The sequence below is a fragment of the Clostridium sp. AM27-31LB genome, from assembly GCF_003480745.1.
Classification (GTDB): domain Bacteria; phylum Bacillota; class Clostridia; order Lachnospirales; family Lachnospiraceae; genus Butyribacter; species Butyribacter intestini.
In genome coordinates this window covers 1-57,671 of sequence record NZ_QUJS01000006.1, presented here as the reverse complement: position 1 = coordinate 57,671, position 57,671 = coordinate 1, and the positions used below count along the sequence as shown (strand labels likewise).

Annotated in this window: 60 protein-coding genes and 2 pseudogenes (1 of these 62 running past the window's edge); 11 read left to right on the top strand and 51 right to left on the bottom strand. The window is 38.5% G+C overall.

The features are described from left to right. The 3 genes from DW721_RS09995 to bioB all read left to right on the top strand — a co-directional run. Positions 1-88 carry the 3' portion of an N-acetyltransferase gene (locus DW721_RS09995; RefSeq protein WP_118745656.1) on the top strand. It extends 338 nt beyond the left edge of the window, so only the last 88 of its 426 coding nucleotides appear in the window; the start codon falls outside the window, past its left edge; the stop codon is at positions 86-88. Between the two features lie 95 nt (positions 89-183). Then, on the top strand, positions 184-1,539 hold the full coding sequence (locus DW721_RS09990; protein ID WP_243020467.1) for an MATE family efflux transporter: 1,356 nt from the start codon (positions 184-186) through the stop codon (positions 1,537-1,539). A gap of 372 nt (positions 1,540-1,911) precedes the next feature. After that, positions 1,912-2,886, top strand: coding sequence for a biotin synthase BioB (bioB, locus tag DW721_RS09985; protein WP_055942714.1), 975 nt, complete (start codon positions 1,912-1,914; stop codon positions 2,884-2,886). 57 nt (positions 2,887-2,943) lie between these two features. On the opposite strand, the gene DW721_RS09980 is transcribed toward bioB, so the two are convergent. Both DW721_RS09980 and DW721_RS09975 read right to left on the bottom strand, forming a co-directional pair. Further along, complete coding sequence (locus DW721_RS09980) at positions 2,944-3,933, bottom strand: guanosine polyphosphate pyrophosphohydrolase (protein WP_118745655.1); 990 nt, start codon at positions 3,931-3,933, stop codon at positions 2,944-2,946. Between the two features lie 34 nt (positions 3,934-3,967). Further along, complete coding sequence (locus DW721_RS09975; protein WP_118745654.1) at positions 3,968-5,134, bottom strand: cyclopropane-fatty-acyl-phospholipid synthase family protein; 1,167 nt, start codon at positions 5,132-5,134, stop codon at positions 3,968-3,970. 354 nt (positions 5,135-5,488) lie between these two features. Between DW721_RS09975 and DW721_RS09970 the strand changes: the two genes are divergently transcribed. Further along, the gene (locus tag DW721_RS09970; protein WP_118745653.1) at positions 5,489-6,313 is read left to right on the top strand and encodes a DUF4866 domain-containing protein; all 825 of its coding nucleotides are present in this window, start codon (positions 5,489-5,491) and stop codon (positions 6,311-6,313) included. On the opposite strand, the gene DW721_RS09965 is transcribed toward DW721_RS09970, so the two are convergent. The 4 genes from DW721_RS09965 to DW721_RS09950 form a co-directional block, all read right to left on the bottom strand. Continuing rightward, on the bottom strand, positions 6,281-7,609 hold the full coding sequence (locus DW721_RS09965) for a threonine/serine exporter family protein (protein WP_118745652.1): 1,329 nt from the start codon (positions 7,607-7,609) through the stop codon (positions 6,281-6,283). The genes DW721_RS09970 and DW721_RS09965 overlap by 33 nt on opposite strands. 220 nt (positions 7,610-7,829) lie before the next feature. Then, the gene (locus DW721_RS09960; protein WP_118498680.1) at positions 7,830-8,666 is read right to left on the bottom strand and encodes an NYN domain-containing protein; all 837 of its coding nucleotides are present in this window, start codon (positions 8,664-8,666) and stop codon (positions 7,830-7,832) included. A 191-nt stretch (positions 8,667-8,857) separates the two neighbouring features. Then, positions 8,858-9,439 (bottom strand): xanthine phosphoribosyltransferase, encoded by a 582-nt coding sequence (locus DW721_RS09955; RefSeq protein WP_022014773.1) that lies wholly within the window; start codon positions 9,437-9,439, stop codon positions 8,858-8,860. Positions 9,440-9,499: 60 nt separating this feature from the next. Next, positions 9,500-10,861, bottom strand: a complete 1,362-nt coding sequence (locus DW721_RS09950) for a L,D-transpeptidase family protein (RefSeq protein WP_118745651.1) — start codon at positions 10,859-10,861, stop codon at positions 9,500-9,502. Between the two features lie 275 nt (positions 10,862-11,136). On the opposite strand from DW721_RS09950, the gene DW721_RS09945 reads away from it, so the two are divergent. Further along, the gene (locus DW721_RS09945; RefSeq protein WP_055942733.1) at positions 11,137-12,486 is read left to right on the top strand and encodes an MATE family efflux transporter; all 1,350 of its coding nucleotides are present in this window, start codon (positions 11,137-11,139) and stop codon (positions 12,484-12,486) included. A 137-nt stretch (positions 12,487-12,623) separates the two neighbouring features. Here DW721_RS09945 and DW721_RS09940 read toward each other — a convergent pair whose 3' ends face one another. The 11 genes from DW721_RS09940 to DW721_RS16400 form a co-directional block, all read right to left on the bottom strand. Beyond that, the gene (locus tag DW721_RS09940; RefSeq protein WP_055942736.1) at positions 12,624-13,973 is read right to left on the bottom strand and encodes a putative ABC transporter permease; all 1,350 of its coding nucleotides are present in this window, start codon (positions 13,971-13,973) and stop codon (positions 12,624-12,626) included. A 114-nt stretch (positions 13,974-14,087) separates the two neighbouring features. Next, positions 14,088-14,963, bottom strand: a complete 876-nt coding sequence (locus tag DW721_RS09935; protein ID WP_118745650.1) for a TPM domain-containing protein — start codon at positions 14,961-14,963, stop codon at positions 14,088-14,090. Between the two features lie 9 nt (positions 14,964-14,972). Continuing rightward, positions 14,973-16,043, bottom strand: coding sequence for a hypothetical protein (locus DW721_RS09930; RefSeq protein WP_118745649.1), 1,071 nt, complete (start codon positions 16,041-16,043; stop codon positions 14,973-14,975). A 246-nt stretch (positions 16,044-16,289) separates the two neighbouring features. Then, positions 16,290-17,651, bottom strand: coding sequence for an SPFH domain-containing protein (locus DW721_RS09925; protein ID WP_118745648.1), 1,362 nt, complete (start codon positions 17,649-17,651; stop codon positions 16,290-16,292). Between the two features lie 195 nt (positions 17,652-17,846). Beyond that, on the bottom strand, positions 17,847-19,649 hold the full coding sequence (locus DW721_RS09920) for a diguanylate cyclase (protein ID WP_118745647.1): 1,803 nt from the start codon (positions 19,647-19,649) through the stop codon (positions 17,847-17,849). 382 nt (positions 19,650-20,031) lie between these two features. Then, entirely contained in the window at positions 20,032-21,105 is a 1,074-nt protein-coding gene (locus tag DW721_RS09915; RefSeq protein WP_118745646.1) for an FUSC family protein, read from the bottom strand. Positions 21,106-21,176: 71 nt separating this feature from the next. After that, entirely contained in the window at positions 21,177-21,605 is a 429-nt protein-coding gene (locus DW721_RS09910) for a MarR family transcriptional regulator (RefSeq protein ID WP_118745645.1), read from the bottom strand. A gap of 65 nt (positions 21,606-21,670) precedes the next feature. Beyond that, positions 21,671-21,898, bottom strand: a complete 228-nt coding sequence (locus DW721_RS09905) for a GNAT family N-acetyltransferase (protein WP_118745644.1) — start codon at positions 21,896-21,898, stop codon at positions 21,671-21,673. A gap of 204 nt (positions 21,899-22,102) precedes the next feature. Continuing rightward, positions 22,103-22,303, bottom strand: a complete 201-nt coding sequence (locus tag DW721_RS09900) for a hypothetical protein (RefSeq protein WP_118745643.1) — start codon at positions 22,301-22,303, stop codon at positions 22,103-22,105. Continuing rightward, positions 22,300-23,133: an alpha/beta hydrolase gene (locus tag DW721_RS09895; RefSeq protein ID WP_118745642.1), complete on the bottom strand. Its 834-nt coding sequence runs from the start codon at positions 23,131-23,133 to the stop codon at positions 22,300-22,302. Before DW721_RS09895 ends, DW721_RS09900 begins: the two co-directional genes overlap by 4 nt. Continuing rightward, entirely contained in the window at positions 23,114-23,746 is a 633-nt protein-coding gene (locus DW721_RS16400; protein WP_243035991.1) for a TetR/AcrR family transcriptional regulator, read from the bottom strand. Before DW721_RS16400 ends, DW721_RS09895 begins: the two co-directional genes overlap by 20 nt. A gap of 237 nt (positions 23,747-23,983) precedes the next feature. Between DW721_RS16400 and DW721_RS09885 the strand changes: the two genes are divergently transcribed. Together DW721_RS09885 and bilS are read left to right on the top strand one after the other, a co-directional pair. Then, positions 23,984-24,310, top strand: a complete 327-nt coding sequence (locus tag DW721_RS09885; protein ID WP_243035990.1) for a TetR/AcrR family transcriptional regulator — start codon at positions 23,984-23,986, stop codon at positions 24,308-24,310. A gap of 60 nt (positions 24,311-24,370) precedes the next feature. Continuing rightward, positions 24,371-24,883: a flavodoxin family protein BilS gene (bilS, locus tag DW721_RS09880; RefSeq protein WP_118498700.1), complete on the top strand. Its 513-nt coding sequence runs from the start codon at positions 24,371-24,373 to the stop codon at positions 24,881-24,883. A 51-nt stretch (positions 24,884-24,934) separates the two neighbouring features. On the opposite strand, the gene DW721_RS09875 is transcribed toward bilS, so the two are convergent. From DW721_RS09875 to DW721_RS09850, 6 genes are all read right to left on the bottom strand, one after another. Next, a complete protein-coding gene (locus DW721_RS09875) occupies positions 24,935-26,626 on the bottom strand; it encodes an EAL domain-containing protein (RefSeq protein WP_118745641.1) in 1,692 nt (563 codons plus the stop codon). Positions 26,627-26,672: 46 nt separating this feature from the next. Further along, positions 26,673-28,391, bottom strand: a complete 1,719-nt coding sequence (locus DW721_RS09870) for a methyl-accepting chemotaxis protein (protein WP_118745640.1) — start codon at positions 28,389-28,391, stop codon at positions 26,673-26,675. Positions 28,392-28,499: 108 nt separating this feature from the next. Next, complete coding sequence (locus DW721_RS09865) at positions 28,500-28,784, bottom strand: hypothetical protein (protein ID WP_022013560.1); 285 nt, start codon at positions 28,782-28,784, stop codon at positions 28,500-28,502. 513 nt (positions 28,785-29,297) lie between these two features. Next, positions 29,298-29,633 carry a nucleoside triphosphate pyrophosphohydrolase family protein gene (locus tag DW721_RS09860; RefSeq protein ID WP_118745639.1) on the bottom strand — a complete coding sequence of 112 codons (336 nt, stop codon included), beginning with the start codon at positions 29,631-29,633 and terminating at the stop codon, positions 29,298-29,300. A gap of 179 nt (positions 29,634-29,812) precedes the next feature. After that, on the bottom strand, positions 29,813-30,148 hold the full coding sequence (locus DW721_RS16690; RefSeq protein ID WP_347560375.1) for a hypothetical protein: 336 nt from the start codon (positions 30,146-30,148) through the stop codon (positions 29,813-29,815). A gap of 12 nt (positions 30,149-30,160) precedes the next feature. Then, positions 30,161-30,418, bottom strand: a complete 258-nt coding sequence (locus tag DW721_RS09850; protein WP_243035989.1) for a DUF6462 family protein — start codon at positions 30,416-30,418, stop codon at positions 30,161-30,163. 94 nt (positions 30,419-30,512) lie between these two features. On the opposite strand from DW721_RS09850, the gene DW721_RS09845 reads away from it, so the two are divergent. Beyond that, on the top strand, positions 30,513-30,671 hold the full coding sequence (locus tag DW721_RS09845; RefSeq protein ID WP_243035988.1) for a hypothetical protein: 159 nt from the start codon (positions 30,513-30,515) through the stop codon (positions 30,669-30,671). Between the two features lie 362 nt (positions 30,672-31,033). Here the strand turns inward: DW721_RS09845 and DW721_RS09840 are convergent, their stop codons facing one another. Further along, a complete protein-coding gene (locus DW721_RS09840; RefSeq protein ID WP_347560374.1) occupies positions 31,034-31,786 on the bottom strand; it encodes a DNA polymerase IV in 753 nt (250 codons plus the stop codon). A gap of 2 nt (positions 31,787-31,788) precedes the next feature. Between DW721_RS09840 and DW721_RS09835 the strand changes: the two genes are divergently transcribed. Both DW721_RS09835 and DW721_RS09830 read left to right on the top strand, forming a co-directional pair. Continuing rightward, on the top strand, positions 31,789-32,475 hold the full coding sequence (locus DW721_RS09835; protein ID WP_243035987.1) for a S24 family peptidase: 687 nt from the start codon (positions 31,789-31,791) through the stop codon (positions 32,473-32,475). 83 nt (positions 32,476-32,558) lie between these two features. Next, positions 32,559-32,756, top strand: a complete 198-nt coding sequence (locus tag DW721_RS09830; protein WP_118745637.1) for a helix-turn-helix domain-containing protein — start codon at positions 32,559-32,561, stop codon at positions 32,754-32,756. Positions 32,757-32,855: 99 nt separating this feature from the next. On the opposite strand, the gene ftsH is transcribed toward DW721_RS09830, so the two are convergent. The 3 genes and pseudogenes from ftsH to DW721_RS09815 all read right to left on the bottom strand — a co-directional run. Continuing rightward, positions 32,856-34,670 (bottom strand): ATP-dependent zinc metalloprotease FtsH, encoded by a 1,815-nt coding sequence (ftsH, locus tag DW721_RS09825; RefSeq protein ID WP_118745636.1) that lies wholly within the window; start codon positions 34,668-34,670, stop codon positions 32,856-32,858. A gap of 50 nt (positions 34,671-34,720) precedes the next feature. Then, the gene (gene bsh / locus DW721_RS09820) at positions 34,721-35,710 is read right to left on the bottom strand and encodes a choloylglycine hydrolase (RefSeq protein WP_055302184.1); all 990 of its coding nucleotides are present in this window, start codon (positions 35,708-35,710) and stop codon (positions 34,721-34,723) included. Between the two features lie 21 nt (positions 35,711-35,731). After that, positions 35,732-35,914: pseudogene (locus tag DW721_RS09815) on the bottom strand (hypothetical protein); the annotation flags it as partial. 160 nt (positions 35,915-36,074) lie between these two features. Between DW721_RS09815 and DW721_RS09810 the strand changes: the two are divergent. Continuing rightward, a complete protein-coding gene (locus DW721_RS09810) occupies positions 36,075-36,413 on the top strand; it encodes a hypothetical protein (RefSeq protein WP_118745635.1) in 339 nt (112 codons plus the stop codon). Positions 36,414-36,619: 206 nt separating this feature from the next. Here the strand turns inward: DW721_RS09810 and DW721_RS09805 are convergent, their stop codons facing one another. The 24 genes and pseudogenes from DW721_RS09805 to DW721_RS09675 form a co-directional block, all read right to left on the bottom strand. Next, positions 36,620-37,192 carry a CDP-alcohol phosphatidyltransferase family protein gene (locus DW721_RS09805; RefSeq protein ID WP_118745634.1) on the bottom strand — a complete coding sequence of 191 codons (573 nt, stop codon included), beginning with the start codon at positions 37,190-37,192 and terminating at the stop codon, positions 36,620-36,622. Next, complete coding sequence (locus DW721_RS09800; protein ID WP_006858452.1) at positions 37,182-38,246, bottom strand: FUSC family protein; 1,065 nt, start codon at positions 38,244-38,246, stop codon at positions 37,182-37,184. The genes DW721_RS09805 and DW721_RS09800 overlap by 11 nt, the downstream gene beginning before the upstream one ends. A 31-nt stretch (positions 38,247-38,277) precedes the next feature. Continuing rightward, complete coding sequence (locus tag DW721_RS09795; protein WP_005608371.1) at positions 38,278-39,321, bottom strand: HAMP domain-containing sensor histidine kinase; 1,044 nt, start codon at positions 39,319-39,321, stop codon at positions 38,278-38,280. After that, positions 39,321-39,992, bottom strand: coding sequence for a response regulator transcription factor (locus DW721_RS09790; RefSeq protein ID WP_003698938.1), 672 nt, complete (start codon positions 39,990-39,992; stop codon positions 39,321-39,323). Before DW721_RS09790 ends, DW721_RS09795 begins: the two co-directional genes overlap by 1 nt. Positions 39,993-40,010: 18 nt before the next feature. Continuing rightward, positions 40,011-41,444, bottom strand: coding sequence for a phospholipase D family protein (locus tag DW721_RS09785; RefSeq protein ID WP_118745633.1), 1,434 nt, complete (start codon positions 41,442-41,444; stop codon positions 40,011-40,013). Between the two features lie 197 nt (positions 41,445-41,641). Next, entirely contained in the window at positions 41,642-43,201 is a 1,560-nt protein-coding gene (gene cls, locus DW721_RS09780; protein ID WP_118745632.1) for a cardiolipin synthase, read from the bottom strand. Positions 43,202-43,297: 96 nt separating this feature from the next. Continuing rightward, positions 43,298-43,486, bottom strand: coding sequence for a hypothetical protein (locus DW721_RS16100; RefSeq protein WP_243035986.1), 189 nt, complete (start codon positions 43,484-43,486; stop codon positions 43,298-43,300). A 30-nt stretch (positions 43,487-43,516) separates the two neighbouring features. Next, positions 43,517-43,813, bottom strand: a complete 297-nt coding sequence (locus tag DW721_RS16395) for a hypothetical protein (RefSeq protein ID WP_243035985.1) — start codon at positions 43,811-43,813, stop codon at positions 43,517-43,519. 44 nt (positions 43,814-43,857) lie between these two features. After that, the gene (locus DW721_RS09770) at positions 43,858-44,112 is read right to left on the bottom strand and encodes a PIN domain-containing protein (RefSeq protein WP_118745631.1); all 255 of its coding nucleotides are present in this window, start codon (positions 44,110-44,112) and stop codon (positions 43,858-43,860) included. Beyond that, on the bottom strand, positions 44,102-44,230 hold the full coding sequence (locus tag DW721_RS16620; RefSeq protein ID WP_279221171.1) for a hypothetical protein: 129 nt from the start codon (positions 44,228-44,230) through the stop codon (positions 44,102-44,104). The genes DW721_RS09770 and DW721_RS16620 overlap by 11 nt, the downstream gene beginning before the upstream one ends. Positions 44,231-44,379: 149 nt before the next feature. Beyond that, positions 44,380-44,646 carry a CopG family antitoxin gene (locus DW721_RS09760; protein ID WP_118745630.1) on the bottom strand — a complete coding sequence of 89 codons (267 nt, stop codon included), beginning with the start codon at positions 44,644-44,646 and terminating at the stop codon, positions 44,380-44,382. An 83-nt stretch (positions 44,647-44,729) separates the two neighbouring features. Beyond that, positions 44,730-45,260: an HNH endonuclease gene (locus DW721_RS09755; protein WP_207665621.1), complete on the bottom strand. Its 531-nt coding sequence runs from the start codon at positions 45,258-45,260 to the stop codon at positions 44,730-44,732. Between the two features lie 63 nt (positions 45,261-45,323). Next, positions 45,324-45,578, bottom strand: a complete 255-nt coding sequence (locus DW721_RS09750; protein WP_118745629.1) for a hypothetical protein — start codon at positions 45,576-45,578, stop codon at positions 45,324-45,326. Positions 45,579-45,583: 5 nt separating this feature from the next. Beyond that, positions 45,584-45,763 carry a LexA repressor gene (locus DW721_RS09745; protein WP_243035984.1) on the bottom strand — a complete coding sequence of 60 codons (180 nt, stop codon included), beginning with the start codon at positions 45,761-45,763 and terminating at the stop codon, positions 45,584-45,586. Between the two features lie 105 nt (positions 45,764-45,868). Next, positions 45,869-46,786: a DNA polymerase IV gene (locus tag DW721_RS09740; protein ID WP_347560373.1), complete on the bottom strand. Its 918-nt coding sequence runs from the start codon at positions 46,784-46,786 to the stop codon at positions 45,869-45,871. 486 nt (positions 46,787-47,272) lie between these two features. After that, on the bottom strand, positions 47,273-48,649 hold the full coding sequence (locus tag DW721_RS09730) for a HAMP domain-containing sensor histidine kinase (RefSeq protein ID WP_118745628.1): 1,377 nt from the start codon (positions 48,647-48,649) through the stop codon (positions 47,273-47,275). Then, positions 48,637-49,299 carry a response regulator transcription factor gene (locus DW721_RS09725; RefSeq protein ID WP_118745627.1) on the bottom strand — a complete coding sequence of 221 codons (663 nt, stop codon included), beginning with the start codon at positions 49,297-49,299 and terminating at the stop codon, positions 48,637-48,639. Before DW721_RS09725 ends, DW721_RS09730 begins: the two co-directional genes overlap by 13 nt. 14 nt (positions 49,300-49,313) lie before the next feature. Next, positions 49,314-50,054: a lantibiotic immunity ABC transporter MutG family permease subunit gene (locus tag DW721_RS09720; protein WP_118745626.1), complete on the bottom strand. Its 741-nt coding sequence runs from the start codon at positions 50,052-50,054 to the stop codon at positions 49,314-49,316. A 1-nt stretch (position 50,055) separates the two neighbouring features. Then, positions 50,056-50,787: a lantibiotic immunity ABC transporter MutE/EpiE family permease subunit gene (locus DW721_RS09715; protein WP_004853398.1), complete on the bottom strand. Its 732-nt coding sequence runs from the start codon at positions 50,785-50,787 to the stop codon at positions 50,056-50,058. Next, positions 50,780-51,493, bottom strand: a complete 714-nt coding sequence (locus DW721_RS09710) for a lantibiotic protection ABC transporter ATP-binding protein (protein WP_118745727.1) — start codon at positions 51,491-51,493, stop codon at positions 50,780-50,782. The genes DW721_RS09715 and DW721_RS09710 overlap by 8 nt, the downstream gene beginning before the upstream one ends. A gap of 104 nt (positions 51,494-51,597) precedes the next feature. Then, on the bottom strand, positions 51,598-52,104 hold the full coding sequence (locus DW721_RS16390) for a macro domain-containing protein (RefSeq protein ID WP_243035983.1): 507 nt from the start codon (positions 52,102-52,104) through the stop codon (positions 51,598-51,600). 3 nt (positions 52,105-52,107) lie between these two features. Next, on the bottom strand, positions 52,108-52,326 hold the full coding sequence (locus tag DW721_RS09695) for an aspartate dehydrogenase (protein WP_118745625.1): 219 nt from the start codon (positions 52,324-52,326) through the stop codon (positions 52,108-52,110). After that, positions 52,313-52,501, bottom strand: a pseudogene (locus DW721_RS09690) (DUF188 domain-containing protein); the annotation flags it as partial. The pseudogene DW721_RS09690 and the gene DW721_RS09695, both read right to left, overlap by 14 nt. 763 nt (positions 52,502-53,264) lie before the next feature. Further along, positions 53,265-57,602, bottom strand: a complete 4,338-nt coding sequence (locus DW721_RS09675; protein ID WP_118745624.1) for a M64 family metallopeptidase — start codon at positions 57,600-57,602, stop codon at positions 53,265-53,267. Between the last annotated feature and the right edge of the window lie 69 nt (positions 57,603-57,671).

Genomic DNA, 57,671 nt, shown 5'->3' with positions numbered 1-57,671 from the left:
TCAAAGAGAGGATTTTAAAATCCGGTGTAGCGGCATTGATGATGCAACCGGTGAAAAAGATTATTTAATGACATGGCAGCAAAAATAACTCTTTAGCCGTTGATACACTGATAAATTAGAACTTTAATGTTTCTAAATTACTGAGTAAATTTAGTGCATTTGCACGGAAATGAGGTTTTTATTATGACAAAAGATATGACAGAAGGAAATATATGGAAACATCTTTTCAGCTTTGCGATACCGCTGCTTCTTGGAAACCTTTTCCAGCAGACTTACAATATGATTGATACCGCTATCGTTGGGCAGTATCTCGGCGAGGAAAAACTCGCGAGTGTCGGTGCTTCATCGAGTGTGCAGTTTCTTGTGCTCGGTTTTTGCATGGGAATATGCTGCGGTTTTGCTATTCCCGTCTCACAGCACTTCGGAGCTAAAAACACACTGAAAATGAAAGAAGCCATCTTCCATGCAGGTTTTCTCTCAATACTTTTTGCCGCTGTTATAACAACAGCCTGTGCCATTCTCTGCCCAAACATATTACATATACTCTCAACTCCTGAAAATATTTTTGATGACGCATATTCATACCTTTTTATTATATTTTTAGGAATACCTTTTACAATTTTATACAACTTTTTGTCAGGACTGCTTAGAGCCGTCGGTGACAGCAAGACACCGTTTTTGTTTCTCGTCTTTTCAAGTATTTTAAATATAATACTCGACCTGACATTTATTATTGTTTTCAAACTCGGTGTATCGGGTGCAGCACTCGCAACCATTATGTCACAGGGTGTCAGCGGACTTTTATGTCTGATATATATAATTAAAAAATTTCCTATATTATGTATCTCAAAAGAGCACTGCCGTATAAAATCCGATATGACAAAACAGATGATAGCCATGGGTGTTCCAATGGGACTTCAATACTCTATCACCGCCATAGGAAGTATGGTAATGCAGTCTGCAAACAACGGACTTGGAAGCACCTACATCTCAGGTTTCACGGCAGGTATGCGTATCAAGCAGTTCCTTATGTGTCCTTTCGATGCCATTGCCACTGCCGCATCAACTTTTTGCAGCCAGAACTTCGGTGCCGGCAATCTGAAACGAATTAAGGAGGGACTTAAAAAAGGTGTAACGATAGGTGTCAGCTACGGACTTATATCCGGACTTATACTTATCTTCTTTGGAAGAACTTTATCACTTTTATTTATAAAAGCAAGTGCCTCCGCTGTGCTCGATGCATCAGGCAAATATCTTGCCTGTCTCGGGTATTTCTTCTGGGCACTCGGAATACTCAATGTATGCCGAATGAGTGTGCAGGGGCTTGGTTACGCAGGACGCGCCGTATTTTCCGGTGCAGTTGAAATGATAGCAAGAATATTTGTAAGTGTATTACTTGTCCCTGTTTTTAAGTTTAATGCAATATGTTTTGCCGACCAGACAGCATGGATATGCGCCTGTCTTTATATCGTACCTACCTGTCTCCTATGCCTTAAGAAGATAGAAAGAAACTTAAATAAACAAAACACTCCATACTAAGTCCTGGTAACAGTTCAGCCCTTCATTTATTACATTCGTCAACCTTTTACTTCAAAAGGTTGACATTTCTTTTTTATCCATATATAATAACAACCGGATACCACTCCTCGTACTCCTTTTCGAGTAGTATCCTATTTGTTGCCGTTCGTACTATATATACGGACAGTGACTCCTAACCCACAAATGAGCAAACTCTCTACAGTTTGCTCTACTTTATACACAATAATCAATATCTGCTGTCTGTTTCTGAGCATAAATGGATAGCTTTTATAAAAGACTGATATTCTTTTACAGATAATCTATATCTTTTAAAAACAAAATATAGATTGTCACCATCACTATACAAATGACTGCTCGGAAAAGAGGATAAACATGGACTTAAAAAAACTTGCTGATGACATTATAAACGGAAAAAGACTTAAAAGAGAGGATGACCTTTCCTTTTTTATCAACTGTGACCTTGATGCTCTTTTAGAGGGTGCTGACAAGATTCGAGAATATTTCTGCGGAGATAAAGTTGACCTTTGCACGATCATCAACGGACGAAGCGGCAGATGCGGTGAGGATTGCAAATATTGTGCTCAGTCCGCTCACAATCACACAAACTGTGAAGTATATGATTTTCTTCCTAAAGAAAAAATTCTTGCTGAAGCACTCGCAAATGAAAAAGAGGGTGTCGACCGTTTTGCAATAGTTACTGCCGGAAGAAGTCTTTCAGGTGAAGATTTTGAAAAGGCAATAGATGCCTATGAAACAATGCACAGAGAATGTAAACTTGACCTGTGTGCCTCTCTTGGCTTTCTCACCAAAGAACAATTTCACCGTCTGCATGAGGCAGGTGTTACAAGCTACCATGACAATATAGAAACTTCAAGAAGAAATTTTCCTAATATATGCACAACGCATACATACGATGAAAAAATCGCAACCATCAAGATGGCTCAGGAAGAGGGCTTCTGTGTCTGTTCCGGCGGTATAATCGGAATGGGTGAGACATGGGAGGACAGACTCGACATGGCAGTTTCACTTGCTGAACTCGGTATTATGTCAATTCCTATCAATACACTTATGCCAATCCCCGGAACTCCTCTTGAAAACCTCAAACAGCTCTCCGAGGAAGATATTTTAAGAACCATCGCATTCTTCAGATATATAAATCCTGAAGCAAATGTCCGTCTCGCCGCCGGCCGTGCCCTTGTAACAAATGACGGTGAAGCCGCATTTTCAGGCGGTGCAAGTGCAACCATAACAGGAAATATGCTCACAACATCAGGTTCTACGATCGAGAGTGATAAGAAACTTCTCCGTGGACTTGGCAGAGATGTTACACCGGAATATTTAAAATAACATATTTTCTAAGAACGAGTAGGATGGGATTGACAAATCCCATCCTACTCGTTTTACTCACTCTCTTATATCATTCTGAAACCTCGACAAATGCTCATACGGAAGAATCTGTCGTCCACGGTAAAGTCCACAGCCGTCATTGATAAGACTGTTGTTTACCGCCGAAAACATATTTACATCAAGTTCTGAGAGTTCAAGTTTCTGAAGTTTCATGCCACGCTCGTATGCCTCATCAAAACAGATGCACTCACCCTCTGGTATCATGTCTCTTCTCGCTCTGTCATGCTCCTGCTTTTTCTCATAACCAAGGTGATTTGCAGGACCTATCTCCGCATTGTCGTCCATAGTCTTTGTCCTAAGCTGAACTTCCATAAAACATCTTGCGATATTGTCATAAAATGTTATGTGAAGTGACTGATACTCACTACTCTCACCATTTGATATATAATCCCTGTAGTAAGGGCGGACCTCATCATCAAGAAGTTCTGACGAACTCTCCGATACACCTCTTGCAGGCTCGGCAGAAAAACCTTTTTCCTCCAAAAATCCGAGAAGTTCATTTGCTATCTCATAAAGAAGCTTTATCTCCTGCTCATCCCTGTCCTGCCCCTCTTTCAGATGACACTTCGGCAATGAAATAACTATCCTGTATGCTATTATATCCCTAAAACAGCTAAGTTTATTTTTTAAATCCGAAACAGGCGGAAACTTTTTATTTTCCATATAATAATCATAAATATACTCAACGATATACCCGTTAAATTTCTCCTCGGCACGAATAAGTGACTTGATACGACCTTTAAATGTAAATGCAAGATACGGGTATTTCTTTGCCATATACATATAAAAATCCCTTATCTTTTGTGACTGTGCCGTCAAAAATTCATTGTGTTCAAGAAGCTCTAAAATCTGTATGAGAAAATTGCAATGCATCATATCCACTTCATTTCGGCTCTTCTTTGCCTCTTTTCTCAAATCTTCAATATATTTCTGTATTATCCTGAAAACCGTATCTCCTGAATACAGATAATCGTTTAGTGTAATCATTTTCTCCTGCTTTCCGCCCGTAATTAAAAGTATATCAATACCATCTTGTCATTGGCAATTCATTATTTACATCATTCGTAAATACTATCTGATGCAAGTCTATTATACCATTCATAAAGGTGGCAGCACAAGCACAAAGATACAGTTCCCACATTCTTGCAAATTTCTCATCAAACATTTCTACTACTTCCGCTCTGTGCTGCTGGAAATTTTCATTCCAGCAAAGAAGTGTTTTATTGTAGTGTCGCCTGAGGCTTTCTACATCCACCGTATAGAATCTAAGTTCTCCTGCAATCTGCATTATCTCTCTGAGACTTGGTATAACCCCGCCTGGGAATATATATTTCTTGACCCACGCATCACCGGGATATTCTTTCAATGCACTTATAAAGTGAAGCACAAACACTCCGCCCTGCTTTAAGACACTCTTGACGCATTGCATAAATTCCTCATAATTTCCCCTGCCTACATGCTCTATCATGCCGACACTCACAACTCTGTCAAACTCCATATGCTGTTTCGGCAGATCCCTGTAATCAAGAAGTTTTACTTCAAGCCTGTCCGAAAGATTTTCCTCTTTGATACGCTGTTCAAATTTTGCTTTCTGCTCCTTGCTCAATGTAATCCCGACACCTTTTATATTGTATTTCTTTGCAGCTTCGATAAGCAGAAATCCCCAGCCGCAGCCAATATCACACAATGTCATGCCATCAGAGAGATTAAGTTTTTCCAATATACGGTCAACTTTGTTGCACTGAGCCTGATACAATGTGTCATTCTCATTCTTAAAATATCCACATGAATAGCTCATCGTCTCATCAAGCCACATATTATAAAAATCATTACCTATATCATAATGTGATGAAACTTCTTTTTTCTGATTTGCCTTTGATTTTGATGTAAATATAATGTTTTTAAGTTTTTTCGTATCTGTCGAAAATTTACCCATCTGTCCTAAAAACATATTGAGAGCCGTATATAAATCGCCTTCTATCTCAATATCGCCATTCATGTATGCCTCTCCTAATGTAATAGATGTGCTGATGAGCATATCCATCATTTTCGGTATTTTATTTATCTTTACGGTAAACGCAGGCTCCCCGTCTCCTATCAGATGCTCTCCGTCCTCTAAAATAATCCTGAAAGGGTTTTCATCAAACTTCTCCATAAATTTAATAAATTCATTTTCTACAAGCTTCATAATATCCTCCATTCCACAGATACTTTTCGTATGCTGTTGATTACTTCAAAAAAATATTAGCACCATGAAATTATAGTTTCAAGACTTTTTACTCATATACGATATACATATTCGTTATATAATATATACTTTTTACATATATCCTATACTCAACTATACTAAATATAAGATATGTTTTATTATGTACTCTCAAAATCTTCTGAACAAAGAATTTTAAATATACAATAGCATTTTTGCAATGAGTACACGGTGTTGTACAACGAGAAGATAGAAACAGTATATCGGCAATCCAGCCGAAATGATTCGTTTTGAGAAGATACCGAGAGTACTTTTATTAAAAAGGAGGTTCTTACTATGTCAGAAAATATAAACAAAATTAAAAGAATACCAAAAGAAGAAGCCGTTGAACAGATTTTTGAAAAGATATTATCTTCACCTGTTGCCTGTGAAAAACTAAGTGATACATTTTATGACCATATATCTATGGACAATCTCACGATTGATGAAAACTCAAAGCGTTTTGCAGATATACTTTTTTCCTCATATAAAACTGGTGACATAAGCGGTCTTTTGCTTGAATTATGCCAGAGAAGTATGCTCGACCTGCTCCGTGAGTCATATCTTATTCCAAAGAGATTTCATGGAAAAGCCGGAAAAAATCCGTCACTGCTCACTGATACCTGTGGCAATCTTTTAGATAACAACAAATCGGCTGTTTCACACCATGATTATGCCAAATTTCAGGAAATACTTAACCAACACACACTTGCACCACGTTCAAAACTTTTTCTTGCAGACGGTTATGATATTGAACGCTCTTATACAGATGATTTAGAAATTGAAGAAAAACTTGCCAACGGACGACGCGGCATCCTTATACTATACGCACTTCCCGATACTGCGGCATTAGGTCTTAAAGAAGCTGAGGCCTATGCAATCATATGGGACAGCTTTCAAAAAATCCAACAATGTGCTCCAACTGCAATGGTTTATTACGGACAGGAAACCGGTCTTAAAAATGAGCAAAAATATGATGAACTGGGTGTCTTACTCCCAATTCATCAATTTAAAAACCATATGCTCCATCACTTAGAATGTATTGACGGCATCGTCCTTTCCTGCCGTGAAAATATGTTTAAAAATTCATCAGGTACAATACCTGAAAGTTTTATCAGTTAATATTCTTGCAAATATAAGTCCGAGCGGCAATGCGAGTATTATAAGCATTGCTGCCGCAAACCATGATGCAGATGTTACAAGCGACATTATACCCAGATTATAAACGGCACGGTACAGATAAAGTCCCGGTACCATTATAACTATTGATGGTACAGTCAGTGATATTCTCGGATATCCAACTCTATTTTTTAAAGCAGATGCCAAAATTCCGGCACAAAATGCTCCTATAAATGCGGCGGCGGCCGGAGGCATACCTGCCATATCTACAAGTTCAAGGCGAAGTGTATTGGAAACTGCTCCAATAACTGCCGCTGATGCAGCAAGTACAATAGGACTGTTAAACATTATTGAAAATCCAAAAACTCCGCAAAAACTCATTAGTAATCGCAATAATATATGTAGTCCGACAGAGATTTTAATAACCGGAAAATCAACAGGCTTTAGATTAAGTGCAAGTGCCATTATCCATGCTGTTATCGTGGCAACTACAATTATGACAAGTGCATATACCAGTCTCTCTATGCCTGACCTCATGTCAAGCTTTGCAAGATCTATGCCACTTGTTATAAACGGAAATCCCGGAATTATAAAAAGCATTGAACATATATATCCCGCCTGATGCTGAAGCGATACATTAAAAATCTGTTCTGCTGCCCTTAGAAGCCCTGTATATACAAGACAGGCCCCCGCCACCGATGAAACAATGCACAGAAACAAAGTAAAATGGTGTTTTGCAAGTTTGCACCTGATAAAGTTACCAACACCTGCCCCTACAAATGCAAGAAACATTTCAACTATACCGCCACCAAGCAGAAATGTAAATGCACTGCACGCAAGTGCCGCAGCAAATCCAAGTGCTATAGGCGAATAAAGTCCATGAAGCTGCTCTATCTCATCAAGATGTGCATGAAGTTCTTCACCGGACATATCAGTCCCGTTTCTCTCAAAATCACTGATAAAATGTTCCAGTCTGTTAAGCTTTGAAGTATTTACTCCCGTATTGGTAAGACATAACGACTGTGAAAAACAGTCTTTGCCATCAAAACAAGTGTAGTCTATAGACATAAGTCCAATGTTCACAGTGCAGGTCACTCCAAGATGCTTAGCTATCGTATTCATAGAACTTCTGACACGCCACGCACCTGTTCCGCATGAAAGCAACATAAGTCCTGTTCTACCTATTATCGATGCCTTTTCAGTAAGACTTGCCTCTACAATAGGCATCTTCTCCTCACTACCTGCATAATCATGCCAATAAATCTCCATGTGGTTTGATGGAATAAAATTATCTGACATAAAATCACTTCCTTAATCTTATTGTTACTCTATCAAACTGTTCTCTCAAAAAAAGCATTTTACCACTATATATTTTTAGTTTCAAGTCTTTTTCACTCATATACAATATGCATATTCGTTATATAATTTATACTTTTAACATATAAATGCTTTATTGTTTTCAAAATTTATATGAAATAATCATAGAAGTTTTAATGTTTTATAATGAAGTTTTGTATTTTTAATGTTTATCCGCAAGACTTATATACATAACTTTATGCACACCATCAGGTGCATTTTCGGATTCTACCTTAAATCCACCGATTTTTTTCATCATCTGCGTCATGTTGCTGCATTTATAATTTCTCGTATCAAATCCTGAAAATCTCTTTTTCAGGACATTGCCAAGCGTCGCAAGGTTTACTCTCTCGCTGTCAAGTGACTCGATATACAAAGCTATGTATGAAGAAATCTCAGGAAGTCCGGGAATACTTATCTCAACTTCCTCAATTTCTTCATCCTCGTCATCGTCAAGAATCTCATCCTCGTAAAATCCTCTTTCTGTCTCTTCCTTATCAGGCTTTTTTTGACCTGAATTTATCGAAGTATCCGCATCCATTTCATCAGATTTTACATTGTCTTCCTCCGTCTGATAGATAAGATTTAATATCTTAAATTCATCGCAGGCTTTAGCGAGAGCTTCCTTGGTCTTAGACTCGCCCATTCCAATAACTACCTTTCCGGACTCTTTAAGCCTGTAAACAAGTTTTGTAAAATCACTGTCACTTGATGCAATACAAAATACATCTATCCCCTCTGAGTGAAGAAGATCCATGGCATCTATCGTAAGTGCCTGGTCTGCTATACTTTTTCCGCTCGCATACGAAATCTGTAATACCGGCATAATACCCTGTCTTGGCATGACCGGATACCATTTTTTAGTGTTTGGAGAATTTACCGAACCATACAGACGAAATACTTTTATATTTCCATACTGTAATGCCTCCTGCTTGATACTCTCGGCATATTTGGCCGATATATTGTCTCCATCAATCAATACTGCAACCTGTTTTTCCATTATTCCTCAATCCCCTTTTCAATTCTTCATATGGACAAATTGTTTTATATTCTCCCATTATTGCCAATTTTATATTTATATCAATCAAAAATGTTAATCTAAAATTTTATCAGGTATTTTCTCCGTTCTTTTCAGATGCCGCCTATTACTTTAGCCTTATTTTCAATTTTCGGTCGATATTACGCTGTTTCTTACTGCTCACGAAATACCACCGAACCATCTGATGCATCCATGCTCTCGACAATGGCAAGTGATTCAAGCTGAAAACCGAGATTTCTGATAATCTTTCCGCCCTGCTGGAAACCTTTTTCGATAGCAATACCTATTCCTTCAACCGTTCCGCCTGCCTGCGATACTATCGATATAAGCCCCTGTAATGCACAGCCGTTTGCAAGGAAATCATCTATTATAAGTATATGATCCTCAGGATTTAAAAACTTCTTAGAAACAAGTACCTGGTTTTTACATTTATGTGTAAATGACTCTACCTCGGCATTGTAAACTTCACCGTCAATATTTACACTCTTTGACTTTTTCGCAAAAACAACCGGCACATCAAAGCACTCCGCTACTATACAGGCAATTCCTATACCTGATGCCTCAACAGTAAGTATCTTATTGATAGGCTTATCGGCAAAACGCTTTTTAAATTCCTCACCCATCTGTCGGAAAAGTTTCACATCCATCTGATGATTTAAGAAACTGTCAACCTTTAAAATATTTCCTTTCTTTACAACGCCTTCTTTTACTATTTTTTCCTCAAGAAAATTCATAATCTTTAATTCCTTTCTGTCGTATAGTCTTTTTATTTCTGAACTGTTACATAAAAAATCTTACGAAATCGCTCCACCTGAGACAACATCACTCTTTTTATTGATATAAACAGTATATTTTGCTGTATTTCCTGCCTTGTCACTGACTGCATACACAGCCTTATATCTTCCGGCAGTTTCCGTCTCACTTAAACTTATCTTAACATCAGACACCTTAAGTTTTGTATAATTATCGCTGACCTTTTTAATAATGGCACGACAATAATTTTGATTTACTACTGTATCTGCTGAAGCCTCATATTCCGCATTGTTCTTTATTCCGCTGATGACCGGTGCTTTGTTGTCTATATAAACTTTAACAGATTTCTTTGCCTCATAACTTTCTCTCTGTGCAATATATGTAAGTTTATATGTATTCTTCTTAAGCTTCTGATATTTAACCCTGATATATTTTGCCGCAAGTTTCCTGCCTGACTGTCTAATCGTAGCATTTTTAACGGCAAATCCCTTTGTCATCTTACTCTTTGATGTAACATAAAGAGTCTTTGTATCTGTAATCTTTGGTGTACTTCTTTCTGCTGTTACTTTTATATTTACAGTTTTTCTTGCAGTCTTTTTTGCTTCATCTGTAAATGTATATGTTACCTTATATGTTCCTGGTCTTTTAGTATCAACCCTGCCTACTTTTTCACCGGCATATGACACTGAAACTTTTAATTTTGATGAAGCTGTACTGCCTGATGTAGTAACTACTTTGACTCCGCTTTTTGCCTTATAAGCTGAACCAAATTTTACTGTCTTACTTGATGCACCCTTGATAGACGGCTTTTTGCTGTTCCATGGATTTCCTTTGCTCCATACATCAGACGGATCCCAGTTTGTATGCCCGCTTATCTTAAGAGCCTTTGGCTTGCCAAGCGGTCCGGGATTTGAAGAATTATAAATGATAACCTTACTGCCTGAAGGTACATTGTCATAAATCCACTTTGCATCTGCAACCATAAGTCTTACACAACCATGAGATGCCGTCGTACCGAGTTTATTATACTCTTTTGCCGACATAGATGACGGATCACCGTTTCTGTAATACCATACTGAATGGAACAATATACCGCCATGTATCCTGCTGCAATACTGACCATAGCTTGGTCCCATAAGCGTGTGCCATCTCATTTTTTCTCCAAGTGGAAATGTTCCTATAGGCGTTGCAGAACCTGTCGAACATATCATTGCTTTAACCGGCTTAAGTTTACCAGAAGACTTTTTCTCATATATTGTCACACAGTTCATACTTTTATTGATCTTGACAACATATTTTTTTGAAGCCGCTTCCGCATTAACATTTTCTGAAAAGGAAACTCCTAAATTAAGAGCTAAAATACACGCAAGTAAAAAACTAATCACTCTCTTTTGTTTCTTCATTAATCAATCCTCATTTCTTTCATAAATTATTCTTATCAAAAGCGGATAATTACAATCCGCCGGATATTTACAATCCACTCTGCCACTTACTAATAACACTATTGTGTTTTAAATGCTTATTCATTATATCAAAATAATTATACAGTTACCACTTAAATTTATATTTTTTTTATCATACTCAAAAATTCTACTTCCATTTTCGGATAAACCGTGCTAGAATGTTAAATCGCAGCCAAAAACAATAAAATAATAAATGTGTGCAGAAACGAGGTAAAATGAGTAAATTAAAATTTGGTGGGTCTAAGGACCTTACGACCGGAAACCCAATGAAACTTATACTTAATTTTGGTGTTCCGCTTCTTTTCGGAATGTTATTCCAGCAGTTTTATAATATGGTAGACTCTGTCATTGTCGGAAAACAGCTCGGTGTCAATGCCCTCGCTGCCGTCGGCTCAACAGGTTCCATAAACTTTATGGTACTTGGCTTTTGTATCGGTATATGCAACGGCTTTGCCATCCCTATTGCACAGGCATTTGGTGCCAAAGATACAAACCGTCTGAAAAGTTATATTGCAAATTGTGCATGGTGTTCAATTTTATTTGCAATAGTTCTTACTATTATAATAGGTATATTTACAAAAGACATACTTACCGTTATGAGAACCCCGGCAGACATTTTTGACGATGCCTACATATATATTTTCATAATATTTATGGGAATACCGGCAACAATACTCTACAACATGGTATCCGGTGTTCTCCGTTCTCTCGGCGACAGCTTTACCCCGGTAGTATTTCTGATATTTTCTTCTATATTAAATATCATACTCGACCTTATCCTTGTAAAAAGAATGGGTGTGAGCGGTGCAGCCGTTGCGACAGTCACGGCACAGGCAGTTTCAGGCATAATTTGTCTTATTTACACCGTGAAAAAATACAGATATCTTAACTTTAACAAAGACGACTGGAAAATATCAACAAAACAAATGCTCCAGCTTTGCAAAATGGGAATACCTATGGGACTTCAATATTCCATCACGGCGATAGGAAGTGTCATATTGCAGACTGCCGTAAATAATATGGGGTCAACAATAGTTGCAGCAGTAACGGCAGGCAGCAGGGTAAGTATGTTCGTTTGCTGCCCTTTTGATGCAATGGGCTCAACTATGGCTACTTACGGCGGTCAGAATAAAGGTGCGGCAAAGTATGACCGTATCGACGAGGGACTTAAAGCCTGCATAAAGCTTGGTGTTATCTATTCGCTTGCAATACTTGTACTTATGATATTCTTTGGCAAATATCTCGCACTTCTTTTCGTGAGCAGTAAAGAAACAGAACTTATAAACAAGATTTCAATGTTTATGATAGGAAATGCCTTATTCTATATACCACTTGCACTTGTAAATATAGTGCGTTTCATGATACAGGGTATCGGTTATCCGGGATTTGCGATACTTGCCGGCGTATGCGAAATGATAGCACGCTCAATAGCCGGCTTCGTGCTAGTTCCAATATTCGGATATACTTTTGTCGTACTCGCAAGTCCGCTCGCATGGGTGTGTGCGGATATGTTTTTAATCCCCGCATACAGACATGTAATGAAAAAAAGCCGTGTAATGGCTTAACTTTATTTTCTTGTTTTTCATTGAAAAAAAAGAAAATCGGTAGCTTAATTTTAACTTTTTATTAAAAACGAGCTGCAGCTTAGCAAAAAAGAGAGGTTGTTTTCTCCAAATGCCACCTCTCTTTTTTGTATATATTTTTAAGCCTTTTTCGCATTTGGATAGATTTTTTTCATTTTTGCATCATCGTAATGCTCGTCCATCCATTTCTGCCATGCTTTTAAATCTTTTTCATCACTTTTTTTATTGCCGTTTTCAATCTTAATCGACTGTGATACCTTATTTTCCCTGCTTCGCTCATCATATCTTACAAGAGCCATGCACGAAACACCTATATTGCATACCATAAATACAAGAAGAAGCCATGTGATTACTTTTCCTGATACTACAGGTATCTTTTCTATAAGCATCTCAATTTTAGGAAACATCCTTTTAAACCACACTACTGCCGCTATTCCCCAGAAAAAACAGTAAAGAAGATTTATCCTGCCACCGAGATTAAACGGTATTCTGCTATAATCCCAAAAGACTTTTCCAAACACAAGCTCCGTGAAAACGCTGCAAAGATATTCATACGCACCGCCGAGAAGCGTCCCCGTCAAAAACAAAAAACTTTCACTCCTGTCCTTGTATTTGTATAAAAACAATGTGACAAGTGCAAGTGCGAGTCCCCACACAATGCTAAACGGCCCCCACACGACACTGCTTCGGCTCATCCACACACCTTCGGTGATACGACAGAATATCGTTTCCGTAATATCTCCAAGAAATGCTCCTATTATAAATAAAAGCATTATCTTGTAAAAACAGCATCCGCTCGCAAATACACCTCCGGCATCCTTTTTTACACTCTCCGTTTTTACAGCTTTAGGATAAGCCTTTCTTATCCTTCGCTCTATCACATTATTTATTTTTTTCCTAAGTTTCGCACTTACCTTGTCGATGCCTGCATCTGCTGCCGCCCATCTTTCAGCATTTCTACTCTTACCACTGAGCAGCATTACAGAGGCAAAAACATCAATAAACAATACTACAATCAGGATAAGCAGTAATATCCTCATAAGAATATATGGCAGTATTGTCAGCAGAAATATTATAAACCTGTTTCCAAACCTGACTGCGACATACCCTAATGCTCCCCAGAAAACTGAAGCCGAAACACATATATAGCCGTCAAGGTTTCTCTTTCTCTCTGAATAATCCCACCATCTCTCATGAAATATCTTCTCGATAAGATGACCGCTTATCCACTCGGCAACTGTCGCATATACAGCCGCAAAAACAAAAAGCCATATGCCTTTAAGTTCCTGAAGACCTACCGACATAAGAACAGCAGTAATTCCATAAATCACACAGAAAGGACCATTTACAAGTCCTCGGTTTGAAAACTTACGCTGTTTTAATGTCGTGGCTGCTGTTTCTAATACCCATCCCAAAAATGAATATACAAAGAACAGCCACAACAGTTCATATCCTGTAAAATGTTTCATCCGTTATATCTCCTATACAGTAGCTTTTTATAATAAAAACATCCCGTTGCTGTAATCAAGTCCCCCCACACTTATCACTCTGCACAATAAAAGCGGCTGACTTTCCTGATAATGTTAAAAACTTCCACCGCCACCGCCGTGTTCACTTCCACTGCTGCTTACATGAGTTGTACTTCCACCGGCAGAGTTGTCATTGTCCTTTGGCTTCGCCGTTTTTGTAACTGTTGAATACATGAAAATGTCTTTTTCACTCGTAAGTTTAAATGAGCCTTTTTTTATGTACTCCATTGCTGTCCCTTTTGGTTTTGCCGTATTCATTCTTAATCTCATGATGCCGACACTTATAAGTGCTATAACAAATGCTATGACAAGTGCTATGACTTCAAGTATAACATAATCAATCTCCTCATTGTAAGGATTGTCGGTATCGTATGGTGTTCCGTCTTTATATGCCTTGACAAAATCTTTTGTTATATTTAAAAATTCATCACAGGCATTAAAGTAATCACCATCTGACAGATAAGGTTTTATCTCCTCCTTTATCCTGCCAATACCATAATCCGTAAATGCCTTTATCCCTGCACCTTTAGTTGATATATGATATTTTCTGTCACCTTTGCTCACAAGGAAAAGCACGCCGCTTTTCTCATTGTCAAGTCCATAATCATTATTGTCATAATAATCATCCGCATAGTCCTGTGCACTTTTGCCGTCAAGTGACTTGACCGTCAATATGACAACATCAAACTTATCTTTCTGTATATTTTTTATCTTTTTGTCAAGTTCCTTCTCGTCAGATGCCTTTATAAGTCCCGCATCATCTATAACACTTTTCTTTCCTGCCGCACTGCTTACCGAAAAACCAAGAAATACCGACATAATGCTCACGGACATTACAAGAAGCATTAACTTTCTTAATATGTCAGCCTTAAAGCCTGAATATCCCGATGCTTTAACAGCAGTTTTTATGTTCAATCTATTTTCCATCATTCAATCCTCCTATATCCAGACAAAAATCTGCAATATGATAAATATCACTGCCGTTATCCCAAAAAGATACTTTCGTGCCTTGCATTTGTCTATAGGAAGCTCGCCGACGAGTTTTCCTGTCTGTCCGTTCATGGCAAAAGTATAAATCTTATCTTTATATTTTTTGTTGAGTATCCAGACCGGAAACATTACATATTCTGCTTTTCCGTTTTTAACATTTATCCTGCTGCTATCAGCGATTACCGACTCGTATCCTTTGACACTGCTCCTGAACTTATCTTCGGTACTCCTCTTTACACGCTCATTTGCCCTCGGCTCACTCGCTTTAATGTCAACATCATATTTATCAGCATAATAACCCGTGAGATATTTTTCCGAGAATTCTTCAAGCTGATTATAGTCAAATGGTTCTATCGAATCCATATACTTATCATCCATCTTACTTGAAGCATCGACAGGTATCTTTTCAAATGCCAGTTTTCCTTTTCTTTTTAACATATAGTGATCTGTTTTCGTATAATTATAGTTGGCATCACTCCAGAAATGTGTCCTGTTTGCTTTATATGTAATATCTGCCTCAGCTTCACAATTAAAAAGCCAGAACGGAACATACAAACCTTTTATACTATCAATATGTTTTTTCTTTGAAAATTCGTCTGGCAGCAGACGCTTTCCCTTATAAAATGCCTTTAATTTTTCCTTTGCTGCATTTTTATCAAGTTTAAAAGGAATTACATATTTAGGTCTGTTTACTCCTGAAATATTTTCAGTAATGATAGTCGGACTTCCGCAATATACACATTCCGTAGCAACCGAATTTTCATCACCTATTATCTCTCCACCGCATGACTGGCAGATATGTACTTTCATGCCATCCATACCATTGTCATCGTCCGTTTCTTCCACATTCCATTTTGCGTTCATTTCCCGGGCTTTTGTATTCTCTTCATCTGCGATTTCTTTTAACTGTGCCTCAGTAAACTTATTATCGCAATATTCGCATACCAGTTCCTGTTCCTTGCTCCCCCACACAAGTGATGCACCACAACATGGGCATTTGTAAGCTATTGTATCATCCATACTAATCCTCATTTCCTGTGTTTCACATATTAGTTTATGCGAAGCACAAATCTCGTGTATAAAAATATTATTTTTCACACTATCTTCATTTCTTCCATTATTCTCTTTGCAGTCAGGCGGCTTTTCTAAGTCTGCTTTTCCGCTTGCCTGATAACATCCAAACAGATATTCCTAATTTACTCTGCTGCTTACCTAATTATAATCAAACAGATATTTGCAATTTGCTCTGCTATCTGCCTGATAGTGTTAAACAATATCATTATCATCAAAAGGATCTCCACACTCAGGACAGAATTTTGGCGGATTTTTAGGGTCATCAGGCTCCCATCCACACTTGTCACATCTGTAAAGAGGTGCCTCTGCCGGTTTTTTCGCACCACACTCCATGCAGAATTTCCCTTTATTTACGGTACCGCAGCTACAAGTCCAGCCAAGAACAGGCTGTGGCTTAGGCTTTCCACATTCAATGCAGAATTTTCCCGTATTGGATTTTCCACATTCACATATCCAGCCGCTTTTTTCTGACTGTGAAACCGCTGCCGTGTTATCAGTCTGTGCAGGCTGTGACTGCTGCTGTGCAGCTTGTTGCTGTGATGCTTGCTGCTGCCCCATGGCAAAAAGGCTTTGTGCATCAGTTCCCATTGCATTTTGAACCATACCCATTCCCATAAATCCTGCCATCGCACCATTTGGATTTGAAGCTGCCGCCTTCATCGCATCACCCTGTGCACCGACAAGTGTAGCTGCCGCCATATTAGGATTTCTAAGAACAGCCGTCTTTTGAAGCTGTTTTATCATCTCCTCATCTTCTTTTGATGCAGTTACTGAATTTACTCCAAATGATGAAACTTCAATTCCTCTAAGTTCTGCCCACTTCTTTGAGAGAACTGCATTTAATGCGTCTGCAATCTCCATCGTATGTCCCGGAAGTGCACTATAACGGATACCCATATCAGAAATCTGTGCAAATGCCGGCTGAAGTGCCGTGAGAAGCTCCGTCTTTAACATACTGTCAATCTCGCTTCGTCTGTATTCCTCCTCGACATTACCGCACACATTTGTATAAAAAAGTATGGGATTTACTATTTTATATGAATATTCTCCATTACAGCGAATAGCAATATCAACATCAAGACCTATATTATTGTCTACAACCCTGAAAGGTACAGGGTTTGGTGTTCCGTATTTATTTCCGATAATCTCTTTTGTATTAAAATAATATATTCTCTGGTCTTTTGCCGTATCTCCGCCAAATGTAAATCTCTTACCAATAGTCGCAAAAACATCTTTTATCGACTCGCTGAGTTTTCCATTAAAAATTGACGGTTCAGTAGATGAATCAAACACAAATTCACCCGGTTCAGCACAAAGTTCAACAACTTTTCCCTGCTCGACAATTATCATACACTGTCCGTCATTTACCGCAATAACAGAACCGCTTGTAATGATATTGTCACTGCCCTTTTTGTTACTGCTCCTGCCGGAAGTCCTTTTTTCTCCCTTACATACAAGTACATCTGCATCCATTGCTTCACAATAGAAATATTCTTTCCACTGATCCGCTAAAGTACCACCTGTTGCTCCTGCTAAAGCCTTAATTAATCCCATATTATTCCTCTTTTCTGCACACATTTTTTCATATCAAATTTGTGTCAAGTGTACTAAAACACAAACCTGCGTGTGAAAAAATCTTTTCACACTGAACCTTCATTTATATCAAATTTGTTCAAAGCACAAATTGCTTTACAATATTTTCTTATTACTTATCTCCTAAGTCTTTCATATTTTTGTAATGTATATTTCTTATTCCGACAATTGATTATTTTTATTTTTTTCATAATGCCTGCAAACAATATCATAATCTATGAGCAATACATAGAAGACTTTACCATAATGTTCGCTTTCAACAATATGCCCTATATCAAAAACTTTTTTATATTCACCGCTCTTTGTCGCAAGATGATACCACACATAATCATTTGTCTTATTTTCCGCTATCTTGATCTGACTCCAGATATTTTCCTCCACTGCCTGTATTTCATCTGGATGTATAAGGTTTTTAAACTGCCTTTTTGTAAATTCAAAAAAATCATCCAAATCTTCGCATCCGACAAGCCTTATCATTTCCTGATTTGCATAAAGAATTTCTTCATCGTCAATATCTGCCTTGTAAATAAAAAATGCACCGGGAAGATTTGAAGAAATATCATTAAGCTTAAAACCAAGCTGCGTCCTTTTTTCTGACTGAATGTTGTCATTATAGCCAAGACATCCATTTTTTCCCTTAAGTTTCACTTCATACAAAGCTATATCTGCATAATGCAGCAATTCTGATGCTTTTTTCACATGAACCGGATATTCTGCATATCCCATAGAAATGCTATATGTATATTCTTCTCCCTTGTATCTGAATACACGGTTCATCTTACAAAATTCCTCAATTTTTTGCCGCATATCCTCAACATTGCAATCCTTTAATAAAATGCAAAACTCATCACCGCCATTTCGTCCAAGTATCGCATTATCAGAAAAAGTATCTCTCATAGACTCCGCCAGATGTTTTAAGGCTTTATCTCCGACACCATGCCCATACATATCATTTATTATCTTAAAGTTATCCACATCCAATAGGATACCTATACAGTTTTTATCACCGTTCTCGCTAATATAAATATCCAGTTGTTCATTAAAACCCATACGATTGAGCAATCCGGTAAGACTGTCCGTAACAGAGAGTATCTTAAACCGTTTACGCTGCTTTAACATGATAAGAAAAGCTGCCGTCACTCCCTCTAACAGCAATATTATAAATGTTCCACATAAATATATCGGAAGCATATCACTTTCCTGACTCCAGCCTTTTACAGGCATCACCTCAATCTTCCACACACATCCTCCAATATTAAATTCATGTGAAACCGAATCTGTAAACTTAGTTTTGGAGCTGTTTATAAGTTTGAACTTTTTAGTTAAAGGTGATTCCGTTTTATATAAACGATAATAATATCCAAATTTTGACAATGATTTCACTGAATCATTAAAAATCTCCGGCACCTTGATTATTACGATCGCAAATCCCCAAAAATATCTTTCTCCATCATTTTTTTGAAGATATACCGGATTTCTTATTGTTATACCACATCCACCCTGATTAAGTTTAAATGGTCCCTGTATAACTGTTATCTGATGCTTTATGCCATATCTGACTATCTCCCCGCGTATCTTATCATGAACAAGATCTATCTTTCCGGCATCATTGCTCTCAGACGGGTAAATGTCAGTAACCACCCCGTTAGGTGCAAGCTGAATACTCTGAACATAATCCGTCATCATCCTCTGAGCTATATCTTCAAATTGTTTAATATTCCCATTGTCATTCAAAAGAATATTTTTAAGTGAATTCGTTATATTAATACCCCGGTTTAGTTCCTCAACCATCCTGTCAGAATATGTAACAGCATTAAGTTTTGCTTTTGTCCTTACCTGTTTATAGCTTGCCATATTTACATAATTTGCGACAAATGATAAAATTCCAGCACTTATGATAAGCACCAAAAGTGGTAATAAACATCTAATTTTTGCAATTTTGAGTTTGTTCTTTCTCATAATCATCCAAACTCCTTTCAAATCAGTTTCATCTAATACTAATTTTGTATTATACCATGCGTATTATATAAAAGACAACGATATTTTCACGAAAAATGTTGTATTATGTAACAGTTCAGCCTTCCATAAAAAAATAAGGTAATACCTGATTATCAGAATCAAACTCTGACGCTCAAATATCACCTTATATATTATTACTCATCTGTCATTGTCTAGCAGACATTCACAATCTGCTGCCTGCTCGTATTAAATATTATGTTTTTTCAAAAGCCTTTTCTCTTGTTATAGTTTCAATAACTTAATACCCTCCGTATAAAACATTAAATTATATATTCATTATAGGCATTTGTGAAACTATTGCAATATGTACTTTATCCGCTTTTTATATTTCTCCTGCACTGGCACTTACATTCTTCCTGACATTTGTTAAATTTGCAAGAAAATTAAATACTTTAGTGCACACCACCGTGTAGACTGCCCCAAGCACATTCGCCCCTATTCTTAACTTTAATGCCATAGGCATACCAAAAATCCCCGATGCGATAGACAACGCACCAAATGTATTAAACACTGTCTGCCATGCATATCCTGCCGAATATCCGACACCGATTCCACCTATCATTCCGATATAAGGATACATTGTCTTTGGAAGAACCGTATAAAGCACCATAAAAATAAGACAGCCGACAACATTAAATATACCTCTGTCCGGAACTCTTTTTGTGCAGTCCGACGGAAACGGAAGACATACTGACATACAGGCAATGCCTGCCCACATTGCTCTTGGCAAGCCAAGTAATGACATGATAAGCATCGCACTTGATACTATCAGCGAAAGTCTTATATACCATCTGCTTCTTGCCGAATGAATATCAAACTCTTTGAAAAGGTCGATAAATTTTCTCTGATATGGACGATTTTTCTGATTTTTATAAAAAATAAACATACATAAAACCATACCAAAAATAAGTCCCGCCACACGAAGTGTATATTCGTGTCCTGTCACATCATATCCCTGCAGCAGCAGGTAACCGAGAACAAAAGTTGAATGATTATACATAATAACATTGTGACATCCAAGTATCATCAACAACAATATACAGATAACATTTACAAAAAATGCCGGTACAGGTGTAAGCGTGTTTGTAAATCTCGGTCCTGCCATCAGTATTAAATATATACCCGCTATAGATAAAAGACCATGCGTTGTCCTTATCCCAAAATCAGCCTGTCTTAAAACAAGAACCGCGAGCAAAACCGTAACCCCAACTACACTGTTATTGCTGCCTGTAAATTTTGTAAATAGTGTCACGACCGCAACACAAAATATCATAACCAGATATACCTTAAAATTATAAATAAGTATGTGTCTAAACTTTTCTTTTTTGTCTTTAGTTGATTTTATAAGCTGCTTAGAACCAGCTGAACTTAACTGTAATTCCTGGTAAAATGTCATATTTCCTCCGTTTCCTGTACTTCATAATAAAAGTACAAAATCCTATAGCAATCTGCGGCATTATTTTATAATCATGAAAGAATATTATTTGCTTCTTCAATAAGTTCAAATAACTGCCGAAACCGTAATTCACTCATTTTTTCTTTCAATTCATACAATGGATTCATATAATAATAGTACATCCTGTCTATTTCTTCTTTTCCTAAATCTGTTACCCTTATAACATAGCTCCGCCTGTCAATCTCATCCCGCTCTTTACTAATAAATTTTTTTCTCTCTAACTGCTCTGTCAGCCTGCTTATGATAGTCTTACTCACCCCCATTGCCATCGCAAGCTGCCCCGGTGTCATAAGTTCTTTGGCAAATGCCACCCTGAATAAAAAATCAATTTCCTGTGCCGAAATCTGGTTTCCTTTCTGTGTCTTTCTTATTGCCAGACTCCCGAAATGCCTCAGCTCTCCCTGTTTCTTTACCATATCAAGCCAATTTTCATCTTTCATAAGCCACCTCCATATAGTTTACATTGTAAACTATATAATAAATTTAAGTAAAAGTCAACCGGAAACTATATGGTGCATAACCTTGACTTCTGCTCTGGAAGCTTCATCAGATCAAAATCAATATATTCTCCATTGATTTTAAAAAAATGAGGAAATGTACATAGTTTCCGAAAACCATATTTCTCATACAAATGTATGGCACGGATATTTCTACTGCGTACTTCAAGATTCAACTGCTCAAAGCCATTCTCCTTGGCGAAAGCAAAAATTTGAAATTTACTATACTCAATCATAAATTACTCTTTTCTCCTGCTTTATCATAACAAATTACTCATCCTTACATCCATCATTTCTGTCCTTCCTTTAACTTTGCATACACATAGGTATCCTTCCATATAAGCACCCCTTCTCATCCTTTCAAATGATAAAAAATACATTTCATAAATTCCCAGTATCATATACCAACCAGCATAACATTCACAACACTTTAAAATTTTTCATTTACAGTTTTTGATTCCACTTGACGTTATATAAGTTCCTACCAACATTACCAATACCGATATAACTGCAATAATGCCAGAAATGAAATCGCCGATGCCATTTCCATCCACAATAAAATGAATAGCAGCCAATATTATTCCAATAACTATCAATATAATTCCATATAATGCTTTTTTCCACTGTATATTTGATTTCATCCGAGCACTCCTTTCCTATCTGCCTCGCTGATAAATTTTTTTATCAGTCTGTTTACTTCATCAGGCTGGTCAGCGTTGGAATTATGACCAGCATTCTTTATCCATTTAAGCGGTAAACCTTCTCTTTGATGCCATTTTTTATTGTAGCTTTTTGCTGAGCCCGCTTTATCCTTTTCGCCACAGATAAGAAGTGCCGGACAACTGATATGATATGGCAGATCTGCTTTGATTGCCTCAGCAAGCATTCTGTAACCAAAACCGGCAAGCCTTGCATATTCTTTAGGATCTGAATCATAGGACATCATCATCTTCCGCATAAGCTTCTGTCCATAATCCGTCTCTGCACACCCTCTTGAACCAGCCCTAAGAAGTGCTTTCCATGGATATATTTTATATAATGGCTCTGCTCTTTCAAGAAGCCATATTTCCATTGCTGTCATATAAGACTTTTGAAGCGGTGCAGAATCAATGGAGATAAAGCCCTTCATCTTATCTGGATATAATTCCATATACATTTGAGCCAGATATCCACCCATAGACTGACCGATAATGATGGGATTATAAATTTCTTCTTTTGCTAAGATTTTATCAAGCCATTCTGCCATGTCAGACAGACTGTAATTATTCGTAAATGGTCTGGATAATGCATGTGATGGAGCATCCCATACAAACACATTCTGTTTCTTCTCAAAATATTCTATCTGCTTCTCAAAAAGCCTGTGGTCTGCTGTAAGTCCTGGTAAAAAGACTAATGTAATTTTCTGCTTGTCTATTATATTTACAAAATAATGGATGCAGCCACTGGAGGTCTTATAACTTTTTTCTATCATTTTCAGTTTCCTTTCCATAAACTATTTCCCAATGATTTATCATTTCCAGATATTCATGCTCAAAAACAGTTACATCATAATTTCCTGTTCTGTACCAATATTTAAGCATACCATCTGAGGCATACAGAATTTCTTTATATATACGAACAAACTCTATATCCTTACGGATGAAATCGAGATTCAAAATTGACAGAAGCAATTCCAATGTCGTTTGGGCAGCATCCTGTACATCCGGTTGGATAATTGATTGAATATCCGGCTCGATTTCAAAGTATGAATTAATGGAAAACAGGGATAAAAATGTGTATTTTCTCATCACTGCACACTTAGCCATCAGACCACGACGCATCATTTCAAAAAAATCATCTGTTTCATATACCTTATATTTACACATATATTTTTTTGTTAAATCCGCTGCATGATTCCATAAAAAAATATATAGCTCCTGTTTGTTATGAAAATAATGAAACAAAAGTGACTTGGATATTCCGGCTTCTGCTGCAATTTCCGAGGTTGGTGCCTTCTTATATTGATTCATTGCAAATACTTTGTATGCAGCATTCAATATTTGAGATTGTTTTTCCTCCGGCAATGCATAAAATTTTTCATTCATAAGCTACCTCCATTGACCGTTTCGGTTAATATGAGTATATACCCATTGACCGATTAACGGAAGACCTTACTCTCTTGTTTTTTACTTTAAAAAACGTTAGAAATATAGAGGTTACAGTCGAGAAAAGACCGAATCATGTTTTGTGAATTGTCTCCAGACGAATTTACAAAGCTTAATTGTTATAATATAATCAAGTTATATAAACAGTTTATATAACTTGATTATGTAGGGAATAAAATGCCAAAACAAAGGATTACAAAAGAAATGGTCGTCAATTCTGCTTTTGAAATCGCACGAAATTACGGAATGGAGCAGGTTATGGTTAAAACTATTGCAGAAAAGATAGGATGTTCCGTACAGCCTATCTATAGTTACTGTAAAAACATGGAGGGACTGTGGCAGGATGTTACTCAAAAAGTAAGCAGTTTTATCGGAGAATATGTTCAAACACATATTGATAAAGACGATATTTTTGGAAGCACCGGGAGAACTTATATCCAATTAGCGAAAGAAGAGCCAAATTTATTTAAGATTTTTATTCTGCATAAACGAAACGGCATTTAGGCGAGGTTTGATTTTTCGCAAACGCCTATCTTATGATCCTATGAAAGGAGACAACATGATATGAAGAATAAAAAATATTCCATCGTTTATAGCAGCTTAACAGGTAATACCAAGGTGCTGGCTGATGCGATCCACGAGGCATTACCTCAGGATGAATGTGAGTATTTCGGTGTGTCCGACACAGTGATCCCTTCTTCCGAACTGCTCTATATCGGATTTTGGACAGACAAGGGAAATGCAGATACCAAGACATTACAGCTATTATCGCAGTTAAAGAATAAACAGATTTTTCTGTTTGGAACTGCTGGCTTTGGTGGCAGTGATATCTATTTCCGGAAAATCCTGAATCAGGTTAAGCAGTTCGTTGATACAAGTAATGTTATCGTCGGAGAGTATATGTGTCAGGGCAGAATGCCACAGTCTGTCCGGGAACGCTACTTGAAAATGAAGGATGCTCCCGATCATCCGACAAATCTTGATGTATTGATCCAGAATTTTGACTGTGCATTGTCTCACCCTGATGCAGATGACCTGAAGAAACTGAAAAAAGCCGTTAGGAACTCATCCTTCTGATAAGACCATAAAATAAGGCAGACCCACATAACTGAGTCTGCCTTACTCTCTTTATTTAACATTAATGCCACTGACATATTGCTGTAGAAACTGTTTCTTTCCACAAGGTCTTCCAAAATAATATCCCTGCAGATAATCAACCTTCATTTCTTTCATTTTCAGAAGCCATTCTTTTTCCTCGATGCCTTCTGCACATATCCTGACGTTAATACTATGTACCATGGGGATGATATTTTTATATAATTCATAGTCCCTGTCACTGTTCATCGCCTTGGCAGTAAAATCCCTATCCATTTTCACGTAACTTGGATTCATATCACGGATACAATGAAGATTCGAATATCCTGTTCCAAAATCATCGATCACAAAGGGAATCCCGTTCTTGTCCAGAGTTTTACGAAATTTACAGAACGAAGGTGTCATATCCATAAATCCGCTTTCTGTCATTTCAACACATAAGCATTCCGGCTGTAATGAATATTTTTGAATTGCATCCAAAATATCCCGCTCCACATTGCCTTGCAGAATCTGAACATAGGATACATTTACATTCATCCGGAAGTCAGGAATATATTTCTGCATTTCACAGCACATTGCTGCAGCTTTGTTCAAAATATATCTTCCAGCGGGAATGATCAATCCGGTCTCTTCCAATAATGGGATAAACTCCATCGGTGAAACAAACTCCCGCCCCTCTTCCGTTATCATGGAAAAACGCATCAATGCCTCTGCTCCATTAATCTGTTCCGTCTGGCAATCCACGATTGGCTGATAATTGACTTCAAAGCCTTCATAATTGTTTACAATAGCATTACGAAGTGCTGCTACGATTCTTCCTTTTTGTAAAAAGTCCTCATAGTCATTCTGGTCAAAAACATAGAATCCATTTTTACCCATGCTTTTTGCCTGTTTCAAAGCAAATTCAAACTTTTTACGGCATTCTTCAGTTCCCTCACAAAATGTTGCTGCATCTATAACACCGATAGAAATAGAAAATATAGCTTCATAATTTTCGGCTACTATGAAATTATGAAGTTTATCTGTGATCTTTTCTTTCAGTGCCACAGCGTCTTCCGTAGAAGATGCGTCCAGATCCACGATCACATACTGATCCGCTACCAGATGGTAAATTCTCTGCTTGTCTGAAAGGCATTCCTTCATGCAGCCGGCTACGCTTTTCAGGATATAATTACCATAATCCGCTCCCCTAGAGCTATTGATCGCTCCGAAATCATCAATTCCTACATGCATAAAAAAGCCCTTTGAAATGGGTTCTTTTTGTGCACGCAGGTAAGCAAGGAATTCCGGACCGCCAAGCAATCCTGTGACATTATCAGCCCTTCTCTTGTTGCCGGTCTCATTCAGACACCCGACCAGATACTCTGCCTTTCCCTGCTGATCAATGATCACGATACCACGGCAGTTAATCCAAACCGGCATACCTTCTTTATCAAGCCACCTGTAATGAAGATTATGTACATTTTCTCTTCCTTCGCATATATCCGCAAGATGCTTTGCAAGCATCTCACGGTCTTCCTCATATACTACCTTCATAACTTCATTTGCAGCATCTGTCAGAACATTTTTCGACATATTAAACCGATTCACAGCTGACTGTGAAATCTCAAAGATATTATTCTGCAGATCAAATATATACAGGTAATCATCCATACATTCTGTAATGATCTCAAATAAGATTTCTGCTGTCTGCTCTCCAAACACTCTAAATATATCATTAATCACAACAAGAACCTTCCTTCCGACAACTTCACTCTATTCCTGTCATTTTCTAGAATAGCTTAAAGATATTCACACGGTCATGCATCTTGGCTGCTCCCTCTGCCAGATTAATACTAATCGCAGTATTCTCTTCTGAGGCTGCTGCATTACCCTGTACTACGCCGGACAACTGTTCTATTCCCTGACCGATCTGCTCCAATGACTCAGCCTGGGAGTTGGCTTTCTCCATGGTGTTCTCTGCAATATCTGCAAAGGACTCCATATCTGTAATGATCAGATTGAATGCATCGGCGGTTGTTCTTGTAATCGTATTGCCCTTTTCGATTTCCACTAAGGTCTTATCGATCAAATCTCTTGTATTTACAGCAGATTTTGCACTGTCTGCTGCCAGCTTTCCGATCTGATCCGCAACTACTGCAAAGCCTTTTCCTGCTTCTCCTGCTCTGGCAGCTTCAATGGAAGCATTCAGGGATAACAGGTTGGTCTGGGATGCAATATCCTCGATATCTGTGATAATATTACCGATCTCCTTGGAGATTTCTGTAATGTGCTCCATTTCCATCAGAAGCTCGTTCATCTTTTCTTTTTCTTCGTTCGCTTTGTTTGCAGAGGCTTTTACACGTGCCGATGCGTTCTGTGTTACTTTCGCTGTATCTTCAGCCATATCCACAACCGTATCAATGGTGGCATTCAGTTCCTCGATGACTCCTGCCTGCTCTGTTGCACCATCCGCCAGGGATTTTGATGCATTTTCCACCTCGGATGAATTCGATGATACCTGTTCTGCCAGATTGCTGATCTCGCTCAGGGTACTGTTAAACCGTCTCAGAATATACAGCAGTGATGTCTTCAATTCCGAGAAATCACCCAGGAAATCTGTAATATCATCACCATTTCTGGTCAGGTCACCCTGCGCGATTGCCTTTACCTCCACAGAGATCTCGCTGACATAATCTGCCAGAATACCCATGGCTTCTTTCAGATTCCTGATGGTATCGCCAAACTCATCCTCAGACTCATAGGTAAGCATTTCTACATTAGACAGTTCGCCCTTACGCAGGCTGGCAACTGCTGCATCTATCTGTTCTACCGGTTCGGTAATGGAATTGGTAATGATACTTCCGATCAGTGTCGTCACTACAGCAATCGCAAGACCCGCTGCCACGATCACAATAAATATGATTACAGTGCATACATTAGCCATGGTCTTTGCCTGATCTAATTCTACCTGGAACCTGTCACATAATTTAGTTAATTTATCAGCAAAAGACGTATAGTTTTCATATACCTCTCCAATCATAAGCTTCGCTGCTTCCTGCTGTTTGTTATCACGGCTTAACTGCAATATTTCATCTGAATTAGCCCTGTATCCTTCCCATGCAGAGCTTGCCGCTTCATAATCATCTTTTCCTTTTTGCGCTTTTCTGTCTGCTTCAATGATTTTATTTAATTTCGCACTGGTATCCTTGATCTGGCTCTCCAGCTTCTGAATTTCTTCTTCGCAGGAGTTCATGGTTGCTGCATCTGATGATACCAGATGCTGATACTGTTTGATTCTGTATTTCGCAGTCATTGTCTCCAAATCCTGCAGATATTCCAATGACGGAGACCAGACCTCCGTGATCTTCTCTATATTTGAACGGATCACTGCTGTCGAGATCAGTGCCACCAACACTAAAAATACTGTCATAACAAGCACTGTCATTTGATATACTTTTAATTTTCCTGCAACCTTTAAGTTAGCTATACGCTTTTTAATCTTTTCCATGATAGTTTTCCCCTCCTTTGTAAATTCACATTTGTTTATCCATAAACAGTTATACTATAGCATACTTTATTGGAAAAATCTAGTACAAAAGTATTAAATTATTTTCTACTAAATATTAGTGGTTCTATTGCTAGAAACATTACTATTTAATCTGTCTTTTTCTCTGCATGAGCTTTGTAACAGTTCCTCAATCTCCATTTTGCCTGTATGATAAATCACATCCATGAACTCATCGCCGCATCTCTTTTCTTGATGATATATGCTTTTCTTCATATTTTGCTCTGCTGATTGCATCCTCTTAATTCTTGATTTCAGCAATTCTATCATTCGCATAAAATATAAAGCATTTTTTCTTATACTGATCCACGCAAGTTCTTTTAAGCATATGTCCATATCCTTCACTCACAATATGTTTCACAACTTTAAGATTTCTTGTAACGATACTCTGTGACTTTTCTTCTTTATTGAGAATATCTTTGTCAAATGTTTCCCAACACTTCCACTTCCTTTTTAGTTATGTTAGTAGGTGCAACCAATTCAGCTTGAATCTTTATTAAATATAAGCCATATAATCAACCTCTTTTCTATTAAGGACAGCTATATTTCAGACTGTCCCTTCCGTTGCAGTTCCCTTTTACATCAAACCTACTACTATACAAGCTAATCTGTAAAATGGGTTCCTTGCGACTTTCTTCATATGCTCCGCTTTCTCTCTTACCGCCTTGCTTGTCATTGATCTATATTATGAGCAGGCAATGCCTGTTGTAATGATTAAATCGGGCTTTCCCCGATGTGGTATGCTTCAACCACCTCCTTTCAAGGTGCAAAAAAAGCACCTTAACCATATTGGCTAAAGTGCTTGTATTAGTTTGATATTAAATTGTTGTGAGTCAGACAAACTTGAAGTTATATATCTCCTTTTAGGCGCACTAAAGATTTTTTTGTTTCAAATCCGTCTGGATATCTCATCTTTAATTTATCAATATTTGCTTGAAAAATATCTTCAAGAGATATATCTAGTGCTGTCGCAGCTTCTGCCAAATACCAAGCTACATCTCCGAGTTCATTTGCCAAATGTTCCTTGTCCAATTCATGTCCTTGAGCCATCCATTTTTTTACTATATCAATGGCTTCTCCTGATTCACCACATAAGCCCATTACACTATTTATTAATACATCTCTTTTACTTAGTTCAGGATTTAAAGTAGTCATTGCCAATTCCTGATATTCATTAATGTTCATTCTAATTTCCTCCATAATGTGCAAATTCCGATTGCTCTAAGTTTTCTCAGTTACACCTTCTTGCCCTTCGGACAAGAAGTATCCCTCGCTCAAAGAGCTCGGTCAATTTCGATTTGTAAAACACATTCTTTTTTACATAGGCACAGTATACCACATTTTCTGTGCCTATGCGATAACATTTACTGCTTCTTCCGATATGAACTCATCTTCTCCACAGTAACCTCCGGATAGAAATAAGTCAGAATCATTGCTTTCGGAACTCCTGCAGCTAATGCTTTCTTCACCTCTTCCTTCTGCCCCGGCGCATATGACCAGTGCAGCATTCGATTTGTGATTGTATCCTCCCACTTAGGCTTTTCCCTCTCAGGATTCCTTACAGGCTTAACATGATAGCTGTAAGTTGGTTCATATGGTATATGCCCAGTAATCTCCTTATCAAAGTCATAATTTCTTTGATAGCCTGTTGTCATATTCACTTTTTTCGAGGTTTCCCTCAGATGAACATATACTATCACAGAACTTAAAAATCACCGATAGACAACACTGGTGTATTTTATTTTTTGCACTGAAATATGGTGTTTATTCCTATCATTCCATATATGTGCAGGCAAAGGTCTTGATGGTTCTCTGAATTTTTCCAAATAACTCTCAAATATCTCTGTATTAATCGGGGCTGAATTTCCAACTTTATAAACAGCTCCCTCCTCCTTTGCAAGAGTCATAATTCTTGTTTTTCCAAGTCCATATATAGCTGCACCTTCTACTGCATTTACATATTTTTTCATTATACCTTTTGTATCTGAATAACACTTATATGAGTAACTCATAAACTTAAAGGGCTTGAATGTCGATAAGTTAAAAGCAGAATATCAGGAACTGATGAAGCAGAAAAGTGAGATAACTTCCACCTATAAAGATTATGAAAAGGAAGTGCGTAAGCTAAATCGAAAGTTGGAAAATCTCAATCAGTATCTCGGACGGACACAGCCCGATCCGGCACAGGAACAACAAACGAAAAAAGATACTCCGAACCTGTAAATGGGTAAAAAAATAGGGGTGCCAAAACACCCCTATTTTCCTAAACCTCTTGCAAAATCCGCAAGGCTGGTTTATAATCAGCTTAGAAACCGAAGGATTTTGGTGTGTCCAACGGTTGCACAATCGGAAACAAATAATCAGTTTAAAAATCAAACGGATTACAGGCTATCCCCTATTGGCGTAGAGGATAGCCTTTCCGTTTATTTGCGGTTATGTTTATTGTCTATGTATGTCAAGGCTGCAAATACAACCAGTAAAAGTGTAAGCACTTCTAAAGTATTCATACCGACCTCCTTTCTGTTTCCAGAAAGGACAACCGCAAGACTATCCCTACTGCTCTAATCTGACTGAAAAACATTATATCATGTGGTGTCGAATTTTGCTAGTACCGACTTATAAAATATCTGATAAGCATATGCAGCTATCTCTCCGGTGATATTCTTTGCATGGTCAATCTTTTTCTGACGGGTAAAAGAGAATAGCTCATTATCCCTGACACTTATCTCAACCACTCTGCACCGGAATCCATTCTCACGAAGTCTTGCTGCAACACTCTCAGCCAGAATATAAAGAACAATCTTTACATCCTCATCGCATACTAAATCCTTTGGCGTCGTTGTGCTGTTTCCCACCGATTTGATTGGAGCGTGGGTATTCTCCAGCTTGACAGGTGAATCATCATAGCCATTAGCAAACGACCATAAGATACTGCCCATCTTTCCAAGGTGACTGTTAAGCACATCTTCATCTGCTCTTGCAAGATCACCTATAGTTTTGATACTAAATAATGCAAGCTTTCTGTTCGTACTTTTGCCAACGTATAGAAGATCTGCCACCGGAAGTGACCATGCCTTCTGCTTAAACTCACTCTTATACATAGTAGTGATAGCATCCGGCTTCTTGTAGTCAGAACCCAGCTTTGCAAATATCTTATTGAAAGAAACACCAACACTCACTGTGATGCCAAGCTCTGACTTCATTCTCCTGCTGATTTCCTGTGCGATAAGCAATCCATCCCCTTTAAGGGAACTGCTTCCTGTCACATCAAGCCAGCACTCATCAATCCCATATGGTTCCTGTCTGTCCGTATATTCTGCATATATCTCATGAGCCATCCTTGCTCCAGCAGGATCTCGCTGATGAATTAGCTAAGGAAGGTGTTACCATTTCCTACAAAGCTATATCTAACTGGGAAAGAAATCTTGCTGAACCAAGCGTTACCATATTTTACAAGGTGTGTAGAATCCTTGGTATTACTAATATGTATGAAGCATATTTTGGAGTAAATCCTGCTGATCCTTTTTCATCACTTACTGATGAAGGCAGGGAAAAAGCTATGGATTATATTAATCTGCTCCACGCATCCGGAATGTATGAAAAGCAGACTGCTAAGATAATTCCATTCCGAAGCATTGATATTTTTGAAAATACTGTATCAGCCGGAACCGGTAACTTCCTTGTAGACGGACCGAAAGAGACTGTATGTATAGATGAATCTATCTTACCGGAAGATACTACTTTCGGTGTCCGTATTAGTGGTGACAGTATGGAACCTGAATTCCACGATGGTCAGATTGCATGGGTATTACAGCAGGAATCTGTTGCTAATGGAGAAATCGGCATCTTCGCTCTAAACGGAGAAGCCTATATTAAAAAATTGCAAAACGATACAGACGGAATCTTCCTTATCTCGCTTAATGAAAAGTATGCACCTATCAAGGTTAGTGAAAATGACCGCTTAGACATATTTGGAAAAGTTCTTGGAAAATCTGATGCTTCTGCTATTACAGGACATTACCGATAAAATTGCAAGTCCTTTTTATCGGACACATCATTTTGCATAATTGACAATAAGAAAATTCTATAGAACTGAAAGAAGGGATTTTTATGGCGGTTACCAATAATATCCGAGAAATCCGAGAACAGCGTGGCATTTACCAAGATGACCTTGCCGCTGCTATCGGATTCAGCACCAAAACTGTCGGCAGGATAGAACGTAGGGACAGCACCCCATCTGCCGAGTTTATGCTACGGATTTCTAAATACTTTAATTTATTGGTGGAAGATGTCTTCCGCTCCCTGTAAATGAGAATTTGTCCGCTCCTTTATATAAAATAATTCCATTTTTCAGAACTACTAACTATTTTTCTTATCTAAATGACATTGATTATCTAATTAACTACATTATTTTCTGTCTAAAATATCCATAAATTCGTCACCTGTAATTGTTTCCTTCTCATACAGGTACATAGCCAGTTCGTCCAGTTTTTCCCTGTTTTCAGCAAGGATTTTTCTTGCTTTTTCATGCTCTGCTTTTACGAGCTGCACGACTTTTTCATCAATTTCCTTCTGCGTATCTGCAGAACAGGAAAGAGACGTATCGCCGCCAAGATACTGGTTGGTCACGTTTTCCATTGCCACCATGTCGAATTCATCTGTCATGCCGTAGCGGGCGATCATCGCTCTTGCAATTTTTGTTGCCTGTTCGATATCATTGGAGGCTCCGGTCGTGATCTCACCAAATACGATCTCCTCTGCCGCACGTCCGCCTGTAAATGTAGCAATCTTATTCTCAAGTTCTTTTTTCGTCATCAGATATTTATCACCCTGCTCAACCTGCATAGTGTAGCCGAGTGCACCTGAGGTACGCGGGATGATCGTAATCTTCTGGACCGGAGCTGAATGACTCTGTAATGCAGCTACCAGAGCGTGTCCTATCTCATGATATGCAACAACCTTCTTCTCTTGATCTGAAAGAACCGCATTCTTCTTCTGATATCCTGCAATAACCACTTCTATACTTTCTTCGAGATCAGATTCATTTACAACGGTCCTTCCACTACGGACAGCACGTAATGCTGCTTCATTTATAATATTGGCAAGCTCCGCACCGGATGCCCCCGATGCCATACGTGCAATCGTATGCAGGTCAACATCATCAGATGCTTTTATCTTCTTTGCATGAACCTTTAAAATTGCTTCACGGCCTGCAAGATCCGGCAGTTCAACCGGCACACGTCTGTCAAAACGTCCCGGACGTGTAAGTGCCGGATCTAACGACTCCGGACGGTTCGTTGCAGCAAGAATGATGACACCATTATTTCCTTCAAATCCGTCCATCTCTGTAAGAAGCTGGTTTAAGGTCTGCTCCCTCTCATCATTTCCGCCCATTTGTCCGTCACGCTTTTTACCAATGGCATCAATTTCATCAATAAACACGATACATGGTGCCTTTTCCTTTGCCTGTCCGAAAAGATCTCGAACTTTGGAAGCTCCCATACCGACAAACATCTCAACAAATTCTGATCCGGACATTGAGAAAAATGGTACATTTGACTCACCCGCCACTGCTTTTGCAAGCATTGTTTTGCCGGTTCCCGGAGGTCCTACAAGAAGGACACCTTTTGGCATAGACGCACCTACATCGGTATACTTCTTCGGATTGTGAAGATAATCAACGATCTCTGAAAGGTTTTCTTTCGCCTCATCTTCTCCTGCAACGTCTGAAAAACGAATTCCCTCACTGGATTGCACATAAATCTTCGCATTGCTTTTTCCCATTCCAAAAGCCATCGAATTTTTTCCTCCGGCATGCTCCATCAGTTTCTTCGCCATATAATTTCCCAGTGCGATAAAAAGGATCAATGGCAAAACCCCGGTCAGCAAGAAGCTGATGATCGGTGACATCTGCTTATCAATATCTTTTGCGAATACTGCTCCACATTCATATAGCCTGTCCGTCAGGTTCGGATCGTTCATCAGACCTGTTTTATAAATATTTTTTTGATCTTTATCTGTAAAGATGATCTGATTGTCATTAACTTCTACTTCACCAATATTCTTCTTCTCGATCATGCTCATAAAAGTTCCATAATCCGTTTCCTTTACCTGATGCTCCATAAGGATTGGTGTGACAACCAGATTAAATACGATCAGCACTATTAACACAATCCCATAATAATATGCCAGTGGTTTTTTCGGTGTTTTAACTTCTTTCATGGTCTTTCCTCCTGTTGTTCTGCGTTATGCTTTCTCCGTGCATTTTCGTATTATTTATTCTGCCATCTGACTTCGCCCTTGGACAGAAGCGGATAACAGATCAGCTGATCTGAATCCAGATTTTCCGCATGCATGTCAACCGCTGTGATCTGATGATTATCATAAGTCGTATAATAATAAATACCTTTTGCTGTATTACAACAGGACGTGTATATCGTGATCTCATATTTGCCTTCTGTCACCTCACAGCATCCACGCTGCTGATCTACGGATCCTAAGATATGGAAGAACTGGCTTACACTCTCATCCTCTTCTTCACCGGAGATCGAATTTAATTTTGTAAAGGCAACTTTCACAAATCTTGACTGGCTGGAAAGATCTCCAGGTATTCCCATTCCACCCATTCCTCTGCTATATGCATCAAGCTGTAATACTCCTGCAAAAGTACTCTCCGGCTGTTTTCTGGATACTCCGGCATAATTATTCAGTGCAAACATCTGACTCGGGAATGGTGGATTATTGGTAAGCACTCCTACCGGATTATCATATACATGCAGCCCATCTTTCATAGACTCAACAACGATACAGGAGTCTTTGTCTGCAATGATCCAGTGAAGCTGTGCTGTCGGCAGCTGTTCACTGAATGCTGTACCTGTCAGTCTCATTGCTGCCAGCTTCTCTCTCGCCTCTGCTACAGTAGCACACTGTGTAAGGATCCATGGGATGAACTCGAACTGTGCCACCTGGCTGACTTCTGTTTCATCTTCCGGCAAAGCCTCTTCATATGCCGCATTGCCGACAAAATTAAGACCTGCCATTCCAAGGCCTTTTTCATTAACAGCATCATAATAAAGCGGATAACCTTCTGCAACAAATGCCATTCCGATCAAAGCATAATGGCTTTTTATCTTCCCGGAAAACCGGAAATCAAATTCGTAATTTCTTGGCGTTATCGTGATCTGTTCCCCATAGGAAAATTCATAATCAAGCGTTCTGCCCATATAAAAATCCTTTGTTTTGTAAGTTGCTGCTGTACACATATCGAACACCTCTTCTTTCTGCTATAATAGTCCTGCAAACAATCTCATAAACAACTGTACGAGCCGTAAATATGCACTCCGTCCTGTGCGGTACTTTTCGGTCACTTCCCTGCATTCATTCATGGTTGCTCCCAGATCATCTCTTATATCCAAAACTGTCTGACTATCCGCCATAAAACAACCATTTTCAAAGTGGTGATAAAGCAATGCCATTCAGTTAAGCATCATTTTAGTGGTTTTCTGTCATAGAAAGCCACTGTTTTTATACCTAAAAACTTTAAAAATATTACAAAAAACAGTTGACAAGTAAGCCAATATATGTTGCGCAAGCCTTGATTATAAACATATTTCAAGGAGGCTCATTATGGCTGATTTTTTCTTATCTAATTTAAAATCCACACTCGACAACTGCATCACAGAACTCGATGAAATTCACTCCATGTTCTGCCGTAATCCGAAAAGTGATTTTACTAGGAACCGCAAACTTTCTTTCCGCGAGTATATTCAGTTTATGCTCCAGATGCAGAGTAAATCCGTTTCAAATGCAGTAAACATATGCAGGGCATATCTCAAACACGATGGTAACGAAACAGAGTCCATGCTTCTCATACAAAAGCATCTGACACCTGTCAGGTACAATCGAAAATATCCTATCCACCTCCGTCCAGAGAGAAATAGGAATTTCATGTATCGGGTTGCATAAACCTCGTTACCATTATACTGCATTATGAGGCAGATAAGCAATCTGTCTTTTTGTCATAAAAAACCTTATCTAAATGACATTGAATGATTTATTTTCTATCTAAAATTTTATTAAACCGACTAAAGACTCCATAGTTTGTGTGTTTGACTTAATGTTTATATCTATCTTCTCCTAAATATTTTCTAGTCATTGCAATATAAAATTGCTTATACAGTCTCTCCCTTAAGAGTCCTGGTATTCTGGATAATATACAGAGCGACCGATATGACCATCATTATAGCACACAAACCAATCAACAGATCTGATACCATTGGTGTAATGTGGAACCATATAATATGCACCGCTGCAGTTCCATATAATAAAAAGGTTACTATCTTTCCATGCCAGTCTGCACCATGTACTTTTCCTGTCTTTCGTATCACAAGACATCCACTGACTACCATATACAGCTCCTTACCTGCCATTATTACGATTAAAAGAAGCATATGCGGAAAACGAGTAAACAGACAGATTAACATCGCTGCCTGTGTCAGCTTATCAGCCACCGGATCAAGTATTTTTCCTAAATTACTAATCCTATGGAATCTTCTTGCGATATATCCATCAGCAAGATCCGTAATACCAGACAGCAATAAGATTTCACCAGCTAACAGAGGATTTTTCTTTACACAATAACTCCATATAATTACCGGAATCAGACAAAGCCGAAAAAAAGAAAGAAGATTAGGAACCGTAATAATTCTATTCAAATTTTCTTCCTGATTCACTTTACTCTGCATGTACGGTCACATCACTTTCCTTTTTTTTAGACATAAACCAATAAAATATAACACAAAATGCTAAAGCAAACACAACACCAAAAACATTTTGAATCACTCTAAGACTAACCGCTCCTTGTAGTCCATAAGTCTCTGCAGCAATGGCTAAAGCACCAAATGTGTTAAATACTGCCTGCCAGCCATATTGTGCTGAAAATCCTACACCGATTCCACCAAGAATTCCTATATATGCATAGATTGACGAAGGAAGCAGAAAATATAATACTGTAAAACATATAACACCTGCAATATTTCCGACAATCCTTTTACGGACTCTGTAGTGCATATCTTCCATAAACGGCAAAATCGCGGACATGGCCGCAATACCAGCCCACATTGCACGTGGCATATTACAAAGTTCTGCAATGCAAAGGACAATCGGTACGCATAAAATCTGACATATCTGCCATTTTGTTCTGGAAGAAGTGATATCAAATTCTTGTATCAGATCTTTCAGATTTCTTTTATAAGTTCTGTTTTTATGATTTCGATAAAATACGAAGCAGGTAAGTGCTGCACCTAAAGCCATTCCGACTAATCGCATCTGATAGCTTTTTCCCGTAACATCATAACCATATAGCAGTAGATACCCAAGAACCAATGTAGATTGATTAAACATGAATGGATTATGGCATCCGAACAGAATCAACACAGCCAGTGCCGCAATATTTAACAGCATTCCCAATACCGGTGAAAACTGATTTGCTAAATGCGGACATACAGTCATAATTACAAAGAACAAAGCCAAAAGCATTGTAGATTGTCCGGTGTGGATCCCCAGATCCGCATTCCGAAATACCATAAGGCATAATAAAACTACTACACCCACAATACTATTCTCATTTCCAAATAAGATACTGAAAATAGTAACAAATAAAAAACAAAATGCCATTGTAACAGCTATCTTTACCAAATATACCAGTATATGATATGATTTTTCTTTCACTGTTTCACTCTTTTTCAACAGATTTTTAGAACCTGCCTGATTTAACTGCAATTCCTGATAAAATGTCATGTAATTCCTCCTCTATCTGTTTTTCTTAAACTTATATGGCCTCATCTTTCTGTATTGGAAGCTCTACAACAAATCTGCATCCACCATATTCCCGGTTTTCTGCCTTGATTGTCCCGCCAGCACTATCTACGATCCGTTTCACAAGTGCAAGGCCGAGACCATTTCCTTCTGCTTTGTGAGAACCGTCTGCCTGATAAAATTTATCAAATATTCTGGTTTTCACATCATCCTCTATTCCCGGTCCTTCATCTTCCAGAATAAACATTACAGAATCCTTTTCCTGCTTCAGAAACATCATAATTGTCCCCTTTGCAGGACTGAACTTAATCGCATTATCTAAAAGATTCATCCATATATGCATAAAAAGTCCTTCATTCCCAGTATATTTAACTTCCTCCAGCTCTACCTGGAAACCAATTTCTTTTTCTGTCCATTTTGTCTCCAGGGAAAGAAATGCCTGACGGATCTGTTCATCCAAACGATATTCTGTTTTTTTCATTGGTATGTTCTGATTCTCTAACTTGGATAACAGCAAAATATTTCCAACCAATCCGGAAAGCCTTTGGGTATTAAACAGGATTTTTTCTACATATTCCTCTTGCTCCTGAGACAGTTCTTCTCCCTGAAGAAGCATTGTATACCCTTCAATGGCATTAATCGGGGTCTTAAACTCATGAGAAACATTAGATACAAAATCCATCTGCAGCACCTCTGTTGCACGAAGCTCTTTTGTCATCACATTAAAACTCTGATAAGATTCTCCAACTTCTGCTATACGGCTGTTCGTTTCCAAATGCTGTTCAAAATCTCCCCGAGAAACTTCCTTCATTGCTTTACTAAGTCTGGTAATTGGTTCTAGTAACTTTGCATTAATAAAGGAAGTAATCAGCCCTGCAATCAATGTATTGAAAATCAAAAGCCAGCCAAGCACAGGTATGCTGCCCGGCAGATTAAAAAAATGATTCAAAAAAGCAAATAATAAAGCAGATATGACTGTTGAAAATACAAGTGCCAGCCAGATTGCACCAGTCAGACAGGATCGGATCCGCAATCCTTTTTCTTTCTTTTGTTCCATTATTTTTTCACCACCTTGTATCCAATTCCACGCATTGTTACGATTTCAAAATCAGGGTTATCTTTAAAACGCTCTCTGATTCTTCCTATATGTACCTCTATCGTATGTGGGTCTGCCTCCGTCTCGTATCCCCATACTTCATCCATCAACTGTTGTTTTGTAAATGTTCTGCCTGGCGAAGCTGCAAGCTTATATAAAAGCAGGAATTCTTTTTTAGGCAAAACAAGACTTTCCTTATCAGTTGTAACCGTCATTGCATCATAATCAAACTCTGTTGAACCGATCACAATTTTGTGTTCATTCAGTATCTGTGCACGGCGAAGCAGTGCTCCAACTCTTAAAACCATTTCATTCACATTTACCGGTTTTACCATATAATCGTCACTTCCCGAAAGAAATCCCTGACGCATATCATCAAAGGAACCTTTCGCAGTGATCATAAGCACTGGTATCTGATATCCTGCTGAACGAAGTTCTGACACCAGTTCATAGCCATCCATAACCGGCATCATAATATCAGAAATGATCAGATCAATATATTCCTTATCCAATACTTCTAATGCCTGTGCTCCATCCGATGCACTTTTGACCTGATATCCATTCTTCTCAAGCACTTTTTGGAATAGCTGGCTTAATTCTTTATCATCTTCTACAATCAATATTTGAAACACGTTTTCCTTCCTCCTTCATTAAAACAGATACCTTGCCCATCCAAGCAGATGCTGTACCAAAAATATTTTTCTCTGACGTTTCTTTGTTAATTCGATTGGCTCTACATGATATGGATCACGATAGGTTCCATCTTCCAATACCTGGCGGGACACTCTTTCATATTCCATCATGCCCTCTTCCAACTGTTTATTAATATCTTTACTGCGAATTACAAGCATCAGTTCCGTATCCAGATATGCACTTCTCATGTCCATATTAAAGGAACCGATTACAGACAGATCATCATCAATCAGAATACTTTTTCCGTGGTATGAATAACCGCCTTCATATTCCCAGATATTAATTCCTGTACTTAAGATTCTATTTCTGTTTTTCGCATAATCGGCAGCCCCAAATGGATTCCCATTATTCGCAACTGAATTTGTCATGATAGAAAAATCTGAAACGTTCTCTGCAATCTCCTCCCATGTATTATACATCATATCATTACAGATAATATATGGCGTGTGGATCTTCACACGATTTTTTGCATTTTTCATCAATTCTCCCAACTGATACCACACTACTGGTTCTTTGGAACCTGTGTGAATAGGATTTGACACTAATGCAATCTTTTCTGTCTCAAAAGTTTCGTCCGTGTAATCGGTATCGCAGATTCTTTCCTTATTCTCTTCAAAATATTTCTGATAGCCGTTCTGCAGCTCTAAAACTGCGTTCTTTACAGACTTTCTATTTGCCAGTTTTTTATTGTCATGAAAATAACCACTGTCTTCTTGTTCCCATATCGTTTCAAAATACTCTAACAACTGGTTAACTGAATTTTCTTTCTCAGGTTCATCGCAAACCACTAACACGTCTCTGTCATAGTTCTTATGTCCCGGAAAATCACCCAAGAAATAATTGTATGTATTTCTTCCCCCAAGAATATATCTCTTTCCATCTGCAATCAAATATTTATCATGCATTCTACCCATCATCTTCCATGGTTTCCACGGATTGGCCTTATTATACAGTTTAATTTCAACATTCTCATGGGAAGATAATCCATAGAAATACGGATTTCCTTCCATATCAATCCAGCTCTCCATTCCATCTACTAACAGACGAATATGTACACCTCTGTCTGCCGCATCATGCATTGCTCCTAAAATCAATTTTCCACTTTCATCGGATTGAAATGCAAAAGTAGAAAGAATAATTTCCTTTTTTGCATTCTTGATCAAACGCACTCTTTGTAAAAGCGCTTCTGGATTCTTTTCTATGATTACTGCCCGTTCTGTATTTTCACTGCATTCGTTCCATGACCCATTTTTTGTTTCTTTTTTGGTTGTATTGGACACTTCCGGCTGCTTTTTATATGCAACGCAGATTCCGAGCAATTCATAAAAAGCCACACATAAAAAAATTGCCAGTATAACAAGAAGGATTTTACATATTTTATGCTTTTTCATTGTACATCACCTGATTCCTTTTTATTTCATACTTATACAATACAATGGAAAACTCAATTTAACCTCAACAAGGTTTGTTTTTTCATCCATGCAAAATCTTCTTTGTACAACAGACTGTTAGATATAGCAAAAACGGCCTTTCAAAAACAGTTAACTTCTAAATCAACTGTTTTTTGAAAGGTCGTTTCATCAGATTCTTATAGCAATCCAGCAAATAATCTCATAAATAATTGTCCCAGTCGCAAATATGCACTTCGTCCGGTTTGATATTGGTCTGTCACATCACGACATTCTCCCATCGTTCTTATCAGATCATTTTTTATTTCCACAACTGCCTGACAATCTGCCATAAAACAGCCGTTTTCAAAATGGTGATATAAACTTCGATAATCCAAATTAATTGTTCCACAAGTTGCCATACAGTCATCTGCCACACTCATTTTTGCATGACAGAAACCAGGAGTCCACTCATAAACACGAACACCATGTTTAACTAATCCATGATAAAAAGAACGAGTTATATTATAAATGAATTTTTTATCAGGGATACCAGGTGTGATAATTCTTACGTCTACCCCTCGCTTAGCAGCCAGACATAACGCATGCGTCATTTCATCTGTTATAATTAGATATGGAGTCATAAACCAACAATATTTTTCAGCTTTATTTATCATACTGATATAAACTTCTTCTCCTACTTGCTCATTATCCATAGGGCTGTCTGCATAAGGTTGAACAAACCCAGTTTGCTGTGCCGCATAATCATAGTGGAAAAGGTATTTACTAAAATCAGAATCATTAGCATCCTTATCACTTATTGCATTCCACATTTCCAAAAATGTCACCGTAAGCGACTGAACAGCATCTCCTTCTAAACGAATACCTGTATCTTTCCACTGTCCATACGGGTGTGTGTAATTAAAATATTCGTTTGCTAGATTATATCCACCTGTAAATCCGACTTTTCCATCAATAACTGTTATTTTTCTATGATCACGATTGTTCAAAAACAGATTTAAACCTGGCATAAACGGATTGAATACACGGCAATGAATTCCTATTGCCTCCATCTTTTTCACAAAATCTATGTTAATAAAGCCTATAGAACCCATATCATCGTAGAATACTCTAACTTCCACACCTGCTTTTACTCGCTCTTCCAGAACATCTTGAATCTTATGCCATGCTTCAGCGTCTTCTATCGCATGATATTCCATAAAGATAAACTTCTGTGCTTTCTCCAAATCCTTAAGCTGTGCCTCTAATCCTTTCACTGCTTCATCAAAATACACAATATCCGTATTCTGATATATTGGATACTGCGAATTTCTTTGTATGTAACTTGCTATATTTCCTGCTTTCGGAATTGTTTCTTTTATTTTGCTCAAACACTCCTGACTGTCCGGAAGCATTGGTAACAATTTGCTATCAATTTCTGCATATCGCTCACGCATTTTATGTGTGCCACCATTCAAACCAATCAACAAATACAGGCCTACACCCATAATTGGGAAAATTAGAATTAAGATGACCCAAGGCATTTTCATAGAGGATGTCTTATTTGATGCGTACAATCCCAAAACCAAGATCCCACTCAAAATCCTTGTAAATAAATTTATGATTTCTGCATATTCATTCAAGCGTGTTACGATAGTAATAATAAAAATCACTTCCAGAAGAATGCAGATTATGGAAAAACACAGCCGTTTTACCCCATTTTTTGTTTTTGCTTTGCCCTCTAAAGTATCTTGTTTCATATATATTCCACCTTCCTAATATTTCCGGCATTAACGATTACCTGCACATCTGTTATCTTTGTTATGTCGCCTCTTATAATTTTTATTATATACATCTTATTGCTCCTCTTCTAAAGCCTGCCAGGGTTCCAGTCCCATTTCTTCCCAAGTTACTCCATATGGTGCTCCACCGGAAGTATATCCTGCAATATAGAAAAATGTGTCATCCTGACAAGTATTATTTTCTACTGCATGATTTTTCATAGCCTGCCTTTTTGCTCTCCGCTGTTTTCTTTTCATTTTCAAAACAGCAGCCTTTTCTTCTGGAGTTTTCTTTCACTTTCTCATATTCAGTTTTTCAAGAGTAATACCATTCTGAATATCTCGTAATATACGCTCCTCATAGCCTACTTCTCGCTTATCTACAATTCTGCCAAACTCCTCATACTCTGTTTTAGGAGCAAGTGCCTGTACTGTTGCATATAGTTTTCTGCAAATACTGCTATTTTCGGAAGCATTTGGCATTCTATGATTCTCAAGATAAAACCTTATATACATGCTATAAGTTTTATCAGCAATAGCACTCTTCTGTTTTTGCTTTAAATCTTGATAGCTTCTATCTATTCTTCCCATTGAAATATCCTCACACAGCCATAAAGATTTGACAGCATTTTATATCACAATATGTCTGAATCACCACTTGCCGCAGAAATATAATCTGTCAAAAGCGTATTTTTCAATGTGCTTTCCTTTGCAGTATAATCTTTCCTTAATATAAAGAACATATTAGAAATAGAATGAGCTGCAATGCAACCTTTTGTATTTCCCTCGGTACATGACGAGATTACTTTCTTTGCATCCTCAAAGAATGGTTCTCTTTCAAGAAGATAATCAAGTAATACATTTGTATCAATCAGAATTTTACTTACCATATTTATCTTCCATGTAAGATGCTAATTCTGCATCATCATCGGTAACAGTTCCCTTTTTGCGTAACTGCTCTAATCTTGCAAAAGCATCTTTCCTTTCCTTATTAGAATCATTATACAATCCATTTACACCCTGCATAATCTGAATTACAAAGGATAACTTATCTTCTGGTATCTTTTCCAGTTACATTATTGCACTCTGTCTTAATGCTGTCATAGGTCATACCTCCTTTAAATTTTCGGATGAAACCATTGTTTCTTTATATGGTATTATTCATCCACATTTTCCTTATTTTGCTTGTTTTGTTCCCTTACTGTAACAATATCTATCCCCATATCCTTTTCAAGCAAAGAGATTACTAATTGATTAACACTCATCCCTTTTGATTTTGCATGATCCTTGATTGGTTGTAGATATTCCTCTGGAACTCTTAATTTTATATCTTTAATTTTCTTCATATATTCTTTTAAACTATCTTTTTGTTTATCAGTCGCAGAAGCCACAATGTAACCCTCCGTTTCTATATACTTCTTCATAATAAGTATACAACACCTCCTCCGTTTTTTCAATAAAAATCTATGGGTACATAAAGAGTGCCAAAAATCAGCACTCTTTTCGCTTATATCATCTTATTTAATATTTTATGCACAATCTTCCATAATAATCGCTTGCCTTCTTTCTGATCCATCTGATATAAGAAGATTTTCGTTATCCGCTCCATAAAATCATCTGGAAGCACCGAACCTTTGAAAAGATTGTAAGCCTCGCAAGTACATTGAAAGTTGCTTACATCATCAGCTCCATTCATAGCAAGCGGTACAATATGATCCAATGTCATTTTATCATAGGTTATCTTCCTACCGCATAAAGCACATCTGCCTTTTGCTGTATCGTATATCAATTCTCTTACTTCTTTAGGAAAGTTGATTCTTCCCTTACTTCTGCTGAATTTATATTTTGCATTAGTTTCTACATCCTGTATGTAATATCCGTTTGTTTTTCCTGGTGCTTTCAGCAATCTTTCTTTCGCTTTTTCAGTTGTAATATATATTCGTGCCTCGTTTATATCTTTCGTTTTTGCTACTCCACCAGTTTTCGTTATTCTTACATAAGCAAGCCTTTTGCCGGGAGTTCCAATGAATGTCTGCACATTCCCCGGCTTTGCTGATCTAAAGCCAACTGACATGTTGTGTGCTGTCAGCACACAATCATATCAGGCTCCGTCTCTTTCCATAAACCACATATTGTTATCTTCATAGAAAAGGAATATTTCCTTTCCATCTACCACACAGGTATAACGCTCTCCAACTCCACCAGCCCTTGTACTGGCTGCTCTGCGCTTGTCTTTTACTCGTGTAATCTCATACTTTCTGCCATCTTCCCATGTTATCTCTTTGGGAATGAGCAGTCCGTCCTTTGAAAACTCTACAAGTACATCAACATATACCTTATTACTCAATGTAATCACCTTCCTTACAAGATTGCTATTGCTCTGGAAGCATCCATCTTCCTTGCTATATAGCCTTTTTCTTCTAATATTTTCAGATGTGCATAAACACTTGAAGTCGATGCCACACCTACCATCTTGCATATCTCCCTGATAGTAGGAGCATAGCCATTCACACGCTGATATTGCATAATGCTTTCATACACATTCTGCTACTTCTCTGTCAATGGTGCCCTGTCTACCAGATCAATTCTTGCTGTTTCGCCCATGTTCCGCCTCCCTCTTTTTTACTCTATTGGCACTTCTCGTTGCTAACTTGAAAAGTGCCCATGTGGATGTACTGTGTGTTCTTCTTTTGCATTGACTGCCGACAGAATCCTGTCCCGGTACATGAGCCCTCTCTGGATACTGTAAAATCCAAATCTTCTGCGTATATCATCCACCGCTGAATCCATCTTCATCTGCTTTTCACGCTTCTCCACACTTGAGAACAAATCTATCTGCTCCCAATAATTATCTGTTACCAGATCTACACCTCTGACACCAACACTACGGATTGGTTTGCTCCAGTTATAGTTTTCCTTAAATATCTGATATGCGTATGCAGCTATCTCTCCGGTGATATTCTTTGCATGGTCAATCTTTTTCTGACGGGTAAAAGAGAATAGCTCATTATCCCTGACACTTATCTCAACCACTCTGCACCGGAATCCATTCTCACGAAGTCTTGCTGCAACACTCTCAGCCAGAATATAAAGAACAATCTTTACATCCTCATCGCATACTAAATCCTTTGGTGTTGTTGTGCTGTTCCCCACGGATTTGATTGGAGCGTGGGTGTTCTCCAGCTTGACAGGTGAATCATCATAGCCATTAGCAAACGACCATAAGATACTGCCAATCTTTCCAAGGTAACTGTTAAGCACATCTTCATCTGTTCTTGCAAGATCACCTATGGTTTTAATACCAAATAATGCAAGCTTTCTGTTCGTACTTTTGCCAACGTATAGAAGATCTGCCACCGGAAGTGACCATGCCTTCTGCTTAAACTCACTCTTATACATAGTAGTGATAGCATCCGGCTTCTTGTAGTCAGAACCCAGCTTTGCAAATATCTTATTGAAAGAAACACCAACACTCACTGTGATGCCAAGCTCTGACTTCATTCTCCTGCTGATTTCCTGTGCGATAAGCAATCCATCCCCTTTAAGGGAACTGCTTCCTGTCACATCAAGCCAGCACAGTGGTGACAGTATGGAACATGGGGACAGCACCCCATCTGCCGAGTTTATGCTACGGATTTCTAAATACTTTAATTTATTGGTGGAAGATGTCTTCCATGTAGAAGATTGAGCTGGGTAGATGCCACCCAGCTCTTTTTATGTTTGAATCGTCAACCTTCAATTCGATTATGTTTTCATCTCCAAACACATTTTTTCATCCAATGCAATGTTATATTAAATGAAAAAATCATTTGATATCATAACAAAAGTTATATTATTCTCTTCTTATATGTGCATATAATCCCAACTATAATGATAGTTATGTAATAAAGAATAGTACGAGCATTTTTAATTTTATCAGCTATCATAATTCTGTATGCCTCCTTCTTCCATGAGATTACAGCAAACGTAGTAGTAATGTCTATCAAAAGGCTTTTACATATTAGATAAAAGCATGTAAAATTTCTTTTACATAGCTTAATTGCGGTCTATTTAGCTTGTTTCTTGACTACTCAGGAAAAATATTTCTACCCTCGCCCCACCTGTATTTTCAGAATTTGAAAGTTTAATACCTCCACCATATTTTTCAGCCACAGTTTTTGCAAAAAATAGTCCCATCCCATAATGGGCTTCGCCATTTCTACTTGTGTCATCCATAAAAAACTGCTCTGTGCCATGCAATAATGCTTCTTTTGTAAATCCTGATCCGCTATCCTCCACAATGAATGTCAGCCGGCCATCCTGCTCCTTTGCGTCAATATAAATGATTCCATTTTCTTTTGTATGCTCCACTGCATTCTGAATCACATTCATTACGGCTCGGAACATTGGATCATAAGCAATCGTTACCTTTTTATCACTTTGTTCCGCCTTCCAATCTATCTTCTGGTGATAGATTTCTACCAGTCCGAGTGCCTGTTCCTTTATATCTGCGAAAAAATCTTCTAACCTCACCGTTGTATAGGTAACATCACTGCGATTCCATGATTTTGTGACATCTATCAACTGTTTTACATAACTTTGTATCTGTGTTGTGCCGTTCAAAACATAAGTGATATTATTCTTCTGTTCTGTGGTCAGTTCAGTCTCTGAAAGTAGTTCTGCATTTCCCCGTACAATCGTAAGAGGTGTTTTAATATCATGCGCCAAAGCAGACATCTGTTGTTTCTTTTCCTGCTCTGTTTTCCACTGCTTTTCTAAAGATTCTCGCAATGCATCTCGCATATCATCGATTGCCGATAAACAGTCATCAAACTCTTTGATACCGGAACAGGATGTCTCATATTCCAGATTTTGATCCTTTATTTGTCTGATTGCATCTAATACAGGCTGCATCTGCTTTTTGATTCTTTTTCCAAAACGTATGGACGGAATGATGATAATCGCTACCGCTCCAATCACTGACATAATACTCATCACATTCTGTGGTCCTATAAAATGCTCCCTCAAAAAAGCTGAATGATATTGAGGTGTCAGGCGATATTGCAATACAACATATTCATTTTCCCTTACAATTACTTTATAAAAATATTTCCCGGATGCGTTTCCGTACTTTGCAACATTCCATGCTATCTGTTCGTATTGTTCTGACAGATCTCCACCTATTTTCTCTCCATTCTCTGAAAAGATTACATAATCACAAAGTGCAGGAATCATCTCAGCAGTTACTTTATCCGCACGTAAAATCGTATCATATGCTTCATTAATCTTTTGCTCTGCATAATTCGCCGGATAGATACAGCCCACACTAATCAAAAGGTACAGCAGCAGCCAAGCAACAATCACCAAACCTACTAATGATCCAAGCATGACCAGTACATATCTCATAAAAATCCAGCTGAGTGCATTGCTTCTCTTTACTCTTCCCATTTATATCCAATCCCCCAGACTGTTTTTATCGGCATATAATCATAATCCGCAAATTTTGCTCTTATATTTTTGATATGCGTGATTATAGTACTGTCATTACTCTCATTGTCAAAGCCAAAGACCGCTTCCAATATCTGTTCCTTCGAGAAAACCTGTCCTCTGTTTTTAGCCAGAAATTCACAGATTTCGTACTCTGCTTTCGTAAACGGAAGTTCTTTATCATCCATCAACAGTTTCTTTTGAGACATCTGAATGCAGACTCTCCCTAAAACCATCCGGACAGAATGTTCCCTGTGCTCTCTTCTAAGATGTGCATTGATCCTTGCCCGAAGTTCCAGCACTCCAAATGGCTTTGAAATATAATCATCTGCTCCTAAAGAAAGTCCGTTTACCAGACTGTTTTCCTCCGTTTTTGCCGTAAGAAACAAAATCGGACAATCCACAAGTATCCTAATTCTTTTGCATAATTCGAAGCCATCAATTCCAGGCATCATAATGTCCAGTAAAATCAGGTCATAACGATGTAATTCTTCCATATTAATTTTTAGTGGATTACTTACTTTGGTAACCAGATGTCCATCCTTATTCAAAATGCTTTCTATCATTTCCAAAATTGCCGGTTCATCATCAACTGCCAGTATTTTTGCCATAGTTTCCCTCGATTCTATTCCGATATTCTGTTTCCTTCCCAGTGGTTTACCCACAAAAAATAGTATACCATACTAATCCCTGTAAATATTAAGCAACCTGGTATGAATGACAACCATTCACCTACACTAGTTTCTCCCAATACAGATTGCAGATAAGTATATGGTACTCTACCCGTCCAGCAGACAAATACATATTTCCACACATAATCTCCAAGTCCGGTAAGCATCAATGCACTAATTAGTCCTGATATAATCCCTGCTCCAATGGATACCCCTTTTCCAAACTGAAAAGCCAGAATCAGCTGCCACAGATAAAGTGGAACACTGCTTCCCCACAGCAGCAATGCTGCAAATATACATCCTTTCATGATTTCGATATCGCTTGATGCGATTCTTCCAAATCCAATTCCGAATATGATTGCTGTCAATAGGATAGAGCACAGACACAAAACCAGTAGCATCAACAGTTTCGATAAAAATGCTGCTGGTTTATCCGGTAAAGACAACAGATTTTGAAAATCACCTGCATTTTGTTCCTGTTCCATCACACTTGCTGTAAAAATTCCAATAAGTACCGGAAGTCCTGCTCCTATTGCCTGATAAAATGCAATCACTTTCATATTTTCATTCCATGGTGAAAAAAAGTAATATATTAAAAATATAACGCTGGTTATAATCGGAATCAGTAAGTGTGCCAGAATCACAGATGTTCCTTTCATCTTTCGCAAGTCTGCATTAAGAGATCTTCCAATCATCTTATTTCACCTCTCTTCTCTCAAACCATTTCAAAAACAGAACCGTTACAAAAACAAACCAGATGATTGAGAGACACATTCCCGGAACAATGACTCCCGTATCCAAAAGAGGATTCCCTGCTTCTGCGGCAAGTCCATTTGGTAAAACATGAAGCAACGGGCACATCATTCGCATAGGGATTGCAGAAACAAGTACATACCAGATTCTGGTTTGTGATATTACCACACCGCTGACGGTAATAAATAGGCAGACGAACAGGTTTACAATCATTCCAAATCGTTCACTTAAAAATAAAGCTACCGGAATCTCCCATAACTCAGAAACCGTCAGAAACAATACTGCAATCAACGCTCCTCCAACTGGAACATGTGTCGTTAGAAGAAAGCCTCCAAGCGTTGCTCCTGCAAACACAATCACATTAGAAAACAAAATCATGTACCCAATATAAATAATTTTCCCCAGCAACAATTTTCTTCTGTCTGTGGGAATAGTCATCAAATGATAGTATTTTATCTTTTTCTCCTGCGCCACAGAAAGATAACAAAATAGAGCAATCATCCCCGGCAGCAAAAGTGTATACCACCAGTTCCAAACACTTTCTGCATAAGCATTTGTCATCCCAAGAGTAAATATAAATGCCATGACAAATGTAAGAAGAGGAAATCCCCAGATAAACTTTTTTCGCATGGTTCTTTTGGCTTTTTGATGTTCTGCTTTTATAATATTAACCATGGATTTCACCTGCTTTCTGGTTTTTTATTACCACATTCATAAACAAATCTTCAAGATTATCTCCCTGCTTTAATGCTCCTTCGTATCCTAAGATTCCACCTGAAATAACCCCGACTTTATCTGCAAGTAACTGTACCTCTGAGAGAATATGACTGGAGAGAATTACAGTGATTCCCTGTTCCGGAAAAGACCGGATCAGCTCTCGTAATTCCTCGATGCCTATTGGATCTAATCCATTCGTAGGTTCATCCAATATCAAAAGTTCCGGTTCTCCAAGCAATGCCATTGCAATGCCTAGTCTTTGCTTCATTCCCAAAGAAAACTGTCCTGCTTTCTTCTTTCCGGTGTTTGTAAGTGATACAATCTGCAAGACCTCATCAATTCTGTTTTCATCTGTACCAAGCAATAATTGTCTTACCTTCAAATTCTCTCTGGCGGAAAGATTTTCATAAATAGGCGGATTTTCAATTAACGCTCCTATTTTTGATAAATTTTTCCTATCCAAAAGTTTTCCATCAAAGTAAATCTTTCCTGCAGTTGGTTTCATCATACCGGTCAGCATTTTCAATGTGGTAGATTTACCAGCGCCATTCGGTCCAAGCAGTCCATAAATCTGTTTCTTTTCTATATTAAGTGAAACATTATTTACCGCTTTCTGCTTTCTAAAATATTTACACAAATTTTGTGTCTGCAACATCATTTCCATCTTTACTATCCTTCCTTCCATATTTCATTTCTTACTGAAATATAACCTAACAGAAAAAAATAAAGATTTGATGAAGATTGCTAAATAATTCGTCTACTCTATTTTTATTCTCGTATTGAATAAACCATCAATTGAATATCATTATCAGAACTCGGCTTTCCACTGAAATCAGCAAAGCTGTTACAAATACGAAGTCCTAATTTACCGAATATCTCCGTGATTTCATCCAAACTATATAACCTTATAGGATTTCCTTCTTTCATTTCAGGCTTATAAAGTGCTTCTCCATACATATAGTCTACCTGCCCATATATCAGCGTTTTTCTATCCTTCTCCCATTCAAAAGCAGATAATGTAAGTCCCTTTTCTCCTGCATCCCATAACTTGCAAGGGAACTTTATAAAATATTCCTTTGGATATTCTCTCAATCCTTCCAATGACTCACATCCGTGAAGTGTCCTGCACTCCGCCAGAAGCTCCGATCCTGCTGCTCTGTGAATCGCACCATCTACACCACCTCCACCAAGAAGGGAATTGTTTGCTGCATTCACAATCGCCTGCACATCTGTTACTCTTGTTATGTCACCTTTTATCGTTTTAATAAAATACATTGTTTAATATTCCTTCTCTATCTCATCATCTATTCCATACATTTTCTTGAATGCATCAAGGTCTGCCTGGTTCTTAATCAGCATAACCTCTTCTATCTTCCCTGTATGAATGTCCTTAAAGCCTGCAACCTGCTCGCCATTACATATGCTCGCTTTGATTACTGGTTTCTTATTTTCTTTATCATATGTCTTTGTAACTTTCTTTTTCTTAAATAGTCCCACTCTGAGCACCTTCTTTTGACTTTGCCATCAGTATTAGTTTTTCAAAGGACTGTGCGAAGCGTACATCATCTTCTTCTGTACGCTTTCTCGCTCCTTTCATATGATTCTTATGAGAGCTGCGTCTTGCCTTCTTGTTAAGATGCCGCTCCATAAGCATAAGTGCCGCCGATTGTTCCTTCGCCGCCGATGAGGATGAGGGTATCGCCTTTGACACTAAACTCATAGGTTGCGTCATGTGCCGATTCGTTCACAAAGTCGATATATAGCTGATTGTCCTTGATTTCATAGGTAAAATCATAATCTGCAAGGGTGAGGAGCATTGCACCGCTGCCTTTGCTTGACTGAGCTTGTCTTTTGTATTCTGTTTGATTTGATGTGCGGGCAATCCGTTCGGTGTCAGTTGGTTTTTGGGAAATTTGCCGAGGCTGCTTATTGTTTTGCTATGCTTGATTTTGAACACTATTCTCTGACGAAGGCGAAGGTGCTTTGTCAAATGTTCTGAGTATTTCTTCAATTTCTTTTTCTTGTTCGTCCATTTGATTTCTCCTTGTTCGATTTCTTTCCGAAAATCGGCAAAGCGCTTTTTTTGCCGCCTTTCGGAAAGGGACTTCCGAAGAAATCCTTTTCGTAAGGAAAAGGCGGCAGCGGAAGCTCCGCTACCGCCATCCTTAAATGGTTAGCTATCTGTTATTTCACAGATTTTCTTTTTTAGTATAAACAGTAGTTGTCACAACTCCGAAGCCGCTGACGAACAGCAGAGCGATCCACAGCCACTCATACTGTTGTCGCCGGTCTGCGGATTCTGAACATCATCCGAAGGCTTGGTGGTATCGTCAGACTTGGTAGGAGCGGCAGGTTTGGTTGCCTTCTGACCTTCTTCGATAGTCTGAGTCGTTACTGCAGAGCCACCGGCAGAATCAAAGGTTACGGTATAGTTTTTATTTCTTTGTTGTAACAGTCTTAGCTTTTGACCAGCCTGAATAAATCCTTATGGATTTGCCGTTAATCTTAACTGTCTTATAGGTGCGAACTCTTACATAATACTTTTTCTTGCCCGAAAGCTTTGAAATTTTCTTTGATACTGTTGTATTCTTGCCTACTGTTACGGTCTTAGCCTTGCTGAATTTACTTGAGGCACTGTACTGTACCTGATAGCCTGTTGTCTGTGTAGCCTGCTTCTTCCACTTTACTGTAAACTTCTTTGAACCTGCTTTAAGTGAGGAAATACTTGTTGCCTTTGGCTTGATTGTGAAATAAAGCGTCTTTGTTCCGCTGTATTTACCCTTAAAGGTAATCTTTACTGCGTACTTGCCAACATACTTTCTGCCTTTTGCATAAGACACAGTATAGTCAGTATTCTTAACAAGTGTCTTTCCTGTTCTGTCCTTAACAATAACCTTAGCTGTTCTAACCTTTCCGTTATATGTTAATGATGTTGCTTTAAGCTTTATGCTTGATGCCTTTGGAATTACTGTTGTTGAAAGAGTTTTCTTACATACCGAACAGTAATTTACTATCTTGCCGTTTGCTGTTGGGGTTGCCTTTGTTACGGTTTGCTTTGTGGTGTGGGCAATCTTAGCAATATTGCCCCAAGATGCAAGGTCGGTTATTTCCTTTGTACCGAGTACATCTTCATAGAACTTGCCACAACCTTCGCACTTGTAGTATGCTTCCTTACCGCCCTCTGTGCAGGTGGCAGCTTTCGCAGCAACCAAAGTCAGATTGTGAGTGTGCGGTACAGTTTTGTAATATCCGCAGGTGTCGCAAACATTGTCAGAACCGTAATCGTGAGCCGCTTCGTCCTTTTTGTCGTGGCAACGAGAACATTCATGCCAGTGGTTAGTATCATCAGACTTCCATTCTGTGCCTGCGGTATGTCCGGGAGCCGGAATCTTCACACTGGTTTTATCGGTAATTTCTACCAATCCTGTTGCATCTGCGAACCACTTGTCACAGCCATCGCAGGTGTAGTATGCGGAATTGCCCGCAGTAGTGCAGGTGGCAGCTTTCGCAGCAACCAAAGTCAGATTGTGAGTGTGCGGTACAGTTTTGTAATATCCGCAGGTGTCGCAAACATTGTCAGAACCGTAATCGTGAGCCGCTTCGTCCTTTTTGTCGTGGCAACGAGAACATTCATGCCAGTGGTTAGTATCATCAGACTTCCATTCTGTGCCTGCGGTATGTCCGGGAGCCGGAATCTTCACACTGGTTTTATCGGTAATTTCTACCGATCCTGTTGCATCTGCGAACCACTTGTCACAGCCATCGCAGGTGTAGTATGCGGAATTGCCCGCAGCTGTGCAGGTGGCAGCTTTCGCAGCAACCAAAGTCAGATTGTGAGTGTGCGGTACAGTTTTGTAATATCCGCAGGTGTCGCAAACATTGTCAGAACCGTAATCGTGAGCCGCTTCGTCCTTTTTGTCGTGGCAACGAGAACATTCATGCCAGTGGTTAGTATCATCAGACTTCCATTCTGTGCCTGCGGTATGTCCGAGAGCCGGAATCTTCACACTGGTTTTATCGGTAATTTCTACCGATCCTGTTGCATCTGCGAACCACTTGTCACAGCCATCGCAGGTGTAGTATGCGGAATTGCCCGCAGTAGTGCAGGTGGCAGCTTTCGCAGCAACCAAAGTCAGATTGTGAGTGTGTTCTTCGTTTTTATTTTTGTAATAATATGTAACAACCGTTCCGTCCGAAACAATAGGCTTATTCAAGCCGTCAACCTTTATAAATTCATAATCATAAAGTGTTTTTGCCGGTGTTAAATCAAGCTTTGTGCCGTATGGCACGGTAAATGTTCCGCCGGCAGTGTTTGGAATTTCAGAGCCGTCCTCAAATTTATACTGAATTGAAACGGTTGTGTAGCGCTGTGTTTCCGTATTGTCGTCTGCAAGCACATTTCCGTTTTCATCGAGCACCTGAAATGCCACGGTATCGCCGCTCTTAAGCTGTGCATCAGACGGAATTTGATAAATAAGCGAGCAACTCTTTAAGCCTGAATTAAAGTCGCTTTTGATGTGATCCAAAGCACCGAGCGGCCAGAAATTTGCCTTATCATTCCAAACAGGAATGTCAAAGGTTTGTACTGTTTGAAGCGGATTCCCCGATGAATCGGTCGCAACGCTTCCGTCGGAGTGCTTAATCCACATTTTGAATTTTAATTGTCGTGCATTTTTATCTGAAATGTTTTGAATAACAGTTCTAAGCTCGATTTTTTTACCGTTCATATTAGTATTAAATCTGCTTTTGCTGTTGCCGCTCAAAAGTCGGTCATTGCGATTATATGTGTAATTATAATATGAACTTGTTTCAAGGTCGGTAAAATCAGACGGCTTTGAATAAGCGCCCGTATATTCCTTAACCTCGGGAGTTGCAACATAAAGGTCTACATCCTTAACAAGCTGAGACATTCGCTTGAAGCCCTGCAAACGGCAAACCTCACAGAATTGATAGTTTGTGTCTCTCATTATGCACTCATAACTTGAAACAAGCATTTTTGAGCCGTAAGCATTGCGGCAGGTATATGTGTTTCTATAACCTAAAAGCTGTCGCCATTTTATCTTTTCCGGGTCTTCAACCGAGGAAAGATTGAGTGATTTAAGTTCCTTATCGTCAAGCAAATATCCGTTACTGTATTCATCACCGAGACCGAGCAAACCGTGTCCAAACTCGTGTGCAAAAGTTTTTGACGCACGATAACTGTCTGATGGCGAAATGAAATAATGGAAGCCGTATTCACGGTTATTATAAGCACCGCCGAAATCTGATTTTGTGTTTACAACCATAGCGAACTGAGCAATATAATCGTGAACATAATAATAAGGCTCATATTCCGAACCGGACGGAATTGTGTTTGGATCACACTTTTTTTTGATATGAGCATCGTGAATTTTCTCGATAAATTCAGGACCGATACATCTCTCAAAAATATGATTTTTCCACTGACTTCCGTGGAGATTATTAGAAATAACAGGCGAATTATATTTGTCGACTATAACATCAAAGAAGGTGCTTCCACCATTGTCAAAAGTCGATTCGGAAGCTGTGCAAAGAGCGTAAACATTGAATCTGTCGGCATAACTGCGATACGGTTCATATTTCATAGCGTCCTGCCAAAGTCGTTTGACATCATTGATGAATTTGCCCTGCTGACTTTTTGTGTATCCCTCGCCGCAAACGACAACAACCATATTTTCCGTGTCGCTGCGTGTTTTTTGGATGGTATAAACAGGGATGGTAGGATTAGAATATTTTCCGTCATTTGAATACCACGGGCCGAGGGTGAGCTGAATGCTTTGCTCGGTGCTGACATTCCAATCGGGATTTGCGTCCTCGGCAGGTTCCGAAATTGTATAATCATCCTCTTGCTTATTTGGAGCAGAGCCGATATAAGGACTGCTTTGTGAGCCGCTGCCGGAAGTTATAACAAAATATTCGGAATCGAGATAAAATGCAGGTCTTACGCCCAAATCGGAATACCACGGAGCATAACGACCGACCTGACCCGATGAACTGATATAACGCATATCGTGATTGCAATCGGTAACAGGAGTGCGAAGCCAATAAGGCCAAGCCATACCGTCATTATTATACGCAACATAATAACCTTTGAGATTTTTCCACACGGCATTAGCCTGCTTTACATCAAGAAGAAAAACCTTTTCGGTTGTAGTTTCAAAATATGAACTGTCGTAGTTTGCCACCGCTTCCGAAATATCGGTGTAGTATAACAAATCCGAATTTGCGTCTCCATCAACTATGCCCTTGTTGTATTCGGGATGAGAAACGAGAGAACGCTGGGTAACGGTTTTCATTGCCGCAATTTCAGATTTTGAAAAAGCGTTGAGAAAACCCGCTTTTTCGTTGTACGCTCCCACACCGCTTACATATCCGTCTTTCGGAGGGTTGCCGCAAAGCCAATCGACTTTGCCTTCAGCTGCGGTCGAATTTAACCAAGAACGCATATTGCTGTCTTTCCAATAGTTAGAACCGTAATCATCACGCTTATAGCTTCTGCTGTGTGATTTTGAATTGCTGTTGTCATTTGTTTTGGCATCATATGCAAGGGTGTCAACAATTTTGTCTGCAAGCATAAGCGGTCCGTTATTGTCAATGCTTACACATCGCCAAAGAATTGAGGCATTGTTATACGTGCCCATTTTAACATAGTCGCCAACTTTAATATCGGGCTTTGATGCCGCCTGAATGGTCATCGGCAAAACGGAAATTGCCATGCACAATGCCAAGAATATTGCGGTTATTTTTTTCGTCATTAAGGAACCTCCTAGTATAATAATGATGTAGTCAAACAAGACTACTTGGTTAATAAATTTCTATAAATC

What these genes read in the sequence shown, in the direction of transcription:
- DW721_RS09990 (WP_243020467.1), top strand. Translation starts at nt 184, where the DNA reads ATGACAAAAGATATGACAGAAGGAAATATATGGAAACATCTTTTCAGC.
- bioB (WP_055942714.1), top strand. Translation starts at nt 1,912, where the DNA reads ATGGACTTAAAAAAACTTGCTGATGACATTATAAACGGAAAAAGACTT.
- DW721_RS09980 (WP_118745655.1), bottom strand. Translation starts at nt 3,933, where the DNA reads ATGATTACACTAAACGATTATCTGTATTCAGGAGATACGGTTTTCAGG.
- DW721_RS09975 (WP_118745654.1), bottom strand. Translation starts at nt 5,134, where the DNA reads ATGAAGCTTGTAGAAAATGAATTTATTAAATTTATGGAGAAGTTTGAT.
- DW721_RS09970 (WP_118745653.1), top strand. Translation starts at nt 5,489, where the DNA reads ATGTCAGAAAATATAAACAAAATTAAAAGAATACCAAAAGAAGAAGCC.
- DW721_RS09965 (WP_118745652.1), bottom strand. Translation starts at nt 7,609, where the DNA reads ATGTCAGATAATTTTATTCCATCAAACCACATGGAGATTTATTGGCAT.
- DW721_RS09960 (WP_118498680.1), bottom strand. Translation starts at nt 8,666, where the DNA reads ATGGAAAAACAGGTTGCAGTATTGATTGATGGAGACAATATATCGGCC.
- DW721_RS09955 (WP_022014773.1), bottom strand. Translation starts at nt 9,439, where the DNA reads ATGAATTTTCTTGAGGAAAAAATAGTAAAAGAAGGCGTTGTAAAGAAA.
- DW721_RS09950 (WP_118745651.1), bottom strand. Translation starts at nt 10,861, where the DNA reads ATGAAGAAACAAAAGAGAGTGATTAGTTTTTTACTTGCGTGTATTTTA.
- DW721_RS09945 (WP_055942733.1), top strand. Translation starts at nt 11,137, where the DNA reads ATGAGTAAATTAAAATTTGGTGGGTCTAAGGACCTTACGACCGGAAAC.
- DW721_RS09940 (WP_055942736.1), bottom strand. Translation starts at nt 13,973, where the DNA reads ATGAAACATTTTACAGGATATGAACTGTTGTGGCTGTTCTTTGTATAT.
- DW721_RS09935 (WP_118745650.1), bottom strand. Translation starts at nt 14,963, where the DNA reads ATGATGGAAAATAGATTGAACATAAAAACTGCTGTTAAAGCATCGGGA.
- DW721_RS09930 (WP_118745649.1), bottom strand. Translation starts at nt 16,043, where the DNA reads ATGGATGATACAATAGCTTACAAATGCCCATGTTGTGGTGCATCACTT.
- DW721_RS09925 (WP_118745648.1), bottom strand. Translation starts at nt 17,651, where the DNA reads ATGGGATTAATTAAGGCTTTAGCAGGAGCAACAGGTGGTACTTTAGCG.
- DW721_RS09920 (WP_118745647.1), bottom strand. Translation starts at nt 19,649, where the DNA reads ATGAGAAAGAACAAACTCAAAATTGCAAAAATTAGATGTTTATTACCA.
- DW721_RS09915 (WP_118745646.1), bottom strand. Translation starts at nt 21,105, where the DNA reads ATGACATTTTACCAGGAATTACAGTTAAGTTCAGCTGGTTCTAAGCAG.
- DW721_RS09910 (WP_118745645.1), bottom strand. Translation starts at nt 21,605, where the DNA reads ATGAAAGATGAAAATTGGCTTGATATGGTAAAGAAACAGGGAGAGCTG.
- DW721_RS09905 (WP_118745644.1), bottom strand. Translation starts at nt 21,898, where the DNA reads ATGATTGAGTATAGTAAATTTCAAATTTTTGCTTTCGCCAAGGAGAAT.
- DW721_RS09900 (WP_118745643.1), bottom strand. Translation starts at nt 22,303, where the DNA reads ATGAAATCAAATATACAGTGGAAAAAAGCATTATATGGAATTATATTG.
- DW721_RS09895 (WP_118745642.1), bottom strand. Translation starts at nt 23,133, where the DNA reads ATGATAGAAAAAAGTTATAAGACCTCCAGTGGCTGCATCCATTATTTT.
- DW721_RS16400 (WP_243035991.1), bottom strand. Translation starts at nt 23,746, where the DNA reads ATGAATGAAAAATTTTATGCATTGCCGGAGGAAAAACAATCTCAAATA.
- DW721_RS09885 (WP_243035990.1), top strand. Translation starts at nt 23,984, where the DNA reads ATGCCAAAACAAAGGATTACAAAAGAAATGGTCGTCAATTCTGCTTTT.
- bilS (WP_118498700.1), top strand. Translation starts at nt 24,371, where the DNA reads ATGAAGAATAAAAAATATTCCATCGTTTATAGCAGCTTAACAGGTAAT.
- DW721_RS09870 (WP_118745640.1), bottom strand. Translation starts at nt 28,391, where the DNA reads ATGGAAAAGATTAAAAAGCGTATAGCTAACTTAAAGGTTGCAGGAAAA.
- DW721_RS09865 (WP_022013560.1), bottom strand. Translation starts at nt 28,784, where the DNA reads ATGGACATATGCTTAAAAGAACTTGCGTGGATCAGTATAAGAAAAAAT.
- DW721_RS09860 (WP_118745639.1), bottom strand. Translation starts at nt 29,633, where the DNA reads ATGAACATTAATGAATATCAGGAATTGGCAATGACTACTTTAAATCCT.
- DW721_RS09850 (WP_243035989.1), bottom strand. Translation starts at nt 30,418, where the DNA reads ATGAAAAAATATGTAAATGCAGTAGAAGGTGCAGCTATATATGGACTT.
- DW721_RS09845 (WP_243035988.1), top strand. Translation starts at nt 30,513, where the DNA reads ATGAAGCAGAAAAGTGAGATAACTTCCACCTATAAAGATTATGAAAAG.
- DW721_RS09840 (WP_347560374.1), bottom strand. Translation starts at nt 31,786, where the DNA reads ATGGCTCATGAGATATATGCAGAATATACGGACAGACAGGAACCATAT.
- DW721_RS09830 (WP_118745637.1), top strand. Translation starts at nt 32,559, where the DNA reads ATGGCGGTTACCAATAATATCCGAGAAATCCGAGAACAGCGTGGCATT.
- ftsH (WP_118745636.1), bottom strand. Translation starts at nt 34,670, where the DNA reads ATGAAAGAAGTTAAAACACCGAAAAAACCACTGGCATATTATTATGGG.
- bsh (WP_055302184.1), bottom strand. Translation starts at nt 35,710, where the DNA reads ATGTGTACAGCAGCAACTTACAAAACAAAGGATTTTTATATGGGCAGA.
- DW721_RS09810 (WP_118745635.1), top strand. Translation starts at nt 36,075, where the DNA reads ATGGCTGATTTTTTCTTATCTAATTTAAAATCCACACTCGACAACTGC.
- DW721_RS09805 (WP_118745634.1), bottom strand. Translation starts at nt 37,192, where the DNA reads ATGCAGAGTAAAGTGAATCAGGAAGAAAATTTGAATAGAATTATTACG.
- DW721_RS09800 (WP_006858452.1), bottom strand. Translation starts at nt 38,246, where the DNA reads ATGACATTTTATCAGGAATTGCAGTTAAATCAGGCAGGTTCTAAAAAT.
- DW721_RS09795 (WP_005608371.1), bottom strand. Translation starts at nt 39,321, where the DNA reads ATGGAACAAAAGAAAGAAAAAGGATTGCGGATCCGATCCTGTCTGACT.
- DW721_RS09785 (WP_118745633.1), bottom strand. Translation starts at nt 41,444, where the DNA reads ATGAAAAAGCATAAAATATGTAAAATCCTTCTTGTTATACTGGCAATT.
- cls (WP_118745632.1), bottom strand. Translation starts at nt 43,201, where the DNA reads ATGAAACAAGATACTTTAGAGGGCAAAGCAAAAACAAAAAATGGGGTA.
- DW721_RS16395 (WP_243035985.1), bottom strand. Translation starts at nt 43,813, where the DNA reads ATGGGAAGAATAGATAGAAGCTATCAAGATTTAAAGCAAAAACAGAAG.
- DW721_RS09770 (WP_118745631.1), bottom strand. Translation starts at nt 44,112, where the DNA reads ATGGTAAGTAAAATTCTGATTGATACAAATGTATTACTTGATTATCTT.
- DW721_RS09760 (WP_118745630.1), bottom strand. Translation starts at nt 44,646, where the DNA reads ATGAAGAAGTATATAGAAACGGAGGGTTACATTGTGGCTTCTGCGACT.
- DW721_RS09730 (WP_118745628.1), bottom strand. Translation starts at nt 48,649, where the DNA reads ATGGGAAGAGTAAAGAGAAGCAATGCACTCAGCTGGATTTTTATGAGA.
- DW721_RS09725 (WP_118745627.1), bottom strand. Translation starts at nt 49,299, where the DNA reads ATGGCAAAAATACTGGCAGTTGATGATGAACCGGCAATTTTGGAAATG.
- DW721_RS09720 (WP_118745626.1), bottom strand. Translation starts at nt 50,054, where the DNA reads ATGATTGGAAGATCTCTTAATGCAGACTTGCGAAAGATGAAAGGAACA.
- DW721_RS09715 (WP_004853398.1), bottom strand. Translation starts at nt 50,787, where the DNA reads ATGGTTAATATTATAAAAGCAGAACATCAAAAAGCCAAAAGAACCATG.
- DW721_RS09710 (WP_118745727.1), bottom strand. Translation starts at nt 51,493, where the DNA reads ATGGAAATGATGTTGCAGACACAAAATTTGTGTAAATATTTTAGAAAG.
- DW721_RS16390 (WP_243035983.1), bottom strand. Translation starts at nt 52,104, where the DNA reads ATGTATTTTATTAAAACGATAAAAGGTGACATAACAAGAGTAACAGAT.
- DW721_RS09675 (WP_118745624.1), bottom strand. Translation starts at nt 57,602, where the DNA reads ATGACGAAAAAAATAACCGCAATATTCTTGGCATTGTGCATGGCAATT.